The organism is Pontibacter coccineus (genome assembly GCF_030546575.1).
GTDB classification, from domain to species: Bacteria; Bacteroidota; Bacteroidia; order Cytophagales; family Hymenobacteraceae; genus Pontibacter; species Pontibacter coccineus.
This window is the reverse complement of the sequence record NZ_JAUOTN010000008.1, coordinates 57,672-115,342: the sequence shown is the minus strand read 5'-3', so window position 1 is coordinate 115,342 and position 57,671 is coordinate 57,672. Positions and strand designations below refer to the sequence as shown.

At 52.9% G+C, this 57,671-nt stretch carries 49 protein-coding genes (2 of these 49 cut by a window edge); 36 read left to right on the top strand and 13 right to left on the bottom strand.

Annotated elements, in window-relative coordinates:
* Positions 1 to 1,030: the 3' portion of an MATE family efflux transporter gene (locus Q4E40_RS17185; protein WP_303414040.1), read on the top strand. 365 nt of this gene lie to the left of the window's left edge; only the last 1,030 of its 1,395 coding nucleotides appear in the window; its start codon lies off the left edge, out of view; its stop codon occupies positions 1,028 to 1,030.
* Positions 1,031 to 1,123: 93 nt separating this feature from the next.
* Here Q4E40_RS17185 and Q4E40_RS17180 read toward each other — a convergent pair whose 3' ends face one another.
* Positions 1,124 to 2,254 carry a hypothetical protein gene (locus Q4E40_RS17180; protein ID WP_303413886.1) on the bottom strand — a complete coding sequence of 377 codons (1,131 nt, stop codon included), beginning with the start codon at positions 2,252 to 2,254 and terminating at the stop codon, positions 1,124 to 1,126.
* Between the two features lie 297 nt (positions 2,255 to 2,551).
* Here Q4E40_RS17180 and Q4E40_RS17175 point away from each other — a divergent pair, with 297 nt between their 5' ends.
* Positions 2,552 to 4,225, top strand: coding sequence for a mechanosensitive ion channel family protein (locus tag Q4E40_RS17175; RefSeq protein WP_303413885.1), 1,674 nt, complete (start codon positions 2,552 to 2,554; stop codon positions 4,223 to 4,225).
* 17 nt (positions 4,226 to 4,242) lie between these two features.
* On the opposite strand, the gene arsB is transcribed toward Q4E40_RS17175, so the two are convergent.
* A complete protein-coding gene (gene arsB / locus Q4E40_RS17170; RefSeq protein ID WP_303413884.1) occupies positions 4,243 to 5,286 on the bottom strand; it encodes an ACR3 family arsenite efflux transporter in 1,044 nt (347 codons plus the stop codon).
* Positions 5,287 to 5,522: 236 nt separating this feature from the next.
* On the opposite strand from arsB, the gene tatA reads away from it, so the two are divergent.
* The 5 genes from tatA (at position 5,523) to Q4E40_RS17145 (ending at position 8,961) form a co-directional block, all read left to right on the top strand.
* On the top strand, positions 5,523 to 5,756 hold the full coding sequence (gene tatA / locus Q4E40_RS17165) for a twin-arginine translocase TatA/TatE family subunit (protein ID WP_303413882.1): 234 nt from the start codon (positions 5,523 to 5,525) through the stop codon (positions 5,754 to 5,756).
* 169 nt (positions 5,757 to 5,925) lie between these two features.
* A complete protein-coding gene (locus Q4E40_RS17160) occupies positions 5,926 to 6,636 on the top strand; it encodes a ferritin-like domain-containing protein (protein WP_303413881.1) in 711 nt (236 codons plus the stop codon).
* A gap of 8 nt (positions 6,637 to 6,644) precedes the next feature.
* Positions 6,645 to 7,445: a ferritin-like domain-containing protein gene (locus tag Q4E40_RS17155; RefSeq protein ID WP_303413880.1), complete on the top strand. Its 801-nt coding sequence runs from the start codon at positions 6,645 to 6,647 to the stop codon at positions 7,443 to 7,445.
* A gap of 147 nt (positions 7,446 to 7,592) precedes the next feature.
* Positions 7,593 to 8,150, top strand: a complete 558-nt coding sequence (locus tag Q4E40_RS17150) for an RNA polymerase sigma factor (protein WP_303413879.1) — start codon at positions 7,593 to 7,595, stop codon at positions 8,148 to 8,150.
* Positions 8,143 to 8,961 carry an anti-sigma factor gene (locus tag Q4E40_RS17145; protein ID WP_303413878.1) on the top strand — a complete coding sequence of 273 codons (819 nt, stop codon included), beginning with the start codon at positions 8,143 to 8,145 and terminating at the stop codon, positions 8,959 to 8,961. Before Q4E40_RS17150 ends, Q4E40_RS17145 begins: the two co-directional genes overlap by 8 nt.
* Here the strand turns inward: Q4E40_RS17145 and Q4E40_RS17140 are convergent.
* Together Q4E40_RS17140 and Q4E40_RS17135 are read right to left on the bottom strand one after the other, a co-directional pair.
* Positions 8,958 to 9,665: a hypothetical protein gene (locus Q4E40_RS17140; protein WP_303413877.1), complete on the bottom strand. Its 708-nt coding sequence runs from the start codon at positions 9,663 to 9,665 to the stop codon at positions 8,958 to 8,960. The two genes, Q4E40_RS17145 and Q4E40_RS17140, sit on opposite strands and share 4 nt — an antisense overlap.
* A gap of 109 nt (positions 9,666 to 9,774) precedes the next feature.
* Positions 9,775 to 10,803, bottom strand: a complete 1,029-nt coding sequence (locus Q4E40_RS17135; RefSeq protein ID WP_368411176.1) for an alcohol dehydrogenase catalytic domain-containing protein — start codon at positions 10,801 to 10,803, stop codon at positions 9,775 to 9,777.
* 165 nt (positions 10,804 to 10,968) lie between these two features.
* Here Q4E40_RS17135 and Q4E40_RS17130 point away from each other — a divergent pair, with 165 nt between their 5' ends.
* Positions 10,969 to 11,472 (top strand): ExbD/TolR family protein, encoded by a 504-nt coding sequence (locus Q4E40_RS17130; RefSeq protein ID WP_303413876.1) that lies wholly within the window; start codon positions 10,969 to 10,971, stop codon positions 11,470 to 11,472.
* Positions 11,473 to 11,552: 80 nt separating this feature from the next.
* Here the strand turns inward: Q4E40_RS17130 and Q4E40_RS17125 are convergent, their stop codons facing one another.
* Positions 11,553 to 12,164, bottom strand: coding sequence for a hypothetical protein (locus Q4E40_RS17125; protein WP_303413875.1), 612 nt, complete (start codon positions 12,162 to 12,164; stop codon positions 11,553 to 11,555).
* A 326-nt stretch (positions 12,165 to 12,490) separates the two neighbouring features.
* Here Q4E40_RS17125 and Q4E40_RS17120 point away from each other — a divergent pair, with 326 nt between their 5' ends.
* The 8 genes from Q4E40_RS17120 to Q4E40_RS17085 all read left to right on the top strand — a co-directional run bounded on the left by Q4E40_RS17120 (position 12,491) and on the right by Q4E40_RS17085 (position 23,635).
* Complete coding sequence (locus Q4E40_RS17120) at positions 12,491 to 13,063, top strand: RNA polymerase sigma factor (protein ID WP_303413873.1); 573 nt, start codon at positions 12,491 to 12,493, stop codon at positions 13,061 to 13,063.
* Entirely contained in the window at positions 13,050 to 13,796 is a 747-nt protein-coding gene (locus Q4E40_RS17115; RefSeq protein WP_303413871.1) for a carboxypeptidase-like regulatory domain-containing protein, read from the top strand. The genes Q4E40_RS17120 and Q4E40_RS17115 overlap by 14 nt, the downstream gene beginning before the upstream one ends.
* 236 nt (positions 13,797 to 14,032) lie before the next feature.
* On the top strand, positions 14,033 to 15,595 hold the full coding sequence (locus tag Q4E40_RS17110; protein WP_303413869.1) for a GAF domain-containing protein: 1,563 nt from the start codon (positions 14,033 to 14,035) through the stop codon (positions 15,593 to 15,595).
* A 34-nt stretch (positions 15,596 to 15,629) separates the two neighbouring features.
* Positions 15,630 to 19,739 carry a chemotaxis protein CheB gene (locus tag Q4E40_RS17105; protein ID WP_303413867.1) on the top strand — a complete coding sequence of 1,370 codons (4,110 nt, stop codon included), beginning with the start codon at positions 15,630 to 15,632 and terminating at the stop codon, positions 19,737 to 19,739.
* Positions 19,740 to 19,776: 37 nt separating this feature from the next.
* Entirely contained in the window at positions 19,777 to 20,073 is a 297-nt protein-coding gene (locus Q4E40_RS17100; RefSeq protein WP_253404453.1) for an antibiotic biosynthesis monooxygenase family protein, read from the top strand.
* Between the two features lie 48 nt (positions 20,074 to 20,121).
* Complete coding sequence (locus Q4E40_RS17095; protein WP_303413865.1) at positions 20,122 to 20,625, top strand: ankyrin repeat domain-containing protein; 504 nt, start codon at positions 20,122 to 20,124, stop codon at positions 20,623 to 20,625.
* 33 nt (positions 20,626 to 20,658) lie between these two features.
* Positions 20,659 to 23,202 carry an ATP-dependent helicase HrpB gene (hrpB, locus tag Q4E40_RS17090; protein WP_303413864.1) on the top strand — a complete coding sequence of 848 codons (2,544 nt, stop codon included), beginning with the start codon at positions 20,659 to 20,661 and terminating at the stop codon, positions 23,200 to 23,202.
* A gap of 196 nt (positions 23,203 to 23,398) precedes the next feature.
* Entirely contained in the window at positions 23,399 to 23,635 is a 237-nt protein-coding gene (locus Q4E40_RS17085) for a hypothetical protein (protein WP_303413863.1), read from the top strand.
* 642 nt (positions 23,636 to 24,277) lie between these two features.
* Here Q4E40_RS17085 and Q4E40_RS17080 read toward each other — a convergent pair.
* The 3 genes from Q4E40_RS17080 to Q4E40_RS17070 form a co-directional block, all read right to left on the bottom strand.
* Complete coding sequence (locus Q4E40_RS17080; RefSeq protein ID WP_303413862.1) at positions 24,278 to 25,678, bottom strand: M16 family metallopeptidase; 1,401 nt, start codon at positions 25,676 to 25,678, stop codon at positions 24,278 to 24,280.
* Positions 25,679 to 25,683: 5 nt separating this feature from the next.
* Complete coding sequence (locus Q4E40_RS17075; RefSeq protein ID WP_303413861.1) at positions 25,684 to 27,135, bottom strand: M16 family metallopeptidase; 1,452 nt, start codon at positions 27,133 to 27,135, stop codon at positions 25,684 to 25,686.
* A gap of 186 nt (positions 27,136 to 27,321) precedes the next feature.
* Positions 27,322 to 27,879: a fasciclin domain-containing protein gene (locus Q4E40_RS17070; protein WP_303413859.1), complete on the bottom strand. Its 558-nt coding sequence runs from the start codon at positions 27,877 to 27,879 to the stop codon at positions 27,322 to 27,324.
* Between the two features lie 102 nt (positions 27,880 to 27,981).
* Here Q4E40_RS17070 and Q4E40_RS17065 point away from each other — a divergent pair, with 102 nt between their 5' ends.
* From Q4E40_RS17065 to Q4E40_RS17055, 3 genes are all read left to right on the top strand, one after another.
* On the top strand, positions 27,982 to 29,595 hold the full coding sequence (locus Q4E40_RS17065; RefSeq protein WP_303413858.1) for a class I SAM-dependent methyltransferase: 1,614 nt from the start codon (positions 27,982 to 27,984) through the stop codon (positions 29,593 to 29,595).
* 10 nt (positions 29,596 to 29,605) lie between these two features.
* Positions 29,606 to 30,055 (top strand): GNAT family N-acetyltransferase, encoded by a 450-nt coding sequence (locus tag Q4E40_RS17060; protein ID WP_303413856.1) that lies wholly within the window; start codon positions 29,606 to 29,608, stop codon positions 30,053 to 30,055.
* Between the two features lie 380 nt (positions 30,056 to 30,435).
* Positions 30,436 to 32,367: a M13 family metallopeptidase gene (locus Q4E40_RS17055; RefSeq protein WP_303414037.1), complete on the top strand. Its 1,932-nt coding sequence runs from the start codon at positions 30,436 to 30,438 to the stop codon at positions 32,365 to 32,367.
* Positions 32,368 to 32,474: 107 nt separating this feature from the next.
* Here Q4E40_RS17055 and Q4E40_RS17050 read toward each other — a convergent pair whose 3' ends face one another.
* The gene (locus Q4E40_RS17050; RefSeq protein ID WP_303413855.1) at positions 32,475 to 33,998 is read right to left on the bottom strand and encodes a malate:quinone oxidoreductase; all 1,524 of its coding nucleotides are present in this window, start codon (positions 33,996 to 33,998) and stop codon (positions 32,475 to 32,477) included.
* 285 nt (positions 33,999 to 34,283) lie between these two features.
* On the opposite strand from Q4E40_RS17050, the gene Q4E40_RS17045 reads away from it, so the two are divergent.
* The 5 genes from Q4E40_RS17045 to Q4E40_RS17025 all read left to right on the top strand — a co-directional run bounded on the left by Q4E40_RS17045 (position 34,284) and on the right by Q4E40_RS17025 (position 41,794).
* Entirely contained in the window at positions 34,284 to 35,309 is a 1,026-nt protein-coding gene (locus Q4E40_RS17045; protein WP_303413854.1) for a hypothetical protein, read from the top strand.
* Between the two features lie 194 nt (positions 35,310 to 35,503).
* Complete coding sequence (locus Q4E40_RS17040; protein ID WP_303413853.1) at positions 35,504 to 38,008, top strand: penicillin-binding protein 1A; 2,505 nt, start codon at positions 35,504 to 35,506, stop codon at positions 38,006 to 38,008.
* A gap of 488 nt (positions 38,009 to 38,496) precedes the next feature.
* Positions 38,497 to 39,171, top strand: coding sequence for a response regulator transcription factor (locus Q4E40_RS17035; protein WP_303414035.1), 675 nt, complete (start codon positions 38,497 to 38,499; stop codon positions 39,169 to 39,171).
* Positions 39,171 to 40,445 carry a sensor histidine kinase gene (locus tag Q4E40_RS17030; protein ID WP_303413852.1) on the top strand — a complete coding sequence of 425 codons (1,275 nt, stop codon included), beginning with the start codon at positions 39,171 to 39,173 and terminating at the stop codon, positions 40,443 to 40,445. The genes Q4E40_RS17035 and Q4E40_RS17030 overlap by 1 nt, the downstream gene beginning before the upstream one ends.
* Before the next feature lie 77 nt (positions 40,446 to 40,522).
* Positions 40,523 to 41,794 carry an SdiA-regulated domain-containing protein gene (locus Q4E40_RS17025; RefSeq protein WP_303413851.1) on the top strand — a complete coding sequence of 424 codons (1,272 nt, stop codon included), beginning with the start codon at positions 40,523 to 40,525 and terminating at the stop codon, positions 41,792 to 41,794.
* A 39-nt stretch (positions 41,795 to 41,833) separates the two neighbouring features.
* Here Q4E40_RS17025 and Q4E40_RS17020 read toward each other — a convergent pair whose 3' ends face one another.
* From Q4E40_RS17020 to Q4E40_RS17010, 3 genes are all read right to left on the bottom strand, one after another.
* Complete coding sequence (locus tag Q4E40_RS17020; protein WP_303413849.1) at positions 41,834 to 42,655, bottom strand: phosphatase PAP2 family protein; 822 nt, start codon at positions 42,653 to 42,655, stop codon at positions 41,834 to 41,836.
* 122 nt (positions 42,656 to 42,777) lie between these two features.
* Complete coding sequence (locus Q4E40_RS17015) at positions 42,778 to 43,638, bottom strand: aminotransferase class IV (RefSeq protein ID WP_303413847.1); 861 nt, start codon at positions 43,636 to 43,638, stop codon at positions 42,778 to 42,780.
* A complete protein-coding gene (locus Q4E40_RS17010; protein ID WP_303413845.1) occupies positions 43,622 to 44,758 on the bottom strand; it encodes a DmpA family aminopeptidase in 1,137 nt (378 codons plus the stop codon). Before Q4E40_RS17010 ends, Q4E40_RS17015 begins: the two co-directional genes overlap by 17 nt.
* A gap of 157 nt (positions 44,759 to 44,915) precedes the next feature.
* Here Q4E40_RS17010 and Q4E40_RS17005 point away from each other — a divergent pair, with 157 nt between their 5' ends.
* From Q4E40_RS17005 to Q4E40_RS16995, 3 genes are all read left to right on the top strand, one after another.
* On the top strand, positions 44,916 to 45,683 hold the full coding sequence (locus Q4E40_RS17005; RefSeq protein ID WP_303413843.1) for a S1/P1 nuclease: 768 nt from the start codon (positions 44,916 to 44,918) through the stop codon (positions 45,681 to 45,683).
* 227 nt (positions 45,684 to 45,910) lie between these two features.
* Entirely contained in the window at positions 45,911 to 46,102 is a 192-nt protein-coding gene (locus tag Q4E40_RS17000; RefSeq protein ID WP_007659836.1) for a cold-shock protein, read from the top strand.
* A 154-nt stretch (positions 46,103 to 46,256) separates the two neighbouring features.
* Complete coding sequence (locus Q4E40_RS16995) at positions 46,257 to 47,921, top strand: M1 family metallopeptidase (RefSeq protein ID WP_303413841.1); 1,665 nt, start codon at positions 46,257 to 46,259, stop codon at positions 47,919 to 47,921.
* A 240-nt stretch (positions 47,922 to 48,161) separates the two neighbouring features.
* On the opposite strand, the gene Q4E40_RS16990 is transcribed toward Q4E40_RS16995, so the two are convergent.
* On the bottom strand, positions 48,162 to 49,271 hold the full coding sequence (locus Q4E40_RS16990; RefSeq protein WP_303413840.1) for a hypothetical protein: 1,110 nt from the start codon (positions 49,269 to 49,271) through the stop codon (positions 48,162 to 48,164).
* Positions 49,272 to 49,456: 185 nt separating this feature from the next.
* Between Q4E40_RS16990 and Q4E40_RS16985 the strand changes: the two genes are divergently transcribed.
* From Q4E40_RS16985 to nuoG, 9 genes are all read left to right on the top strand, one after another.
* Entirely contained in the window at positions 49,457 to 49,978 is a 522-nt protein-coding gene (locus tag Q4E40_RS16985) for a DUF2911 domain-containing protein (RefSeq protein ID WP_303413839.1), read from the top strand.
* Between the two features lie 82 nt (positions 49,979 to 50,060).
* On the top strand, positions 50,061 to 50,906 hold the full coding sequence (locus tag Q4E40_RS16980) for a membrane or secreted protein (RefSeq protein WP_303413837.1): 846 nt from the start codon (positions 50,061 to 50,063) through the stop codon (positions 50,904 to 50,906).
* Between the two features lie 603 nt (positions 50,907 to 51,509).
* Positions 51,510 to 51,947: a CBS domain-containing protein gene (locus Q4E40_RS16975; RefSeq protein ID WP_303413835.1), complete on the top strand. Its 438-nt coding sequence runs from the start codon at positions 51,510 to 51,512 to the stop codon at positions 51,945 to 51,947.
* A 30-nt stretch (positions 51,948 to 51,977) separates the two neighbouring features.
* Entirely contained in the window at positions 51,978 to 52,412 is a 435-nt protein-coding gene (ndhC, locus tag Q4E40_RS16970) for an NADH-quinone oxidoreductase subunit A (RefSeq protein WP_303413834.1), read from the top strand.
* An 85-nt stretch (positions 52,413 to 52,497) separates the two neighbouring features.
* Positions 52,498 to 53,136 (top strand): NADH-quinone oxidoreductase subunit B, encoded by a 639-nt coding sequence (locus tag Q4E40_RS16965; protein WP_303413833.1) that lies wholly within the window; start codon positions 52,498 to 52,500, stop codon positions 53,134 to 53,136.
* 551 nt (positions 53,137 to 53,687) lie between these two features.
* On the top strand, positions 53,688 to 55,436 hold the full coding sequence (gene nuoC / locus Q4E40_RS16960) for an NADH-quinone oxidoreductase subunit C/D (RefSeq protein WP_303413832.1): 1,749 nt from the start codon (positions 53,688 to 53,690) through the stop codon (positions 55,434 to 55,436).
* A 236-nt stretch (positions 55,437 to 55,672) separates the two neighbouring features.
* Positions 55,673 to 56,137 carry an NADH-quinone oxidoreductase subunit NuoE gene (nuoE, locus tag Q4E40_RS16955; protein WP_303413830.1) on the top strand — a complete coding sequence of 155 codons (465 nt, stop codon included), beginning with the start codon at positions 55,673 to 55,675 and terminating at the stop codon, positions 56,135 to 56,137.
* A gap of 19 nt (positions 56,138 to 56,156) precedes the next feature.
* Positions 56,157 to 57,458 (top strand): NADH-quinone oxidoreductase subunit NuoF, encoded by a 1,302-nt coding sequence (nuoF, locus tag Q4E40_RS16950; protein WP_303413828.1) that lies wholly within the window; start codon positions 56,157 to 56,159, stop codon positions 57,456 to 57,458.
* On the top strand, positions 57,440 to 57,671 hold the beginning of the coding sequence (nuoG, locus tag Q4E40_RS16945) for an NADH-quinone oxidoreductase subunit NuoG (protein WP_303413827.1). 2,504 nt of this gene lie beyond the right edge of the window; the window shows 232 of its 2,736 coding nt (coding positions 1-232); the start codon lies at positions 57,440 to 57,442; its stop codon lies off the right edge, out of view. The genes nuoF and nuoG overlap by 19 nt, the downstream gene beginning before the upstream one ends.

Below are 57,671 nucleotides of genomic sequence, written 5' to 3'. Positions count from 1 at the left end.
GGGCATATTGGCCACCTGGTTTGCGGCCGATCTCCTCAGCCTGATGGGAGCGGATGCTGCCCTCCTCGAAACCGGACTGCGCTACGCCCAGATCATCTTTGCGGGCAACCTGGTCATCATCATGCTTTTCCTGATCAACGGGATTTTCCGTGGGGCTGGTCAGCCGCACCTGGCCATGCGCGCGCTTTGGCTTGCCAACGGCGCCAACATCGTGCTGGACCCGCTTCTGATCTTCGGCATCGGCAGCTTCGATGGGCTTGGGCTGGAGGGCGCCGCCTGGGCCACCACCATCGGGCGCAGCCTGGGCGTGGTCTACCAGTTTTACCACCTCCTCAACGGTAAGCATCTGCTCAATGTCGGTCGCGACAACCTGGTCGTTAGTTTGGCAATGATCAGGCGTATTCTGTCCGTATCATCCGGCGGTATGGGCCAGTACCTGATCGATTCGGCCAGCTGGATCTTCCTTACCCGTATTATTGCTGAGTTTGGCAGCAGTGCCCTCGCTGGCTATACCATTGCCTTCCGGCTTATCGTGTTTGCGTTGCTGCCGGCATGGGGCTTGTCCTCGGCAGCGGCCACGCTGGTTGGCCAGAACCTGGGTGCAAAAAAAACGAAAAGGGCCGAACTGGCAGTATGGCTGACGGCCAGGTATAACATGATCTTTATGACCGCCGTCACGCTCCTGTTTCTTTTCTTTGGTGAGTACCTGGCCGCTTTTTTTGCAAAGGATATAGCTGTGATTGCGGTGGCCTCCGAAGCGCTGCGGATCATTACGCTGGGCTATGTTTTTTTCGGTTTGGGCATGGTGATGGTGCAGGCCTTCAATGGTGCCGGCGATACCCGTACGCCGTCTCTCATCAACATTGTGGTGCTGTGGCTGATCGAAATTCCGCTGGCTTATCTGCTGGCAAAAACCCTCGGCTTCGGGACTACCGGCATCTTCGTCGCCATCGCCTTCTGCCACTCATTTCACGCCCTTGTCAGTTGGTGGCTTTTCAGGCGCGGCACCTGGAAAGTTGTGAAGGTATAAGGTATAGCCTCGTCATCCCCCTATCTCCTGAAACCAAAAAAGCAGGTATAGCGCGAACGGCTATACCTGCTTTTTGATGAAAAGGACTGTTGGCTAGTTTTGCGCTAACAAGCCATTGATGTTTGCGACGAAATAGGCATGCGCCTGCTCTACAGTCAAAACGTGACCCTGCTTCTGGGCATCAGCAGCAAGTTGGAAACCCAGTTCAGCGGCCGCCATACGCTGCAGCGGTGTGCCGTGGTGACCTGCACTTGCAAAACCGCAGTCGCCGATTTCGAAGAACAACTCGTAGAACTGCGCCACACGCTTGCTGTTATAAGTAGCGCCGCGCTTGTGTGTCATGTAGTAGGCAGCCAGGAAGTCGGCTTCCAGTTCCTTGTAACGCGTGGCCTCTGGCTGACTGGCGAAGGTACCCGCCGGATACCAGGCGTTCGTGTTTTTAAACTGAATCTGATGTGCCCACTCATGGGCCAGTATACCTGTCCACACGATGTCCTGAGCAACACCTGTTTCAGAAAGCATACCTACCAGACCGTCACCGATCACGATCAGGTTGTTGTAAGTTGTTGCAAAACCATCTGCGGCAAAGAAAGGCGATTCCGGCAATTGATTTGAGAAAGTGTTGAAGTAGAGGATCTGGTCCGCTACGGCGTAGGCCTGTTCTCTTGACGTAATGCCAACACCAATTAGCTCGTACACATCGGCCAGTCTTTCTCTGTCGTTCAGGGTAGCGGTGTGTTGCCCGTTCAACCGGATCTGGTTTGGCATGTTCCAGAACTTCTCCAGCTCCCGCTTGCGCTTGTTCATCAAGTCGGTATACTCCCCGTTGGCGCCAAAGTACTGAGCCGATTCATCGATTAGGGCTGCATATTGCCCCAGCGTAAGGTATGTGCTATAGATCGCCTGGGCATTCGGTCCAAACAAGCCAATCAGATCTTTCGCCAAAGGTGCAAAATAACGGTTCTGTACATCAGCAAATGCTGTTGGACTGCAGGTAGAGGGCTCCACGACATTGCTCATCAGCGTGCTGCGCAGATTTTCGTGTATCGGTACCTGACCGTCCATTGACTGTAGGGGCACAAGCTCCGATGCGCTCAGGTTTTTAACAGCAGTGGATTGCAGGGTGCTGCTGGAAGCCAGTCCCATCTCGTCCACTTCCTTTTCACAGGAAAAAGTGATAAAAGCGAGGCCCAGGCAAAGTAGAGTAGTCGTCTTTTTGTTCATACTACGCGTAATTAAGTAGGATTAAGGGTATGTAAATTTATAAAATAGTCAATTTTGGAAATGGCGCTATCAGACACAAAATAGCAGTATTAAAGTTAGCTGTTCTTGTACCAAATCCAAATTTTATGGCCTTAAATATTATTTTTTCATATTTGGGTGCTACGGGCGGCCCATGTTGCTGAGAGTGTTTCGTACAACCCGGAACAGGCACAGCCGTTATTGCAGGATGTAACAGAGTTTTGTCTCCCAGGTGCCGTCTGCCAGACAGCATTGAAGAGCTCCAACACGCCACGCATTATGTTCCCTGTACCAATTAGTCTCCTAAACTCCATCAAGCTCATTAAAATTCCATACCTGTTCTGGCTGGCACTCTTACTGTTCAGTGCCATACCTGCTGTGACGAGTGCGCAGGATACAGTGGAACAGGATACGGCGGTAGTTGCTGCGCCAACCTGGCCCGAAGACTCCCTGGGCAGACGCACGCCACGAGGCACCATATCGGGTTTTATCAAAGCAGTAGCCGACGGAGACTATAACACGGCCGCTTCCTACCTCAACCTGGTTACGCCCAACGACACGATTCAGGATGGGGCCGCCATGGCGCAGGCGCTGCAACGTATGTTGGACCAGCGCAGCAAAACCCTTCCCCGCTCCTGGATCAGCAACCTGCCGGAGGGCGACCTCGAGGACAACCTACCCTCCAATCTGGAGCGTGTGGGAACGGCCACCGTCGATGAAGAGAACGTTGACATCCTACTCGAGAAAACGGAGGGACCGTCGGGAGGCCCGATCTGGCTGATAGCAGCCGAAACACTGAGCAAAGTGCCCCTGCAGGAAGCAGCTCCCACCGAAACCGTGGTTGAGAAAACCTTGCCCGACTTCCTGGAGGAAAACCGTTGGGGTGGCGCACCGACAGGCCACTGGCTGGGGCTGATGCTGATTGGCATTGTTTCTTACCTGCTTGCCTGGGGCATTACCTCCGGATTGATATTCCTGATCAGATACATCTGGCACAAGACCCGCAACGAGCCGACTCATGGCTTTATCAGGGCCTTCTCGTTGCCGATACGGCTATACCTGGCCGCCGTCCTGCTGGTATACCTGAGCCAGCGGCTGGGCATTTCGTTTGTGCTGCGCCAGCGTTTTAGTGAGCTAACCATTATCATTGGCCTGGTAGCGGTGTTGCTGCTCCTTTGGCGACTGGTGGATGTGATCACCAGTTTTAGCAGGCGCCGCCTGGTGGAACGCCACAACATGGCGGGCATCTCCATTGTGCTTTTCCTGCAACGCGGCGCCAAGATCGCGCTGGTCGTTTTCGGCATCATATTCATTCTCAGCACCCTGGGCTTCGACGTGACCACTGGTCTGGCCGCGCTGGGTATAGGCGGTATCGCGCTGGCGCTAGGTGCCCAGAAAACGGTAGAAAACTTCGTCGGAAGTGTTACGCTTATTGCCGACCAGCCCATCCGGGTAGGCGACTATTGCAAAGTGGGCGACACGAGCGGCACGGTAGAGCAGATCGGTATGCGTTCTACCCGTTTGCGCACCACGGAACGCACCATCGTGACCATTCCGAATGGGGATTTTTCTTCGCAGAAGATCGAGAACTTCGCCCACCGCGACCGCTTCCTGTTCAACCCTACGCTGCGATTACGCTATGACACCACGCCCCCCCAGATACAGGCCGTGTTGCGCGCGCTGCGGGAAACACTCACCGCACATCCCAAAATAGACAAAACCAGCGCTCGTGTGCGCCTCACCGAGATAACGGCGGATGCCCTGAAAGTCGAAGTGTTCTCATACATCCTGACCAGCGACTTTAACGAACATTTAGAAATCAAGGAAGGACTACTCCTAACCATGATGGATGCCGTCAATACCAAAGGCAAAGGCTTTGCGCTGCCTGTCCAGCAACTGCTGGTGAGCAATGATGGGGCAGGTATGGAACAGCCAAAAGAAAAGTCTTCGTAAAGGCGGGTTTAGGAATTCTAAAACTTGTTTTTATTCGCATAAGCCACCAGCGAGAGCATAATCGGCACTTCGACCAGCACGCCCACCACGCACACCAGCGCGGCCGGACTGTCGAGGCCGAAGAGCGCGATGGAAACCGCCACGGCTAGCTCAAAAAAATTGCTGGCCCCGACCATGGCCGCCGGTGCGCACACCGCATACCCTAATTTGAGCTTACGTCCGCTGTACCAGGTCAGGAAAAAGATGAAGTATGTCTGCAGTATGAGTGGTATGGCAATAAAGAGGATGATGAGCGGATTGCTGAGGATGTTGACGCCCTGGAAAGCGAAGAGCAGGATGAGGGTAAGCAACAGTGCAAGCACACTCATAGGCTTGAGCCGGGGCAGAAACTCCCTCGTAAACCAGGCCTCCCCCTTCGATTTGATCAGCGCGCGGCTTGTCAGAAAACCTGCCACGAGCGGCACCACTACATAAATGACGATGCTTAGAAACAGCGTGTCGTAAGGCACCGTTACGTTTGTAATGCCCAATAATAAGCCCACAATCGGCACGAAGGCCACCAGGATGATCAGGTCGTTGACAGATACCTGCATAAGGGTATAGTTCGGGTCGCCGTCACTCAGGTATGACCACACAAACACCATGGCCGTGCAGGGCGCTGCCCCCAGAATGATGGCACCTGCTATGTACTCACCGGCCTGCTCTGGCGTGATGAAGGCGGAGTATAGGTTGGAAAAGAAAAGCCAGGCAAAAAAAGCCATGGTAAAAGGCTTGACCAGCCAGTTCACGATTACGGTGAGCACAATGCCGGTCGGCTTGCGACCGATGCGCTTGAGGCTGGTGAAGTCGATCTGCAACATCATCGGGTAAATCATCAGCCAGATCAGGATAGCGATTGGAATGTTGACCTGGTATACCTCCATCCGGCTCAGCACCTCCATCTGGTCACCTGCCAGGTAGCCGATCAGGGTGCCTCCTACAATGCAGAGAATCACCCAGATGGTGAGGTATTTTTCAAAAAAGGCAATCTGCTTTTTGGGCTGCTGGGTTGGTTGTGCCATGCTACGGTCTGGTCAGGTATAGGAAATACAGATCGCAATATTACGATAAAGATTATAAAACTCAATTGTAGCAGCTGAGAATTAAGTGATGAAAATTCTAAAGCGGTAGCATTAGTTATGTTTTGCGGCAGGTTACTCAAAATGTACGGAGAGCCAAAAAAGTGAAGACAGCGAAATCCGGATAGCCCTGGAATTCGTTTGTATGCTCCATTCACCAATTAAAACTGAAAGAGACTATGGAGTTAGCCAGCATATTATTGTTTATCGGGGGCCTGGGTGGTCCTGAGGTAATTTTGATCATCCTCGTTTTTGTCTTGTTTTTCGGTGCGAAACGCATTCCTGAAATGGCCAAAGGCCTGGGTCGGGGTATCCGGGAGTTCAAGGAATCATCGCGTGAAATCAAAGATAATTTCGAAAAGTCCGCCGCAGTGCAGCCCGAGACTGAACAAGTAAACCTAAATCGAGAGTAGTACCCCCAATGAAGAGAGAAGTCCGCTTTTAAAGTGGACTTATTTTTTTTGACTTTTTTTCACTCCCCTAAATCCAGACAAGCTGGCTAGTTCGTAAGTCTGGCATCGCTGGCGGGCAAGCAGTTTGTCTGTAGCACTTTCCAATATCTTTTACCTAATAACTAAACTTATGAAAAAACTACAGAATGAGCTGGCGGAGAAAGACCTAAGCCTGAAGAGCGGCCTGGTAGCTCCTATCCAGCGCCGTGCTTTCTTGCGTTATGCCAGCGCCACCGCGGCAGCTTCCACCCTACTCTTCATGACCTCGTGCGACGATGACGATGACAAAGGCCCAATGGACCCGATGGCAGTTGACCTGGGTTCCGGTGACACTGGTATCCTGAACTATGCCTACGCCCTTGAGCAGTTGGAGGCAGCCTTCTACACTGAAGTGGTGGCCCGCTCGATGGGGGTGTTCAACCAATCCGAGCAACAGATCATGCAGGACCTGAAAGGCCACGAATCCATACACCGTGATTTCCTCAAAGCAGCGCTGGGTTCCGCGGCTATACCTGACCTCGAAGTAAACTTCACTTCCATCAACTTCAGCGACAAGAACAGTATACTCACGACTGCCCGTACTTTCGAAGATCTGGGTGTAGCAGCTTATAACGGCGCCGGAAGATTCCTGGAGAACGCCGGATTCCTGACACTGGCTGGCAAGATCGTATCTGTAGAGGCCCGCCACGCCGCCGTGATCCGCGATATTATCTCCAACGGCACCTTCTCCGACACTGCCGACGCCAAAGGTCTGGACCCTGCCATGATGCCTGCCGAAGTGCTGAGCGCGGCTTCCGCTTTCATCACCACCCCTATCAATGCCAATAACCTTCCTAAATAAGCCACGCCATGAACATATTCAGAATAATAGAAGATATCGAAAAAGTTGACCCTGAAGTGTACCAGAAGCTGGACTCCAGACGCAGCATTTTCAAAAGCCTCGGGAACATGGGTAAGACAGCTGCCCTGGCCGCTATACCTCTCGCCCTCGGGTCTGTTTTTAACAAAGCGTATGGACAGAGCTCCGGCACTGTGCTGGAAGTGCTCAACTTCGCATTGAAACTAGAGTACCTGGAGCGCAATTTTTACACCGGTGGTCTGGCTGCCAATGGCCTGATCACAGACGGAGCCGCCAGAGCTGCTATTCAGAAAATCCAGATGCATGAGGCGCAGCACGTCGACATCCTGATTGCTACCATCCGCAGCCTGAACGGGACGCCGATCAGTGAGCCTACTTTTAATTTTGGTAAAAACTTTGCAGACTGGAACACCAACTACCAGACTTTCCTGACACTGGCGCAAGCCTTTGAGGACACCGGCGTGCGGGCTTACAAAGGACAGGCCGCAAACCTGATGAGTAACGACGCCGTGCTTACCGCCGCCCTGCAGATTCATTCGGTAGAAGCACGTCATGCGGCCCACATCAGACGCATGCGTAATAATGCCGGTTGGATAGTGGGCGCTGCCGGTAACAGCAATGTTCCTGCAGGTGCAGCGGCTGTTTACGCCGGTGAGGACAATGTGGCTCAAGGCGGCATCAATGATGTGAAAACCGTAGGAAGCGGTTACTCTGCCGAGATCGCTACCGCTGCTTTTGACGAACCGCTGACCAAAGAGCAGGTCGCTCAGATAGTTTCACTGTTTGAGTAAATCATACGGAAAATTTCCCATATGTGCTTCATAGTGAGAGGGCTGTCCACGGCAGCTCTTTTACTATGAAGCATTTTGTATAAAGCATTTAAAAATTTATAAACAAATATATACCCTTCACTGTAGAGAGGTATAATGTTTTAATAATTGGCTGAACAACGCACCAAAGAAACCCTCACAGAAGAAGATCTGGTAGCACGGCTCCGAGACCGTGATAGTTCAGCCATGTCCCAGCTCTATGACAGGTATAGCCCCACCCTCTACGGCATCGTACTCCAAATTGTAAAAAATGAAAATGTAGCCGAAGACGTGCTACAAGAGGCATTTATAAAAATTTGGGTATCCTTTGATAAATATGACACTTCCAAAGGCAGACTTTTCACCTGGATGTTGAATATTTGCAGAAATCTAGCAATTGACACAATCCGCTCGAAGCAGTATCGCGTAAGTAATCTGTCACAGAAAATAGAAGCCGAGTCCCGCGTGTTCCACTACACAGATACCTTCAAACCAGAGCATATTGGGATGCGGGAAATTGTAGACAAACTGAACCCTGAACAAAAGCAGATCATCGACCTGATGTATTTTGAAGGCCTGACACAGAGTGAAATTGCGGACTCCTATGACATTCCGCTCGGTACTGTAAAGACCCGGGCCCGCAGTGCTGTGAAACTTTTATCAAGATTATTCAAAGGAAGTGCTTAACGAAGAATACATAGCATCGGGTATCCTTGAACTCTACGCAGCGGGCGGTTTAACCGAAGCGGAGCGGGAGGAAGTGGAGCGCCAGGCCGCGCAGTCACCGGAGATCCGGTCTGCGCTGGATGAGGCCTGCGCTGCTATGGAAGCCTATGCCGGACTCTATGCCCAGACTCCAAAAAGCGGGCTTAAAACCAGAATTATGAATCAGCTGGCGAATGAAGAAACAAATGTTCGCACGCTGCCGATCGAAAGTCTCCGGGAACCCAGCACGCACAAACAAAGGAATTATAAGTGGATGCTTGCCGCCAGTGTTACCTTGCTGCTTCTTTCCGGCATTTTAAGCTTCTACTTCTATGGCAAATGGCAGCAGACCGAGGAAAGACTGGCCGGTGTAATGGCTTCCGAGCGATTGCTTGCCCAGCATATGCAACATACTTCATTACGCCTGCAGCAGCAGGAAGAAACCTTGGCCATCGTTCGAAACCCCAATTTTGAACAAGTGAAACTGAAAGGAGTTGAGGCAAATCCAGAGGCCGCTATGCTGGTGTACTGGAATCCGGGCCAGGCAGCCGTATATATTGACCCTGTATCACTTCCGGCTCCACCTAGTGGTAAACAATACCAGTTATGGGCGCTGTTGGACGGACAGCCCATTGACGCAGGTATGATTGAACTGACGGAGGAAAAGACCAATCTGCAGCAAATGAAAAATATCGCTGCGGCACAGGCTTTTGCCGTTACTGTTGAGCCGGTTGGAGGCAGCGCAACTCCAACGCTGGAAACGATCACGGTGATGGGAAAAGTAGGATCTTAAGTTAATTCCACCTCTCCTGCTATACCTTTAGAGGTAAACTTCACATTGTTCCAGAAAAGCTGGCTGAAGATAGCCTGGAATAGTGGTGTGGGGACGTGCTCTTCGTCGAGCTGCAGCGTGGCCAGCAGGCGCATGACCTCCTGCAGCTTGCCGAGCTTGCATGGCTCGTTCATGTGGTTGAGTTCTTCCTTGCCGAACAGGAAGGTATTGGCCAGGCGATCGTCGGTGCGCTCAATGTAATCCATCACCTCGTATACCCGGGCAGCAAGCTCGGACAGCATCGTGTCGTTGGTCACGCGGTCGAATTTCCAGAGGTAGGGCACGATGGGCGCCCCCAGCTGCTGGCTTCGCTCGATATCGGAAAGTCGCTTGTAAAGCAATAGCGCCAATACCACGTTATTACAGCAATCTTTACGCTGGCCAAGCTCACGGAACAGACCAATAGCCCGCTGTACGGTGCTGAAAACGTGCTCGACTATCTGTTGCTCGTCTTTCCGCCAGTTGCTCATGTGTACCAGGTCGTCGGTCATGTTGAAGTATCCCGGATTCTGGTAAACTGCCTCTTCCACGGACTGCACCATGGCCTCGAAACCAGCGGTAGCTTTGAGCAAGCGGTTGAAGCAAATAAAGTAGGCGATCTGATGGGGGGTCATGGGCACCTGCCGAAAGCGAAGTGTCGTTTTGATGGCCTCAGGAATGTTCATAGAAGTGACCCATTAAAGGTTAACGAATCCACCCAGCAGGAAGGAGTAAATCAAATATAATGCATTCATAATCAGTTATTCAATACCCAGAAGTGGGTATTTTTGGAGCTCATACAGTCACGACCACTTTCCCCACGGTTTTGCCCTGCTGAAACAGGCGGATGGCCGCGTGCATGTCGTCGAACGCAAACGTGTGCCCCACATGCTGCGGTGCCAGTTGCAAGGCCTGCAATCCCTGCAGTAATTCATGCATCATGTCGGTCTGCTCGTAGAGGTAGATCAGGTTAAAGCCCATCAGCGATTTGTTTTCGGTGGGGAGCCTGAGCGGATCTATTTTGGGGCGGCGCAGGTATTTCCAGAAGAGGCGCGGGTAATTCGGCTTACTGCCGTGGCTGCTGAACGAGGCATTGCCGTAGACCACCATGCGCCCCATCGGCGCCAGCGCCTTCCAGCCCTGCTCAAGTATACGTCCGCCGATGCACTCCATGATCAGGTGGAGGGGGCGACCGTGCAAGCTGTGCATGAGCTTGTCATAGAAGTCACTGTCCCGCAAGATCAAATCGCCGTAGTGCTCGTGCTTTCGCAGAAAATCCACCTTATCCGGCCGGCCCACGGTGCCGATGGTATAGGCCCCTAGTTTCTGACAGATGCGGTTGGCCAGGATGCCTACTCCGCCTGCCGCACTGTGGATGAGCACCTGCATGCCCGGCTTCAGGTTACCCAGCTCGGTGAGCGCGTAATAGGCGGTGAGCCCCTGCACCAGAAAACCGGCGCCTTCCTCAAAGCTCCAGTTCTCGGGCAGCGGCAGCACATAGCGGTGGTGACTGTTGATGTGCGAAACGTAACCACCGAACCTGGTGGCGCCCATCACCCGGTCCCCGACCTGCCAGTCGCCAGCCTCCTCTCCCACCGCCACGATCTCGCCCGCAAACTCCAGCCCAGGTATAAACGAGCCGCTGGGGGTGGCACTGTAGAGGCCCTGCATGGCAAAGATGTCTGCAAAGTTGAGCCCGATCGCCCGCACCTGCACGCAAACCTCATCCGGCCCGGGCGACTCAAGTGATTCCTTTCGCAGCTCCAGGTTACGGATAGAGCCAGCCTTTGTCATGCGGTATACCTGTCGGTCGATCATTGCCATGTATGGGTTAAAGTTGTCTAAACGCTGCTTACGACAAACAGCCACCGTAAGGATAATGAAAAAATGGATAGGCCGTGTGGAATCCGGGGCTTTGCTGCATCTATTATACAAATGCAGCAGAGGGACTGTCTGCAACGTCAACCCTAATCGGAAAGGAGCCGCACCATGGCACAGGTACAGGAAAAACAGAACCCGGCAAAAGGCAGTAGAAAACGCGCACGCAACAAAGGCTTTCACCTTGACATGACGCCCATGGTGGACCTGGCCTCGCTGCTAATGACCTTCTTCATGCTCACCACCACGTTTGCCAAACTCCAGACCATGGAGATCAACATGCCCACTGCACAAGGCCCTGACACGCCTATAGCTGGCAAGAATGCGCTGAACATTGTGCTTGACGAAGCAGACAAGGTATACTACTTCTTCGGCTATCCGGGCGATGCACCCGAGGTGAGGCAAACAGACCTTTCCACTACCGGACTCCGGCAGGTGTTACTGGGTGAGCAGGTGAAGAGCAATCCGAATATGGTGGTGCTGGTAAAAGCGACGAAAAGTTCCCGTTTCAAGAACCTGGTGGACGCGCTTGACGAGCTGAAGATCACGGACACTCGCAAATACGCCCTGGTGGAGCTGCGCGAAGAAGACAAGGCTTTGCTGGCCTCCCGGTAAGCGAAAGCCCTGCTGCTCCAAGGGGCGGCAGGGCTTTCACAAGATATGCATTACAGGTATACCTTCAACAGAAGCTCCCCTTATTCCGCTGGTTCCGTGGCATAATCGCAGCTGACGGTTGGGTTGAAGGGGAAATGCATTCCGGAAGGGTTATGCTTCCATACCCAGGCATGCAGCTGGTAATTGTCAAAAGGAAGCGGGTTTGTCGGTGAGTTGATGTACACGTCGAAAATCTGATCGCCCAGCATCGGTGTCGTGCTCTGCCCCCACTCGTCAGCCCGGATGATGAACTCCACCCCAACGAGCTTCAGGCGGCCATTTTTCTGCGGTTCGTACAGCAAGGCCTCGGGTTGGCTGGGGTCGAGCACACCATCCAGCAGGAGCGGATTTACATAATGATAGCCCATACCGCCCAGCACCGGATGGCTGACACAAGGACTAAAAGGTACGTAGCCGTCTTCCATGGCCTCTTCGACACGGTGGTATCGGGCGGTGGCACTGCGAATATCGGCCAGCACTTTGTTATGCAGGGCCGAATTAGGTCGATCAGGCCCTACATTGGCTTCAAGCCGGGCAGCTAGCGGCTCAGGTGTATCCAGACTTTCACTGTCACAGCCCAGGAACAGAAAGGCCGAGACAAATAACAGGAAGGATACCAATGTTTTGAACTGGTGTTGAGATGGTGTGAGCATAGTTTGGAGAGAATAGGTCTGAATAATGGTGAAAAGCAGTAATTCCCTACAAAGCAAAAGCAAGACTAAGTCTGGCAGATGCAAGTAGTGCCTTGGTATAAGCAAGCGGGTGATGGAAGGATAGCCGGTGAGCTACCTGGGTAGCGGGTAGAGATAGCGCTGTGAATACTTAGAGCGTACGAATAGAAAATAAAAATAGTAACATGTTTTCATTAATAATTTTTATTTAAGCAAAGAGACTGCGGAAAAGCAAACATCCTTCAAATAAATTATGGTGCATTCAACAATATTAACTTTATTGAATATACGTTAAGCCCTCACCTGCTATGTTTTTAAAGTTCTTCTCGAAATCCCGTTCCACTGATGACCTGGAGCTGGTGCGGCAATACCGCCGGACCGGTGACCTGGACGTGATCGGGAAACTCTTCGAGCAGCACACGGAGATGGTATACCTGATCTGCCTGCGCTACCTCGGGGAGGAAGAGGACAGCAAAGACGCCACCATGCAGGTATTTGAGCAGTTGATCGTAGCCCTAAAGCGGCATGAGGTGAGCAACTTTAAATCGTGGCTGCACTCACTCACCAAAAACCACTGCCTGCAACTGCTGCGCACCAACCGCCTGAAAGAAAAAGTGAACCAGGCCCTGACACGCGAGCAACACACCCTGCCCCAAGGCGAAACACCTCAGGCGGACCTTGACTGGCAAGCGCTCGAACACGGACTCGTACACCTCCCCGCCGAGCAGCGCACCTGCATCGAGCTGTTTTACCTGCAGCAGAAAAGCTACCGCGAGATAGAGGAGATAACCGGCTGCGACCTCAAACAGGTAAAGAGTTACATACAGAACGGGCGTCGGAACCTTAAAATTTACATTGAAAAAAACCATGCGCAACGATAAAATACAAACAAGCGAATGGGGACTGGAGGAACACCCCTCCACAGAGCTGCTGCGGCAATACGAGGAAGGCTTGCTGCCGCCGGCTACCAATTACGAACTCGAGAAGCACCTGCTCGACTGCGAGATGTGTGAGGATATACTGACGGGCATGTCGCTCTCTGACCGGAGCCGGACAAGCCAGGCCCGCTACCGCATCTGGCAGCGGGTGCGCACCCGCCTGCGTCGCAAGCATCGTCCAAGCACAATCCTTAGCCTAGCAGACTGGCGGGTGGCTGTGGGCGTGCTGATGATGTTTAGTTCGCTGGGCCTTATCCTGTTTTACGCTTACACACGCACGGCCGCTCAGGAAAAAGCAGCCATACATGCGGCCGGGATACTGCCCCCTAGTCCGGAGGAGCTGCTGGCCCGCACGATCGATGCGGCAATCGTGCTCGACATTCCGGCACCGCCTGTCAGTAACAGCGACCTTGAAAACGCCAGTCAGAAAGCCCCGTCCGAGTTTAGTCTGCAAGGGCAGGTGCTCGATGCAAACGGACGAGGTATAGCACAGGCTACCATTCGGGTACAGGGCAGTCCCTGGGAAACCATGAGCGACGACAAGGGCTATTTCAGGCTCTCGCTTGCTGCCGGCAGCCATACCTTACTTGTCAGCAGTCCCGGCTTCGCTTCACAGACCTTCAGTGTTGAAAGTCCTGACAAAACACTGCAGCTGCGCCTTGAAAACAAGCGGTAGTTTAACAACCAGCATGCGTAACAACGCATGTCCCTTTTTGCTTTTTCATTAAGTCAAAATCAAACATAGACAGCATTATGATGTAACCCTTCGCGTTTAAATTCAGTATTTCCATCATGATTTTAGGGTAAAAACACTTAAATTACACCCTGAAAACCTTTGCCAGAAGAATATAGACTCCAAGATTGCTTAGATTCATGTTCCTCTACCACCCCTGGCGGAGGACTTGGAATACTATGGAAAATAAAATATCTGCGCTGCAAAACGGTGGCGAAAAAAACTATGATTCTGACTTCTGCGGAAGCATTCCGCTGCACCAGATTAACCTGATACAACCGCACGGCCTGCTGCTGGTTCTGGACAAATCACTACACATCAGGCAGGTAAGTGAAAACAGTGTCGACCTTCTTGGCCTTGCGCCCGATTCGATGCTGGACCAACCGCTTTCCGCTTTCGTACCCGGAAAAGAGCTGGCAGATCTTCAACTCAAAATCACCCGTGAACAGGAGTCAGAACTGGACCAGGTGGACATCCCCTTTTCGCTCACCTTCAGTACGGGAGAGAGCAGTAGCGCCTTTACGGCCACCGTTCATCCGGAGGCAGAGCAGATACTGATTGAAATGGAGCCGGCCCGGCGTGAGGATGATGTATCCTTCCTGGCTTTTTTCCAGCAGATCAAATACATCACATCCCGCATCAAGCAAGCCGACAGCACCGAGGCGATCGCGCAGATAGTGGCCGATGAGTTCAAGCTTTTTACAGGCTTCGACCGGGTGCTCGTCTACCGCTTCGACCCCCAGTGGAACGGCACCGTAATCGGCCAGGCCAAAACGGAGGACATGAGTGATTTGCTGGGGCTTCGGTTTCCGGCCTCTGATGTGCCCAGGCAGGCCCGCGACCTCTACTTCAAAAATCCATACCGCCTCATTCCTGCCCGCGACTACGAACCGGTACGCCTCCGCCCTATCCTGAACCCCATAACACGGCGCTTTACAGACCTGACCAGCTGCAACCTGCGCAGCGTGGCCGGCGTGCACCTGGAGTACATGGGCAACATGGGCATTTCGGCTTCCATGTCGGTACCGCTTATTATGGGAGGCAAATTATGGGGACTGATCTCCTGCCACCACAAAGCCCCGAAATACCCCAGCTACCAGGAGCGCACTGCCATGGAACTGCTTTCCACGATCGCAGCGGTACGGCTGGGTGCCTACGAAAAGGAACAGCACGCCACGATGCAGGCGCATATGCGCGGACAGCACGCCACGATGCTGGAGCAGCTTTTCAACCAGGATTTTTTTGCCGAGGCACTCCTGTTTGGCCAGCCAAACCTGTTAGAACTATTGTCGCTGGGCGGTGCAGCCGTGCTGTATGAAGGCAATGTGCAGACAGTGGGCAACACCCCGCCCGTTCCAAAACTAAAAGAACTTGCATCCTGGCTGCGGCGCAACAGCTCCGATAAAACGTACGTAACCAACTCGCTCCCACAGGCCTATCCGAACAGCAAAGAATACAAGGACCAGGCAAGCGGCTTGCTTGCGCTGCCTATTAACCCTGACCAGGGAGAGTACATTCTGTGTTTTCGGGGAGAAGTGCTGCAAAACGTCAACTGGAGCGGCAACCCTGATCAGGCCATCCGGATAGAACCGGACGGCAAGAGCTATCATCCGCGCAACTCGTTTGCACTTTACCAGCAAACGGTGCAGCTAACCTCCCTCCCCTGGGGACAGGAAGAGCTGGAAGCCGCCGAAGCGCTGCGCAGTGCTGTGCTCAGCAAGATCATCCGCGAGAAGTATTAAGAGAACGAATTACCTTTATTACGGCTAACACAGCATGTTGCAGCAAGCAGACAATAAGCAGGAGCAAAAAATCATCCCCAGGCCTGCCGATCATTACCTGATAGGCATAGGCGCCTCTGCAGGAGGCCTGGAGGCGATTCATAAGCTCTTTGACCATTTCCCCGGGAACTCCAGCTTCTCTTTTGTGATCATACAGCACCTTTCGCCTGACCATAAAAGCCTGATGGCCGAGTTGCTGTCCAAGCATACCAGCATGCAGGTGCGGGAAGCGGAAGACAATACGTTTACCCGGCCAAACTGCGTATACGTGCTGCCTAGCGGCAAGCAGCTGAGTCTGCAGAACGGACGCTTGCGCCTGACCGAGAAGCCCCGCAACCGGGAACCCAACTTTGCAGTGGATACCTTTTTTGAGTCACTGGCCGTGGACCGCGGCCCCAACGCCATAGGCATTGTGCTGTCAGGCACCGGAACCGATGGCAGTAAGGGTGTCCGCGCTATCAAGCAGGCCGGTGGACTGGTGGTGGTGCAGGATCCGGAAAGCGCAAAATTCGACGGCATGCCCCGCAGCGCCATTGATACAGGAGAGGTAGACTTTGTGCTTCCGCCGGATCAGATTCCGCATGAGATCATAGAGTACACCCGCCGTACACCGCTGGTCAAGAGCATCATCCAGAACGGCAAGCAGCAGGAGCAGCTCGATGAAGAAGCGGTGTTGAAAGAGATTCTGGACCTGGTGTGCAGCCACACCCAGGTTGACTTCACGCATTACAAAAAGCCCACGTTGAATCGGCGCATCCAGAAGCGGATGCAAACCCTCAAGCTGAACAGTCTTCAGGAATACCTGGACTACCTGCACGCTAATCCGGCCGAGATCAAGATCCTTTGCCAGGAATTCTTCATCAACGTGACCAGCTTCTTCCGAGACCCGGAGGCCTTTCATCAGCTGGAGAAAAAGGTAATTCCGGATATTCTGAAATCAAAAGAAGAAGGTGAACCCATCAAGGTATGGATAGCGGCCTGCAGCACGGGCGAAGAAGCCTATACACTGGCCATCCTTTTTCAGGAGGCGTCCCATAAACTAGGCCGCCCGCTGGATGTCAAGCTCTTTGCGACCGACGTAGACCAACAAGCTCTGCAGAAAGCCTCAAAAGGAGCCTACCCTGCCAACACCATCCGGAAGCAGGTATCAGAAGCACGCCTGCAGCGTTTCTTTCAGAAGACGGGTAACAAATACGTTGTAAGTGATGAGATACGCAAGATGGTGATCTTTGCACAGCACGACCTGCAGAAGGACCCGCCTTTCAGCAAGATCGACCTGATCACCTGCCGCAACATGCTCATCTACCTCAACCCAAGCTTGCAGTACAAAGTACTCTCCCTGTTTCCCTATGCCCTCAACATGGGCGGTTATCTCATGCTGGGCCCCAGTGAGCACATCGGGGATATGCAGGAATACTTTGAGGAGGAAAACCGCAAATGGAATATTTTCCGAAAAGTGAAAGACCGCAGCAGCCTGCAGCGCAGCTATGGCGTTACCGATTACCACACCAACAGCATGCAGCAAAGCCAGGCCAGCCAGTTCAAGACCACGCAGCTAAACCGCTATAACGAGGCATTTATGGATGCCCTGGCAGAGGACTTTAAAGTCACCGCTCTGTACGTAGACACCAATTACCAGCTGCTGCACGGCATAGGCGACATCAATCGTTTCCTGAAATTCCCGGACAAGCGCCTGCACTTCAACCTCATCAAGATGGTGCCGGAAGAACTGGCCGTGGTGCTGAGCGTGAGCATCCGCAAAGCCATCAAGACCAAACGCAGTGTGGTAGGCCGGCAGGTAGCCGTAAAATTCGGCAAGAAAGAGCGCCTGATCCATACCTCTGTGCGCCCTGTCACGCTCGAAAAAGGCCAGCCGCCGCTTATCCTGGTCTTGCTGCAGGAGATGGGCGAAGTGAGTCCGCAGCCCAGGTTGAGCGAGACGCCACACCTCTCAGACGCCGACTACTACCAGCAACTGACGACGCTGGAAACGGAACTGCGCGAAACACGCGAAAGCCTGCAGATGACCGTGCAAGACCTCAGTACGGCCAACGAAGAACTGCAGTCAAGCAACGAAGAGCTGATGTCGAGCAATGAGGAGTTGCAAAGCTCGAACGAGGAAATGCAGTCACTCAACGAAGAGCTGCACACGGTTAACTCCGAGCACCAGCTTAAAATAAAGGAACTGCAGGAACTCAACGAAGACCTGGACAACTATTTCCGCAGCTCCAACGTGGGCCAGCTCTTTGTGGACCACAGCCTGGAAGTGCGCAAGTACACCCCTTCCGTAGAGCAGATCGTCAACATTATCGGAGGAGACATCGGCCGGCCGGTATACCACCTGTCGCACAGCCTGAAATATTCGCGCCTGTTCGATGATATACGCCAGGTAAACAATACATCGCAGGAGATAGAGCAGGAAGTAGAGACCGAAAACGGACGCTATTACCTGATGCGCATTATCCCTTACCTGAAGCGGGACGGCAACAAAGACGGGGTCGTGATCAGCTTTGTGGATGTCACCACCCTTAAAACGCTGAGCAGTGTGGTACAAGGTGTGCTCGACAGCTCGCTTAACAGCATCATGGCTATGCAGGCCGTGCGCGACAACAAGGAGCAGATCAAGGATTTCAACTGGACCCTGCTCAACAAGAAAGCGGAGGAAATGCTTGGTGAGTCGAGCGCGAACCTGATGCAGGGAAGTGTGACAGCAACCATACCGCATTTGCGCGACACCGGCCTGTTCCGCAAATTTTGCCAGGTGGTGGAAACCGGCAAACCGCTGCACATTGAGCAGCTGCTCATTTTAAATGAGCAGAAAGCCTGGTACGAGATTGCCGCCGTGAAAATGGGAACTGGCATAGCCGTTACAATGGCGAACATCAATGACAAAAAGCGCAGCGAGGACCAGACGCTGGCAGCCTACGAAGAACTCAAAAAAGCAGAAGAAAACCTGACCGTACTCAACAACCAGCTGGAGCGCCTGGTGGAGGATCGTACCCGTGAACTGGCAGAGAGCGAAGAGCGGTTCAGGCTGGTGGCTATGGCGACCAACGACGTGGTTTGGGACTGGAACCTGGCTGCCAACGAGATCTGGTGGAGTGATGGACTTTATAAAATGCTGGGCTTTGACGAACAAGAGATGTCGGGCGGGCTGGAAGGCTGGTTCTCCAAACTGCACCCCGATGACCGGAAGGAGGTGGAGCGCAGCGTGAATGATGCCATTAACAACGGCAGAAAGCAGTGGAACGCCGAATACCGCATCCAGCACAAAGAGGGCAGCTATACCTATGTTTCGAACAGGGCCTATATCCTGTACAATGAGTACCAGATGCCCTACCGGATGATCGGTTCATTTATAGACCTTTCGGACCTGAAACTGGCACAGGACGAACTGCAGCAAACCAACGAGCACCTGATGCGCGTGATCGACGATCTGGATACCTTCGTGTACACGGCCTCGCACGATCTGAAGTCGCCTATCGCCAACATAGAAGGCCTGATGCTGGTGCTGGAAGAACAGATACGGGAAGCGGAACCTTTACCTGGCGAGCCGACAGATCCGCTCTTCGTCATGATCAAAGACTCGATCAGACGTTTCAAAAATGTGATCCGCGACCTGACGGATATCGCCAAAGTGCAGCGTGACGTGGACGGCGAATCGGAACCACTCCAGATCGAAGCCGTCTACAACACGATTTACGAAGGCTTGCGGGAAGAGGCGGAGCGCAAACAGGCAGTGATCGAAACCGACTTCTCAGAAGCGCCCAATATCAGTTTCTCTAAAAAGAACCTGCACAGCATTCTGTACAACCTGATGAGCAACGCGCTGAAATACAGTTCCCCGGATCGCAGGCCGCATGTAAAGCTCAAAAGCAGCTACAAAGGGAAAAAACTCGTGCTGAGCATCGAAGATAACGGACTCGGTATCAGCAAAGAAAGCCAGGGAAAGATGTTTACGCTCTTCAAGCGCTTCCACTCCCACGTAGACGGCACCGGTATGGGCCTTTATATCGTGAAGCGCATCATGGACAACTCCGGCGGGCAGGTGCACGTGAAAAGCGAACCAAACAAAGGAACCACCTTCACCCTCACTTTTCAGTAATAGGAAGGCGTTCATCCACCAAATTTAAAATCGAACTATGTATATAGCCATGAGCCAGTTTGAGGTTGCCAACGGAATGGCAGCCGATGTGAAGGAAGCATTCGTGAACCGACCGCACATGGTCGACCACGAGAAGGGCTTTCTGGGCATGAAAGTGTTTACCCCGCAGGAGAACGAAAACGAGTTTTGGGTGATGACCACCTGGACCGACGAAATCAGCTACAGGGAATGGTACAAAGAGCACATGAAGGCCTCACACGAAGGTATACCGAAAGGCCTGAAGCTCGTGCCCGGCAGCCTGAAAGTGCGTTTTTTTGACATGGTGAGTGACTAAATCAGTTTTTTATCGTAGGTAAGGCAAAGACCAAAAGCCCTTATCCCGATGACTTTCCACTCTACCAGACCCGTTGACATCCTCTTCGATGCCGCCCGCCGAGGCGACCTCTCGCTTCTGAAGCAACTGATTGACGAGGGCGTTGACGTAAATGAACCAGGTCCGCGCGGCTTCACGCCCCTGATCATTGCGACCTACAATAACCAGCCAGCAGCTGCCCGCATGCTGCTGGAAGCCGGCGCTGATGTGAACGCCCAGGACCTGGCCGGGAATACCGCCCTGATGGGCCAGTGCTTCAATGGCTACGAAGGTATAGCCGAGCTCCTGCTGGAATACGGCGCAGACCTTGACCTGCAGAACGGAAGCGGTGGCACCGGCCTGATGTTTGCCACCATGTACGGTCGCACCAACATGGTCAAGTTTATGCTTGAGCACGGCGCTAACCGCGACCTGCGCGACCTCCGGGGCCTGACAGCCCAGCAAATGGCCGCCCAGGTCGGAAACGATGAAGCCCTCAAACTTTTCGAAGCCTCCACAGAAAGCACCACCTGATAAGTTTATATATTTTTCGGAAATTGCGGCGACATGTCGTACGCCCTTTCTATACCTGAATTGCCGGAGCTCCCTGTAAAGGAAGCCCTTCCCGGTCTCCTACAGGCACTTGCTGTCCATAACCGAGCCGTGCTGGAAGCCCCTCCGGGAGCAGGAAAGACCACCCTGGTTCCCCTTGCTTTACTCCAGGCAGACTGGCTACAGGGCGGCAAGGTGCTGGTGCTGGAGCCCAGGCGATTGGCTACCCGTGCCGCAGCCCAGCGCATGGCCGATCTGATGCAGGAGCCGCTGGGCCAGACGGTAGGTTACTGGGTGCGTATGGAGCATGTCGTGTCGTCACGCACCCGCGTGGAAGTAGTAACGGAAGGCATTCTGACACGCATGCTGCAGGAAGACCCCGCCCTGGAAGGTGTTTCCGCTATCCTTTTCGATGAGTTTCATGAACGTAGTCTGCAGGCCGACCTTGGTCTGGCATTGGCGCTGGACGCACAGGCCGTCCTGCGCCCGGACCTGCGCATCGTGATCATGAGTGCCACCCTCGACGCAACAGGTATAGGCAAATGGCTGCAGGCCCCCGTTATCCGGAGCGATGGCCGCCTCTACCCTGTCGAAACGCACTACCTGACCCCTGCAGAAGTTGCCGCAGCCGGCACACGACCCGCCGAGCGCCTGCAACAACTGGTGCCCAAAGCCATTCTCAGAGCTTTGCGGGAAGAGCCTACAGGGGACGTACTTGTCTTTCTGCCAGGTATGGGCGAGATGAACCGGGTAGCCGAGCAACTGGATAGCAGGCTGCCAGGCGATGTGGAACTGCACCTGCTGCACGGCGACCTGGCGCTTAGCCGTCAGATGGCCGCCATCCAGCCCTCCCCTTCCGGCCGCCGGAAAATCGTACTGGCCACCAGCATTGCTGAGACCAGCTTAACCATAGAAGGCGTCAAAATTGTGGTGGACGGGGGCTTTGCACGCGTGCCTCGTTTCCTGCCCCGTACCGGTCTCACCACGCTGGTCACCACGCCGGTATCGAGAGCCGCCGCTGACCAGCGTCGCGGACGTGCGGGGCGATTGGGTCCCGGTGTCTGCTATCGTCTCTGGTCCACTGCCGATCAGTTGCAACTGCCCGAGCGGCAGAACCCTGAAATATGTGAGGCTGACCTGTCGGGGCTGGCGCTGGAACTGGCCTTGTGGGGTGTAAAAGACGTAACCACTCTGCAGTGGCTGGACGCGCCGCCGCAGGCAGCCCTTTCCCTGGCACGTGACCTGCTTTTGCGACTGGAAGCCATTGACAGTTCAGGTCATGCTACAGCCCACGGGAAGGCCATCGCGTCCATGGGACTCACGCCTCGCCTCGGGCACCTGGTGATCCGGGGGCACGAAATGGGTCTGACTGAAACGGCCTGCACCCTGGCTGCGCTGCTGGCTGAGCGTGACATCATCCGGGCGCAACAACCCTTCAGCACGCCACTGCCCGATCTGGCGCTGCGGCTTGAGCTACTGGCAGGCAAGCGTCCTCCTATACCTGGCTTTGTGCGCGACGAAAATGCCATACGGCGCGTGCAGGAACAAGCCCAGCACCTGCGGCAGCGGCTTCGTGCCCCTAAAGGAAATATCGAAGTGCATGCGGCCGGCCTCCTCACCGCACTGGCCTACCCTGACAGGTTGGCGCAGCGCGAGAGCACAGGCAAGGTACGGCTGATCACAGGGCAGATCGCCTCGCTCCCCACCGAGTTATTCTCGGAAGCAGCCTACTACGGCATAGCGCACCTTGACGCGGGGCAACACCCACGCGTTCTGCTGGCTGCGCCGCTTAGCAAAGACGAAGTGCTCGAGCATTTTGACGCACAGCTCATGCAATCCGAAGAGGTTCGCTGGGATGATGCCAGCGGCCGTGTACAAGCCCGACGCATTGTAAAACTTGGCGCTCTCGTGTTGGAAGAGAAACAGCTTACGCAACCTGGTCCTGAAAAGCTGGCAGCCGCCCTCCTGCAGGCTTTGCAGGACAAAGGTATAGCTCGACTACCCTGGTCAGACGAAGCAGTTCGTACCCGCCAGCGGATCACATTTTTACAACGGATCGCACCGGATCAATGGCCGGATGTATCGGACCAAGCACTGGAAGATACACTGGAAGACTGGCTCTTGCCACACCTGGCCGGCCTGCGCAGCATGGAGCAAGTCAACCGACTTGACTTCAACTCCATCATGCTAGCCATGCTCAGTTGGGAGCAGCAGCAGGAGCTGGATAAGCTGGCCCCTACCCACCTGCAAGTACCCAGTGGCTCCCGCATAGCCCTGGACTATGCTGACCCTGGCACGCCGGTGCTGGCCGTACGATTGCAGGAAGTATTTGGCCTGCTCGATACTCCCCGGATTGCGGCAGGCAAGGTACCGCTGCTCATGCACCTGCTATCCCCCGCTTCACGTCCCGTACAAGTAACCCGTGACCTGCGCAGTTTCTGGAATACCGGTTATTTTGAAGTGCGGAAAGACCTGCGCGGGCGCTATCCCAAGCATCATTGGCCAGAAGATCCGTTGTCCGCTATACCTACCCGCAGTATAAAAAGGAAAGGTAATTGAGCGGTGCAAAAGATACTCCTCAATTAGGGTAAACATTCTTGGTCTACCTTTAAATAGAACATTATCAAGAACATACAAACTAAATCTTACTGACTTACAACCTTTTACAGCAGCACTATCGTACAAATAACCAATATTAGATCCGCTTTACTTGAAGGCAGATATTGTATTGTAACCAAGTTTAAACTATAAAACCATGAAAAAGATATTATATGCGGGCTTCGGTATGCTGTTTGGCACAATGGCTTTGGTAGCCTGCGATAACACAGACAGGACTGGTACTACAGCCAGCGACAACGAAAAAGTAGTTGATCGTGACTCTGTAGCCACTGAATATGAAGTAACCGAAACTGTTGTGGATTATGACACAACAACGAATACCAAGACAGTTGATGCTGATCGTGATAAAGACAAGGACGATAATAAAAATTAAAATATTTTTTGGGGTATCGTAACCCTACCCGAAATGCCGCCGTATAAAAGAACGGCTAAAAGTTGAAAAGTTAATTGTTACAGACTAATCTTTTCAATATAGAAGAGCTCCTTTACGAAGGAGCTCTTCTATTTTTGCCCTACCTGTATCACTTTCTTAAATGTCTCTCAACATTTATGACGTCGGTTTCATGAAGAGTAGCATGAGATTATAACTCCCCTCTTCCGGAACCTGACAGACTCTTTTCTGTCTCCTTCATCATCCACCTAAACGGCTATACCTGTGCAGAGCAGAATGTATTAGCACAAAGCTGAATCAGGATGCTAAGGTATGCATAAGCAGTTATCAGGTAGTCAGAGCATGGCAGCCAAAAATGGTAGCCCAAGCCCTCACCCATTGAGCTTGGATCCCCTATGAAATGAATAAATTAAAAATATTTTTAAAAACTTTGTAACATCCTTAAAACTACCGCCGTATAAATGAATGGCTAAAAGTTGAAAAGTTAATTGTTACAAAAACGAATCTTTTCAATAGAGAACAGACTCCTGATAAAGGGGTCTGTTCTTGTTTTATACCTACCCTAATCAAAAAAGGGAGCCTGGACTATATCCAGGCTCCCTTTTTCATTTTGACACCGGCTGTTTATAGCGCTTTCTTATTCAATTCCGCCTGAAACTTCTTCAGCTGCGGATCGATCACTTTTTTGTCACCTACCACCACCAAGGTCATGTTTTTGGGTCGCATGTACTTTTGGGTAGTCTGCTGAACCTGCTGCGGTGTAACGGCATGGATATTCTGCACCTGGTTTTCCAGGAAAGAATCCGGCAGGTCGTGCAGTTTCAGGAAGTTAAGCTGCGACACGATGCCCCAAGGTGAGGAGTTGCGCAAAACAAACAAGCCTGCTTCGTAGTTTTTGATGCCTTCCAGTTCTTCCGGGGATGGGGCTTCCGTGCTTAGGCGGTTTATTTCATGCAGAATCTCGTGTAGTGAGTTGCCCGTGTGCTCTGTGGTTACATCGGCTACCTGTGCCCAGTCCCCTACCCGGTAGCGGGCAGCCAGTGTGCTGGATGGTGAGTAGGTATAGCCTTTGTCTTCGCGGATGTTGCGTGTAATGCGCGAGCCAAAGGAACCACCCAAAAGGGAGTTGGTAACGCGCAGCGCCATGTAGTCTGGGTGTGAAGGATCGACAACCGGCAAACCGAAAACGATGGTAGACTGCGGAGCCCCCGGCCTGTCCAGTACGATCATGTCGCCCTTGGTAACGGGTTTGGCCACCGTGATCTGCGGGGCAATCCCTTTTCGCCAATCGCTGAGCTGGTTGGTAACCGCCGCTTTCATCGCGCCCTGATCAAACTTACCGGCCACGTACACCGTGGTGCGGTCGGCTCCGAACTGCTGCTCGTAAAACTGCTGAACCTGCTCTCTGGTAAAACTATCAATCATTTTATCCGTCGGGAAATCGCGGCCATAGGGGTGGTTAGGGTATAGTGCCCCTCTGAATTTAGATTGGGCAATGGCTCCCGGTTGCTGGCGCAGCAGATTGTTCTGCCGCTTGAAGTCATTCTTGATACGGTCCATCTCTGACTCCGGGAAAGCCGGATTTTTGAGCAGGTCAGCCATGATCTCGACCAGCTGCGGGCCATACTCTGAAAGGGCAGAACCCGATATAAATGTCTCATTTGGGCCAACGCTTACTGATACTGTGCCTCCCAAACGCGCAACTTCATGGGCCAGTTGCTTAGCGTTGCGTGTGGCGGTGCCTTCCTGCATCAGGTTGCCTACGATGTCAGCCAGACCGTTTTGCTCAGCTGTTTCGTGCACATTGCCTACCTGCACCACCATACTGACCACCACCTTCGGCACGTCGCCGTAAGGCACCATGACGGCGGTCAGGCCATTGTTCAGGTCAAATTCCTGTTTGGCGGGCAGTTTAAAATCCTTAGGCTGTCCCCCTTCAGGCGGTGTTTGTTTTTGAGCCATGGCCATACCTGCCGACAGGGTCAGGAAGGCGCTCAATGCTACTGTGAGGATATTTCTATTCATGGCGCTTAGCTTTTTGCGAGTGGGTTAACAACAAGAACAGTGCGGTTGGTGGGCCGCAGGTACTCCTCGATGGTTTTGCGGAGCAACTCAGGCGTTACTTTCCGGAACTCAGACTCCAGTCGGTTAATGCGGGCAGGATCGTCGTCGAAAAGAGCGAACGTGGCCAACAGATCCGCTTTGCCGAAACCGGAGGAGGCGCTTACCTGATCGTAAAGAGAAGAGCGCATTTTCACGATCGCCAGGTCAATCAGTTCCTGATCAATCCCTTCCTGCTGCAGCTTTTGGATCTCTGAGTCCAGCACTTTCACTATTTCGTCGGCATTCACATTCTGATCATGGATCAGGCTGCCCATCCAAAGCATCGGGCCATTGTAATTGAACATGTTGCCCAGGAAAGCGTTGATACCGCCATCCACAGAAGCGGTATAGCCCCGCTCCTGCACCAGTGCCTGGTACAGTCGGCTGTCGTTGCCTTGCAGCAGGATCTGATCAAGCAGCCCCATGGCGTAGTACTCCGGTGAGTTGCGCTCCGGCATGTGGTAGGCAAAAGCCAGTGCCGGACGGTTAGCAAGTTTGTCGTCCTTGGTGAAGCGCTGCTCTTTTTCCTGAAGCGGCTCGGTCAGGTCTACCGGTTGCGGTAAATTGACGGAAGGTATACCGCCGAAGTATTGCTGTATCCAGTTTTTGGCATCACCCGTCTCGAAGTCACCTACCACGACCAGCACGGCATTGTTTGGAGAGTAGAAGGTGTCAAAAAAAGACTTTACATCTTCCAGGCTGGCGGCGTCCAGGTCTTTCAGATCGCCATAAAAGTTGTGGGCGTTGTACCAGTTCTTGTTCGCATACTGCGGCATATCGAGCCAGGGGAAGCCACCGTAGGGCTGGTTCAGCACGTTCACCTTCACCTCGTTTTTCACCACGCCCTGCTGGTTGGTCAGGTTCTCTTGGGTGATGTTGAGGCCCTTCATACGGTCAGCCTCCGCCCAGAGCATGGTTTCCAGCTTATGCGCGGGCACGATCTCAAAGTAATTGGTGAAGTCAAACCGGGTACTGCCGTTCAGGATGCCCCCGTTCTTTTGAATGAGTTGAATGAACTCCATCTTGCCCAGGTTATCAGAGCCCTGGAACATCATGTGCTCGAACAGGTGGGCAAAGCCAGTGCGATCTTTGGGCTCGTTCCGGAAGCCAATATTGTAATACACGGCGATGGTGGCTATCGGAGCTGTTTTGTCCTGCGACAACACGACCTTCAGGCCATTGTCCAGGGTATAGTAGTCCACAGGAATCTGATAGGCCGACTCTGTGGCCGCATTCGCTGCGGCCGGCGCCACGCTCTCGGCGGTTGCCGTGGTTGTTTCGGGGGCTTCAGTGGTGGTTCGCTGTCCGCAGGCGCTCCAACTGAGCAGCAGTGCCAGTGCGCCCCATCTCACATAGTTTTGGAAAGGTGTTTGATTCATTATGCGCTGATTTTAAGGTTGAAAATAGGGTAAGCCTTAATCCAGAACATAATACGTAAACAAACTGAAATATATGCTAAAAAATATGTTAAAGTTTAAAATAAGCGCTATACTATATAAAAAGGAAAGCCTGTGCATAATCTCCTTATGCACAGGCTTTAATCCCTCGCAGGGCGATTAATCTCCCTATTCTGGTAACAAGACCTGGTCTATTACGTGAATGATACCGTTTGAAGCAGGTATGGAAGCGATGATCTTAACGCCGTTGACTGTTGGCTGACCGTCCTCCAGACCGAGTTTTACGCGACCACCGTTTACCTGACCCAGGGTCATGTCGTTGTCGAATCGCTCTGCGGGAATAACGCCCACATACACGTGGTACTGTAGAATGTTACGCAGGTCACTGCGGCTCTCCGGTTTCAGGAGACCATCCACTGTGCCGGCGGGCAGTTTATCAAAAGCGGCGTTGGTAGGTGCAAAAACAGTAAATGGTCCCGCATTGGTCAGGGCATCCACCAGTCCGGCGGCTTTTACGGCGGCTACTAATGTGCTGTGGTCCTTCGATCCGGCTGCTACCTGCACCACGTTCTGCTGCGACTGGTCATCCGCCACGGCAGACTGGCCTGCGGCTTGTTCGGTTTCTGTGTCAGGGGCTGCTGCAACCGACTCTGGCTGGCTTTCCGTATTGCACGAGGTCAGCAGACCAAGGGCAATGGCTATCAAAGCTACATGTAAACTTTTCATTTTCGTTAGGTGGTTTAGTTTGATGATACAATATTCCGTAATTTCCATTGTCATAAACATGATGGTGATTAGTCTAAAAGATGATATTGGTTACTATTTTCTATGAGAAGCAAAAACGAACTGCGTGAAACCATTTTCCGTCACCTGGACGGTATCGTGACGGCCCCTACCGCCTTCAGTCTTCATAAGCACGGTGTGCTGGATTACCTGCTGCAACAGCAGGAAGCCAAACTGGAAGAACTGGTGACCCAGTATAAAGCAAACGACGGCTACCTGAATGTGGCGTTGCGCGTTCTATGCTCACAGGGCTGGCTGGAGCAGGACCTTGATAATGCCACTGACCAGGTCAGCTACCGTGTGACCGATCGTGGGCGCCTGGCTTTCCCACTGGTATACCTATATGAAGATGTGGTAAAACTCATGCAGTTGTCGGGCAACTATCATCCGCGCAGGTTTGAGAAGGAACCGTATCAGCTTTGGGCCAAGGTGGCTGACCGTTACAAAGATGCTTATGGCCTGAAGCTCTCAGACGACCAGGAAGAACGCGACGTGCAGGAACAGATTTTGAAACACATAGAGGGGCTGCTGATGGGCCCGACCATCGTGTTGCTGGGCATGAACGGTATGTTTCACAAATACTTTATGGAAAGCCGCTTCAGCCCGGAGGAATTTCACGAGAACCACGAAGATTTTCGGAAAATACTTGATCTGTTTGCCCACCTGGGCTGGTTCCGGAAGGTGCGTGACCAGTACGAGTACACCGACGAGGGTATTTTCTTTGCCAAGCGGGGCAGCGCCTACGGGGTAACGGTATCTTATATCCCAACCTTTCGCCACCTTGATGAATTGATCTTTGGTAACCCGAATATACTTTGGAACAGGCCAGAAGGCGCACCAGAACTGCACGTAGACCGCGAGATGAACGTGTGGGGCAGTGGTGGGGCGCACGCCACCTATTTCAATGTGATTGACGAGATCATCATCGAGCTCTTCAACCGGCCTATCCACGAGCAGCCGAAAGGTATACTGGACATGGGCTGCGGCAACGGAGCCTTCTTGCAGCACATGTTCGAGGTAATTGAGCGGCAGACTGCCCGAGGGAAAATGCTGGATCAGTACCCGCTCTTTCTGGTGGGGGCCGACTATAACCAGGCTGCACTCAAGGTGACCCGGGCCAACCTGATCAAAGCCGACATCTGGGCCAAGATCATCTGGGGAGACATCGGACGTCCGGACCTGCTGGCGGATGATCTGCGTGAGAACTACAACATCGACTTGAAGGAACTACTGAACGTGCGCACCTTCCTTGATCACAACCGCATCTGGGAGCGACCTGCCCAGCGCACCGAAAACAGGCAGAGTCAATCGACGGGTGCTTTTGCCTTCCGGGGCAGGCGCATCCCTAACAATGAGGTAGAAGACAACCTGCTGGAGCACCTCAAAAAGTGGACGCCCTATGTGGATAAGTTCGGTCTGCTGACGATGGAGTTGCACACCATCCCCCCTGCCCTGGCGGCCGCTAACCTGGGCAAAACGGCAGCCACTGCCTATGATGCAACTCATGGATTCTCAGACCAATACATTGTGGAGGTGGAAGTGTTCCACAAAGTGGCAGGAGAAGCTGGACTGCACCCGGACAAAGGGGCTTTCCGCCGCTTTCCGGACTCCGACATCGCGACCATCAGCATCAACTTGCTAAAGGGCAAAACGCAGTGATCCCATACTTATGCTGACCATTCGCAAAGCGGAGCTGAGCGACCTTAGAGCCGTCAAAGCCATTGATGCGCTTTTGTTCGGTGCCGATAGCTACCCGCTTTTTGTGCTGCGGCAGTTCTACGACATCACGGGTGACTACCTGCTGGTCGCCGAAACAGGCGGTGAAGTGGTGGGCTACATGCTCTCGCACCTGGACCATGCAAACACAAAGGGCTGGCTGCTCTCGCTCGGGGTGTTGCCAGCCCACCGGGGCAAGCGCATTGGCGAAAAGCTGATGGCAGCTACCCTGGCCCAGATGGAAGCCAAGGGTGTGGCGGTGCTATACCTGACTGTGCACCCCAACAATGTCGCCGGTATCAGCATCTATACCCGTCTTGGTTTTACTGTGCAGGAAGAGGTGGCAGATTATTACCTGGATCAGAGTCCGCGCCTCTTGATGAGCAGGCAAGTGACGCTGTAGCTATACCGGGGCACAATCCGGTAAATGGCACTAAAATTGACTACCAAACTTTAATCCAGCTTGGGGTGTTACTGGAAAGCAGCGCCCTACACGGGTTATCCAAAAAATAAACAGCATTATTTCGCTTATTTGCCTTATTTTAGGCCACTCAAATGAGTCCTGCGTGCAGGTTATTCATTTGAGCTTTTTAAAACAATCAATCTAACATGAAAAACACAAAAGACACTGCTAATCTGTCTCTGTCAAAGGGAGAGTCGTCTGTCTGGAAAAACCGCCTGAGACTCTTACTCTTCGGTGCGGCCACTTTCTGCGCAATGGAGGCTTCGGCCCAGAACGGCGGCAAACATGCCGGCCAGGCCAAGTTCATCGACAAGTCCAACATGGACACCAAGGTGAAGCCGGGCGACGATTTCTATACCTACGCCAACGGTGTATGGCTGCAGAAAAACCCGGTACCTGCCAAGGAAACCCGCTGGGGTAGCTTCAACCAGCTGCGTGACTTCAACATCATCGCCGTTCGCACCATCCTGAAAGATGCCGCTGCCAAAACCAGCGCACCAGCCGGTTCGGTGGAACGCCGTGTAGGTGACTTCTACGCCGCCGCCATGGACAGCGCTGCTATTGAAAAGCTGGGCTTTACACCAATCAAGGCTGATCTTGAGCGCATCAAGGGTATAAAGGATGTGAACGGTGTGCTGCATGAGGTAGCCACACTGCGCAGCACCGGTGCCGCTGCCCCTATGTTTGGCTTCTACGTAGGCCAGGACCGCAAGAATGTGGAAGTGATGATCCCGCAACTGAGCCAAGGCGGCACGACCCTGCCGGACCGCGACTACTACCTGAAGAACGATGCCCGCACCACCCGCATTCAGGATGCCTACAAAACCTACATCACCAAACTCTTCACCCTGACCGGTGTGGACCAGGCTACTGCTCAGAAGAACGCCGAAACGATCTTCAACATTGAGAAGCAGATGGCAGCCGCGCAGATGGCCCGCGTGGAGATGCGCGACCCGCACAAAACCTACAACAAGTTTGCCGTTGCCGACTTCAGCAAAACCACGCCGAACATGGACTGGAAATCGCTGATGACGGAAATGAAAGTAACCGGTGAGGATACCCTACTGGTGAACAACCCGAAATTCTTCACTGACTTGAACGGCCTGCTGACTGCTACCCCGGTGGCTGACTGGCAGACCTACATGCAGTGGAATGTATTGAAGTCTGCAGCCCCATACCTGAGCTCTGATTTTGTGGATGCGAACTTCGCCTTCACCCAGATACTCTCCGGACAGAAGGTACAGACTCCACGCTGGCAGCGTATGTCACAACTAACAGATGGCACTATTGGTGAGCTACTTGGCCAGCTGTACGTACAGAAGCACTTTAAGCCGGAAGCAAAGGCGCGTATGGACGAAATGATCGCTAACCTGATCAAAGCCTACGAGATCCGCATCAAAGGCCTGGACTGGATGTCTGCTGAAACAAAAGAAAAAGCCCTGGCTAAACTTGGTACCTTCCGTCCGAAAGTGGGTTACCCTGAGAAGTGGAAAACGTACGACGGACTCGAAGTGAACCGCAATGCCTTCTTCCAGAATGTGCGCAACGCCGGCCAGTGGGGCTATAACGACATGATCAGCCAATTGGGCAAACCGGTAGACAGAACCAAGTGGGGCATGACGCCTCCGACTGTGAACGCCTACTACAGCCCGGTGATGAACGAGATCGTGTTCCCGGCAGGTATCCTGCAGTTCCCGTTCTTCGACCCGAACGCGGATGACGCGGTGAACTATGGTGGTATTGGTGCGGTTATCGGCCACGAGATCTCTCACGGTTTCGACGACTCCGGTAGCCAATACGACAAGGACGGTAACCTGCGCAACTGGTGGACGGCAGAAGACCGCAGCCGCTTCCAGGCAAAAGCTGATCAGCTGGTGCAGCAGTTCAACGACTATACCGTGCAGGACACCATCCATGTGAATGGCAAACTGACCTTGGGTGAGAACATCGGTGACCTGGGTGGCCTGAGCGCCGCTTACGAAGCCTTTAAGATGACCAAGCAAGGCAAGTCGAAGAAGAAGATCGACGGCTTTACGCCTGATCAGCGCTTCTTCCTGGCCTGGGCACAGGTATGGAGAACGAACATCCTGCCGGAGACGGAGGCGCAACTGATCCTGACGGACTCGCACTCACCAGGTAAATACCGTACAATCGGTGCACCTGTGAACATGGATGCCTGGTATAAGGCATTCAAAGTGAAGCCGGGTGAAGCGCTGTACATTGCACCGGAAGACAGAATCAGAATCTGGTAAGCAGCACATCGCTACATTTAAAAGCCCTCCCGACATGCTTTCGGGAGGGCTTTTTGTTTACTAGTGTCTGGTATCAGCAACAGGTATAGCGTTGTCAGAGGGTAAAGCTATACCTGGTTATTCACTGTATTCTGCAGGCCAAGCACCTCACTGGTCCAACTGCGCACCTGGCGTAGCAATTCCGGATTATCTGCCAGCGATTCGCCGTAGGACGGAATCATCTGCTTTATTTTCTGTTGCCAGGCCGCTGACTGCATCTCTCCAGGAAAACAGCGGTGCAGCAGGCTGATCATGATCGAAACCGCGGTGGAAGCACCCGGAGAAGCTCCTAGCAGGGCCGCCAGCGAACCGTCAGCTCCTGCCACGATCTCAGTACCGAACTCCAGCACTCCGCCATGCTCTGGGTCTTTTTTGATGACCTGCACCCGCTGCCCGGCCACTTCCAGTTTCCAGTCCTCGCTGCGCGCCTCCGGGTAGTACTGCCGCAAAGCCTCCACCCGCTCATCCGGCGACTGTCGCACCTGGTTGATCAGGTACTGCGTGAGCGGAATGTTCCGGACACCAGCGGACAGCATCGGACGCAGGTTGTTGACCTTGAGGGAAAGCGGCAAGTCGAAGAAAGAGCCGTTCTTTAGAAACTTGGTAGTGAAACCAGCATAAGGCCCAAAGAGCAATTCGCGCTTTCCATTGATGAAGCGGGTATCCAGGTGCGGCACCGACATGGGTGGCGAGCCCACGGAGGCCTTGCCGTATACCTTAGCACGGTGCTGCTCAATTACGGCCGGGTTGATACACTTGAGCCACTGCCCGCTCACCGGGAAACCACCAAAGCCTTCGCCTTCCGGTATACCTGACTTCAGCAACAGCGGCAAGGACCCACCACCGGCACCGATAAAGACGAAGTTACCTCTTACCTTATGCTTCGTATGTGATTCGCGATGCCGGATGCGGACACTCCAGCGGTTATCGGGACGTTGCTTCAGCTTGCGCACGTCGTAGCCAAAATACAGGTTGACCCCCTCCATCTGGCTCAGTCGCTCAAACATGGAGCGTGTCAGCGCGCCGAAATTCACGTCCGTGCCCAGGTCCATCCGGGTGGCGGCCACTTTCTCGAGCAAATCCCGCCCTTCCATTACCAGCGGCATCCAGGACTTCAGCTCCTCCACATCTTCTGTGTACACCATCCCTTCAAAAAGATGACAGGCAGTCAGAGCGGCGTGGCGTTTTTTAAGGAACTCGACGTTTTCATCGCCCCACACAAAACTCATATGCGGAATGCTCCTGATAAAGCTGCCGGGTAGATCTAGTTTATTATCCTGAATTAGATAAGACCAGAACTGCCGTGAGATCTCGAAAGATTCGGAAATACTGACAGCCTTCGTGGTATCGATGCTGCCATCGGCTTTCTCCGGGGTATAATTCAACTCACAGAAAGCGGCGTGACCGGTTCCGGCATTGTTCCAGGCGTCGGAGCTTTCGGCGGCGGCTTCATCCAGCCTTTCGAGCACCGTGATCTGCAGATCGGGTTGCAGCTCCTTCAACAGCATACCTAGCGTCGCACTCATAATTCCCGCACCTATCAGCACGATATCCGCCTCCGAAACATCGGGCAGTCTACGATCTGTTTTCATAAGATTTCCATCTTTGGGTTTAGAAGCTATACTACGCAGTAAGCTGTGCAGGGTATCATGGCAGAAAAATTTAAACTTTTTTTTATGCGCTACAGGGAGGGCCAAATATAGCATACTAAGGGTGAACAACCAGAATTTGCTGGTGAACGGATGATAATCAGATTGTGGTAAAGGCTACTGTTACTCTAGCTTAATTTACTTGAACTCAAACACTTATATTAGAGTTTTTAAAGCATTGCATTCCACAACCGCGCTGCCTGTACCTACTGACAGAACACCTGTCAGATGAAACAAATTTTAAATATGAGTACCACCTTTTCGAATCTGACATTGCCTCAGTATGCTGGTTTTAAATCACAAAACTTACCTGCAACCGAGCACGAAACTGAAATACTTTCTGTAAGTTTTTGTCCGCACCTCCAGTTGCTTTGCGCTAAGTGGGACCGTTTCACAACTTCTGCTGAACTAAGGCAGTCAGTGCGTCTGCTGGCCCGTGCCGTGGCTATCCTGAAAGCGGAGCTTGTGCTGGTAGAGGTTCCGGCCCAGTACAAGGTTTCAGCGGAGGACCAGCAGTGGTCGAAGAAGTTTATGTACGAGGCCATGAAGTATACCTCTATCCGCCGTGTGGCCCGGGTAGTGGCAACTGACATGAACGACAGGATGCGACAGGCCCTGCATACGCTGGAAGAAATGCCTTACGAAGCTAAATTGTTCATGGATCGGGAAGAGGGTCTGCGCTGGCTGCTGCGCGACAACAATACGGTAATCACAAAAGCAGATTTCATCCAGATTCCTCTTCGTGTCAACTTGAAGCTCATACGCCTGGGACTGAAAAACCAGGCCCATGCCTTTGTTCCGGCGGCCACCGTACAGCGTGCCGATACTACCAGTGTGACCGGGGCGCTCCCGCAACTGCTCTCCATCGAAACAGACTTTGTCTCGATCACGCTTGATAAGGGGAAGAGCATGATGAACATCCGTTGGAAAAAAGTGCCCCAGAGCCGACAGTACCGCTATGGCATGCTAAAGGCGGCTCGTGCGCTGATAGAGCATCGCATAGAACGTTTGCTGCTCAATAACCAGCGTCTGGGCATGCTCACGCTCGGTGACCAGGGCTGGCTGATCACGACAGCCCAGCAAATACTTCCCAAAATGTACCTGAAAAAGCTTGCCGTCATCACCTCTGCGGATTCCCTCCAGCAGATGAGCAGTGAGAGTATAGGAAGCAAGCTAAAACAGGCTGCGCTGAACCATCAGGCCCAATATTTCCTGGCAGAGGAAGACGCCCTGGAGTGGCTGATGACAGATTAGCGCTTGTACCCACTCAATATAATTGAATAATATGCCGGTTGATTGCGTTGTAATCGGGAGCCCTGCACCAGATCGGGACGTCCTGCTATGCTTTTTTTCCGTATGGCCTCTGAAAAACAAGGCAAGGTATGGCGTGGTTATTGCCTGCCTTTTGGCTGCTCCTGTCACAGCAGTAGTGCAACTACACACCTTCTATGAAGCGATTGCTTGTAAAGCTAATAAGATTAATTACTTACGGCCTTCTGGTGCCCGTACTCTCCTTTCTCGGCACGCAGTTTCGCCTGTTCTTTAAGAGCCAGCAGCCAAAATTAACGGCCGCATACTGGCAGCAAAAAGGGCAGGCTATCCGCCAGTTTAACCCTTTCAAGCCCAAGATGTCAGATGTGCGGGCCATCCTTCGTTTTTCCCTGAAGAGCGCCCTCTTTCTCCTGCTGGCTTTCACGATCTTCTATTTGGCCGTGTTTACAGGTATAGTAGGCGGCGCCATCCCTTCGCGCGCCCAGTTAAAGGCGATCCAGAACAACACAGCCTCCGAGGTATACTCTGCTGACAAGGTGCTGCTGGGGCGCTACTACATTCAGGACCGCACCAACATCCGCTACGACGATATTGCGCCCGTTGCCATCGATGCGCTTGTCGCGACCGAGGACGTGCGCTTTTACGAGCACAGTGGCGTGGATACCCGAAGCCTGGCGCGTGTACTGGTGAAGACCCTGCTAATGGGCCAGGAAAGCGCCGGCGGGGGCAGTACCCTGAGCCAGCAACTGGCCAAGAACCTCTTTCCTCGCAAAGGACGACGCATCTGGGAGATGCCGATCAACAAGCTGCGCGAGATCATCATCGCCCGTAAGCTCGAAAGCATTTACTCCAAGCAGGAACTGCTGGAGTTATACCTGAACACGGTACCGATGGGAGGCAACCTCTACGGCATCGAGCGGGCTTCCCGTCGGTTTTTCAACACAACCGCCGACTCGCTTAAAACAGAGCAGGCCGCCGTGCTGATCGGTATGCTGAAAGCCACAACCAGCTACAACCCACGCCTGTACCCGGAGCGCTCGCTCCAGCGCCGTAACGTAGTGCTCAACCAGATGGCCAGGTATAGCTACCTCACCTCGCAACAGGCTGACTCCCTGAAGAAAATACCACTTAGGTTAAACTACCGCTACATCACGCACAACGACGGGGTGGCCCCCTACTTTCGGGAGCAGCTGCGCCAGGAACTCGTGCAGTGGGCTGCCACGCAGCGCAAGCAGAACGGCCAGCCCTATAACCTCTACACCGACGGCCTGAAGATCTACACTACCATCGATTCCCGCATGCAGCGGCACGCCGAGCAGGCGGTGCGCAAAAAAATGGCCCAACTACAGCAGCAGTTCGACGCGCACTGGAAAGGCCGTACGCCCTGGGGTTCGGATGCTTCGGTCATTCAACTGGCCATGGAGCGCTCCGATCGCTACAAAAGGTTAAAGGCAGGCGGTGCCGACGAAGCCGAAATTCTGGAAAACTTCCGCCAGCCCGTCAACATGCAGGTGTTCAACTGGAAAGGCAGCACAACCAAGCCCATGACGCCAATGGACTCGCTGCAATATTACCAGCGCTTCCTGAACACGGGACTGCTGTCGATGGAGCCTGCTACGGGCTATGTGCGCGCCTGGGTGGGGGGCATCAACCACCATGCTTTTAAATACGACCACGTGCGCTCCCGGCGACAGGTGGGCTCCACGTTCAAGCCATTTGTGTATGCGGCGGCGCTGGAGAAAGGTATAAAGCCCTGCGATTATTTCCCGAACGAGCTCACCACCTACCCGGAATATGAGGATTGGACACCACGAAACTCAAACGGACAGTACGGCGGGGAGTATACTATGCGCGGTGCCCTGGCGCAATCTGTCAACACCATCTCTGCACACCTGATCCTGGAGACCGGGGTGGACCGCACCGTGGCGCTGGCCAAACGCATGGGCATTCAGCAGGACCTGCCACGCGTCCCTTCGCTGGCGCTGGGCACGGCTGACCTGTCGCTGTTGGAAATGGTGAGCGCTTACTCGGCCTTCGCCAATGGCGGATATAAAACAGCGCCCATCTACATTGACCGGATTGAGGACCGGCAGAGCCGCGTGATCCACCAGCATCGTATCGGCGGATCTCAGCGCGTGCTATCCCGCGACAACGCGGCCATTATGCTGCACCTGCTGCAGGGTGTGGCGGAAGAAGGCAGTGCTGCCCGGCTGAAAACAGAGTATGGCCTGCGCATGGACATTGCCGGCAAAACGGGTACCTCGCAGGAGCATGCGGATGGCTGGTTCATCGGCATCACCCCGGAGCTGGTGACGGGCGTTTGGGTTGGGGCAGAAAGTCCGAAGGTCAGGTTCAGAACGATCAGCGAGGGCCAGGGATCGCGCACGGCCATGCCGGTATGGGGTGAGTACATGCGCCGCGTGGCCCAGGACAAACAGTTCGCCAATCTGCGCTCCGGCCGATTTGCGCCGCTTCCCTCCCACCTGCAAGGTATGGTGAGCTGCGCCTCCTATCGGGAAGGGCCTCCTGAACCGGAAAACATCTTTGACCGGATCGCTGATACGGTCGTGAAAACCTACGAAGACTGGAAAAACCAAGCCAAGAGCAACCGCGAACGAAAGAAGGAAGAGAAAAGACGCCGGCAGGAAGAGAAAAAGAACCGGAGAGGCGGCTGGTTTTAATTCAGTAATAACGCCTATACCTGATGTTCAGCTTGCAGGACTAGTTGGCATGTTTCTTTGACCTCGGATAAGAACCGGCTATACCTGTTCGATTCAGGTATAGCCACCTGTGTAACCATTATCAGCGTGAAAATTTACTGCTCTTTGGGCCTGGGGCTCAGGCTATACCTTAGCGCAAATTTAGATTTCGTTTTTGTTGGCGCAAATTGTTCAAAATGGGTTCCGGCGAAATGGTTTTGAGTCGCATAGCATCGCCCCGTGACGGGACAAGCATGAAGGCAGGTTCCGTTTGGAGTAATTTGCAGCGCAAAGGAAGAATTTTAACATGCTCTTAGGCTGCGTTCGTAGCAATTGGCTATACCTGACCAAAAGCATTTGCTATACTTGATGTACCTGTACCTGCGCAGGTAGCTATACCTGGCTTGCAAAACCTCGAAACAGATTATCTTCAGATTCTTTCCGTATACTGCGTGAAACAAGCCAATCAGATGAAACTCCTGATCATTGAAGACGAGCAAGCCCTGAACGCCTCCATGGTGGCCTACCTGCAACAAGGTGGCTATACCTGCGACACAGCCCTGAACTACCACGACGGTTCCCGCATGCTGGCCGACCAGCACTATACCTGCGTGTTGGTTGACCTGACCCTGCCGGGCGGCAACGGGCTGGACCTGGTCAGAGTGCTCAAGAAGAACAACCCGGATACGGGCATCATCATTATTTCAGCGAAAAACGCCCTCGACGACAAAATCACCGGACTGGAGCTGGGCGCGGACGATTACCTCACCAAACCCTTTCATCTGTCAGAGCTCAACGCCAGGCTGCGCTCCGTGATCCGTCGCCGGAATTTCAATGGGCAGAAGGTGATCCGGGTCGGAAACCTGGAGGTGTTCCCGGAGTCGGCTGAGGCGCTGGTGCAGGGGCGCAAACTCACCCTGACCAAGAAAGAGTATGACCTGCTGCTCTACTTTGTCACCAACAAGAACAGGGTACTGACCAAAGATTCCATCGCAGAGCACCTGTGGGGCGACCACATCGAATCGCTTGACTCGCTCGATTTCGTGTACACGCACATCAAAAACCTGCGCCGCAAACTGGTGGAGGCCGGAAGCGAGGACCCGATCACGACCGTGTACGGGATGGGCTATAAATTCAGCTACTGATGCGCATTCTCACCAAGACCAGCCTTTACTATCTGCTGGTTTCCGTTATCGTGTTTTTGCTGGGAGGATTGAGTTTCTACAAGATCCTCCAGACCGAGATCTACGACGAAGTAGACGACCAGCTCTTCACCGACAAAGAAAACATCATCGAGTACATCCGGAGTCACGACGAACTGCCCAACGTGACCTCCGGTATATCGGAAGCCATCATCGTAAGAGAAACCAGTGCCCATGCCGGTGCCCTCGAAGCACTGTCGGACACATTGATCTTCAGTACCTACGACGAAGAGTACGTGCCTTTCCGCAAACTTACGTTCACCACCTACCAGAACGGAAAGCCTTTTGAATATACTGTCCTGAAGTCGCTGATGGACTTTGAGGACCTGTTTGAGAGCACCATGCTGGCAATGGCCTGGATCTTCGTGTTGCTGCTCATCGGGCTGGCCGGCGTGAACTACTTCATCAACAAATACAACTGGCGCAACTTCTACGACACGCTCGAGCGGGCCAAGCGCTACAGCCTGACACAGCGAAAACCCTTGCTGCTCAAACCAACCGATACGCAGGAGTTTCAGGAACTCAACGAAGTGCTGCAGGCCATGACCGGCAAGATCCACAACGACTACCTCAACCTGAAAGAGTTCACGGAAAACGCCTCGCACGAGATACAGACGCCGCTGGCCATTGTGAGCAGCAAACTGGAGCTTTTCATGCAGTCCGATATCCTAACGCAGGCGCAGGCGTCTATGCTGGAAGAGATGCACGCCTCTATCAACCGCCTGTCGCGGCTCAACCGCTCCCTGATCCTGCTCACCCGCATCGAGAACAGGGAATTTTCAGAGAACGAGGTCATCCCTTTGCACGAACTGCTGCAGGAGCAGCTCGACCAGTTGCATGAAATGATGCTGATGCACGACATCCAGGTAGAGATCGAAGCCATGCAGCCTGTTTTTGTGGAGATGAACACCGGATTGTGCGAGATCCTGATCTCCAACCTGCTGCTCAACGCCATCCGGCACAACAGCGCAGGCGGCATCATCCGGATAAGCCTGAAGGCAGATGAGCTTTGTATCAAGAACTCCGGTGAACCGCTTCAGGAAGAGCCGGTGACTTTATTTGAGCGTTTCCGAAGCGGCAACAAACTTTCCGGGTCGATGGGAATTGGACTGGCACTGGTGAGCAAGATCAGCGAGCTATACCAACTCACGCCTACCTATACCTACGAAGAGGGCCTGCACGTGCTCCGGCTGAAGTTTCAAAAAAATATTTCCTAAAATCTCGTTTCTTCAGAATTGCTTCAAATTCAGTCAGTATACCCTATCAGATACACGAACGAATTATGAAGCTTAACATGAAACATACTTATTTATGGGCGATGGTGCTTTTAGCAGGCACTACCCTGAGCAGTTGCGACCAGATCTGGTCCGCCCGGAACGTGCCCGATGCCGTGAAGGTGAAATTTGTAGAGAGCTACCCCACCATCAAGCAGGTGGACTGGGAGCAACTGGATAGCCTGTACGAGGCTGAATTCAAGATCAGTGGCCGGGAGCGGAAAGCTCTTTTCCGGGAAGACGGCACCCTGATCAGCTATACCGAGGAGATTGAAGAGCAGTACCTCCCGAAAACGGTGGTGGCGCAGCTGCAAAAGGAATTCAACCGCTACAAAATAGAGGAAGTACACCGCGTGCAGGAAGACAACGCGACCAGCTTTGTAGTCGAGCTTGAAAAAGGCACCCAGGACATCTGGCTTCGCTACAATGAAGCAGGCAAACTGCTCGAAAAATCCGCCAACTCCGCCAAGGTTCTGAAGCAGTCCGCTTCCCTTCTGCCACTGACCAACACTGAAGCAACCGCAGAGGACCTGGGTATGGCAGATACGCGTTGGGAATTGCCTGCCGAACTGCGTGAAGTATCGGGCATCTCCTTGCTCCCGGATGGCAGTATGGCTTGCGTGCAGGACGAAGAAGGCAAGATATTTCTCTATGACCTGGAGCAGAAAGCGATCACCCGGGAAATTCCATTCGCAGGACCCGGTGACTACGAAGGTATAGCCATAGCGGGCGAGGATGCCTACATCGTGCGGAGTGACGGAACGCTCTTTGAAGTAGCCGGATTTATGGGCCGGAAGCCTGAAATACAGGTATACGAAGCGTCTTTTCCAGCCACGATCAACATAGAAGGCCTTGCTTATGACGAGGAACAAAACCAACTCCTGCTTGCTCCCAAAGGGCACGATCCGAAACTAAAGATGCAGAAGGCCATTTACGCTTTTTCACTGGACTCTAAGAAATTCCAGGCAGAACCTGTCATCAATATTTCACTGGAGCAGGTTGAGCCACCGAAGAAGGGTAAAAAACAGAAGTCTGACTATGATGTACTGCAGCCCTCCTCTCTTGAAAAGCACCCGACTAACAACTCGCTATACCTGCTCGATGCGGTCAACAACCGGCTGTATGCGATGACGAAGGATGGAAAACTCTCCCGAACCCTGGAGCTTGACGAGTCACAGCTCCGGCAGGCGGAAGGCCTGACCTTTGATCAGGAAGGAGGCATGTACATTGCCAGCGAGGGTGGCAAAAAGGGCATAGGAGTCATTTTGAAATACACCAAAGGCATCAACTAACTCTAATCGCCCGGCACCATGCAAGTCGGGCGATTTGCTTTAATGCAACTGCCATACCAGGGCAATACCACCGGCTCCGCCGCCATAATAAGGCATCATGATCAGGTTATTCTGCTGCTTGCTGTGAAAGCTGCGGTCCACGACCTCCTGCAGCTTAGGATAAACCAGGTAGACGGCCTCAGCCGAAAGGATTCCTATACCTGCACCGACCAGTACATCGGACAGCCAATGTTTATCATTCAGGATGCGCAGTGTACCGGTGGCCGTGGCCGCGGAATAACCTGCTATGCTGTACCAGATGCTGCGCCCGCCGTACTCCTTGTGAAAAAAAGTAGCGTAAGCGAAAGCCTTGCTGGTGTGGGCCGAGGGAAAGGCATCGTTGTTGGAGCCATCAGGGCGGTTGACAGCCGTGATGGTTTTGAGGTTGTTGGTGATGACCTTGTTGACGAAGTGCGTCATACCTAGCAGTAATGCCTGTTCTGCGTAATGGTGCTCTCCTTTTACGCCTGCCAGGTTAAGCCCAACTGTCAGTGCCAGCGGCGTGTGGTAAAGGTAGTCGTCCACGGGGGTATGGTAATTGGCGTACTGGCGCTGCACGACCCGGCGCAGGCCGCGGCTTCCTTCAAACAGCCCTTCATCATCCATGTGGGTCACCCCCAGCCCGATCAGCAAAACGGGTACTGCTGCTTTTCTGGCAACCACGCTAAGCTTCCTTTTTCCGGTCACCTGCACAGTCGTGTCAGCTATTTGTTCAACAACAGCCGTATCGGTAAGGTATGGAATTGTGTTTTGGGGTTGGTGAGCGAACACCGGGGGGAGCACCAGCAGGTGCAGGAATAAGCAGTAAACGTATTTCTTCATAGCACAGGCCTTTTCTCTACTATATACCAGCCGATTCTGAAGACAATCTGATTTTAACTAAAAAAAAGCCGCTTCCTATCAAATAGTCAGCGGCTTTTAAATGACGTAAGCGTTCTGGATGATCAGTTGCCTCTCAAAGCGGCTACCTGCTCTTCTTCCAGGTCTATTAAATCCTGCAGTAACTGCAGGCTCACTTCTCCTGGCTTGCCTCTTCCAATCAAAACGTCATCAACCCGAACGATCGGCAGGACACGTTTGGTCGTGCTGGTCAGAAAACACTCTTTGGCCTGCAGCACTTCCTCCAACCGGATGTCGCGCACTTCGGTCTTATACCTGCGGCCCGCCAGCGTCAGCACATTTTTGCGCGTAATTCCCTTTAGAATGTTTTTAGCGGGTGTCACCACGGTGTCGTCGTGCGTCACGAGGAAGAAGTTGCAGCGCGGGAACTCCGACACAATGCCGTTTTTGGCATACAGTACCTCTTCTGCCCCGCTGGCCTTTTGCTCCTGCAACAGGCGTATACCCATGGAGTAATTGATCGTTTTCACTTCCGGCACCTCCCGTACGTAGTCGTGCGTCATGATCGGAATGCCTTTGGCGACTTTTTCGGGGGAAGGCAGCGTGAGCGGAAGCTGTGTGACGAGCAGGTTGGGGTTCATTGGCGTAAAGCCATCCTCGGAGTAGCCGCCCGTCAGGATCATCTTCATACCCGCTTCCGGCAGTTGATTACGTTCTATGAGCCCGGCGATCACCTGCCTCAGTTCCTCCCTTGACAGGGGAACCTCCAGGTGCATCAGCTGCGCCGACTGGTAGAAGCGGTCCAGGTAGTCGTCCAGAAACAGCGGAATTCCCTGCTGTACTTTTATAAAGTCGAATACCCCGTAGCCGCGTTGCACGGACAGGTCACTGATGTGCAGTCGCGCCTCGCTAAGGGGTACGATCTGGCCCAGGTTGTAGGCGAAAAGCTTATCGTTTGATGCCATGGTTTTTCTTTAGTAGTTTGATAACGGGCTCGATGGGGAGTGCCTCTATGGTATTATTATCACGGCCTTTCATGGTCTCGGCCCGGAATAAAGAATTAATGATCGCTTCTTCTGTCGCTTCAATCGTAGCCATGAAGAGCGGTGACATCTCGTCATTTCGGAGGAGCGTGAAAGTCTGTGTTTTTTCTTCTGAACTGTAAGGTATACGCAACCCTTCGTTTGTGGAGAAAGCGATCACATAATCACCGCTCCCATTGGAAGCGATGCCGCCTGTTTTGGCCAGCCCGAGCATGGCTCTTTTGGCGATACGCTCCAGGTTGCGGGCATCTAGCGGCGCATCGGTTGCCACCACGATCATACAGGAGCCATCGGCACTTTCCAGCACCTGCTTGCTATACGAGAACTTGCCCAATTCCTCTCCCACCGCCACGCCGTCGATTTGCAGCACGCCGCCGAAGTTGCTCTGCACCAGAACGCCTACAGTATAGCCGCCCAAACTGGCAGGCAGTTTGCGCGATGCGGTTCCGATGCCGCCTTTATACCCGAAGCAAACCGTGCCCGTACCAGCTCCTACATTGCCTTCAGCCACGGGTCCACCCGCTGCCTGTTTGATCGCCTGCAGCACGTGCTCCTCTTTCACATGCCGGCCACGGATGTCGTTTAAGTAGCCGTCATTCGTCTCTCCCACCAGCGCATTCACGGATTGCACCGTTTCGTTGCCGGATTGCTGCAAGGTATAGCCGACCACTGCGTTCATGGCCGTGCCAACCCCCAGCGTGTTTGTCAGAATGATAGGAGATTCTAAGTTGCCCAGTTCCTGTACCTGCGTGCTGCCAGCTAGTTTGCCAAAGCCGTTGCCGACATAGACGGCTGCCGGCACTTTGTTTTGAAAGAGATTACTGTTGTGCGGCAAGATGGCCGTCACGCCGGTCCGGATGTTACTTCCCTGCACCAGGGTGGTATGCCCTACCCGCAGCCCCGCCACATCAGTAATGGCATTATGCGCGCCGGGTTGCAGCACACCGATCCGGATACCGTAGTCGCGGGCGCGTTTGCGCTCCTGCCCGCCTGCGTTTAGCAGCACTGCCATCATGAGGAATCCTGTCAGGAGTATTTTCATAGCGGAAATCTAAGTCTAAAAACGAGCTTTCACAACCGCCACACGCCACTCCAAATAAAGCCGGGAAAGCCATCCTGTAAAAGAATTGGGCTTAGGTCTACACAATTAAGCAAAAAAGCCTTTGTTTTGCAGCATTAAAAATCCAATAATTTTATCGATGAAAAAAATAGTTTGTATTCTGCTATTTATACCCCTATTTGTATCACAGGCCATGGCCTGGGGGCAAAACGGACACCGCGCCGTCGGCCTGGTAGCGGAGCAGCACCTCAAGAAAAAAGCGCAAAAGAAGATCAACAGAATTCTGGCAGACAACTCCCTGGCGGAAGTGTCGGTTTGGATGGACGATATCAAGTCGGACGCAGCTTACAACCACACGCATGACTGGCACTGGGTAACCGTACCGGGTGGCAAGAAATACGAGCAGACCGAGAAAAATCCGAACGGTGACATCATCATGAAGATCGAGGAATTAGTGACCGTGCTGAAAGCCGGCAACCTGACAGCGAAGCAGGAAGAAGAGTACCTCAAATACCTGGTGCACCTGGTAGGTGATCTTCACCAGCCACTGCATGTTGGCAAAGAAGGTGACACGGGCGGCAACGCGGTAAAGGTGCAGTGGTTCGGGCAGCCATCCAACCTGCACAGGGTATGGGACAGCGACATGATCGACGGCAAAAATCTGAGTTTTACAGAACTGGCCCAATTTGTTGGCACGCCTTCTAAAGAGCAAATAAAAGCCTGGCAATCTACCGGCGTGCGCGACTGGGCTTACGAGTCGGTTCAGTTGAGAGAGCAGGTATACAGCTTGCCGGAAGACGGCCGCTTGGGCTACCGTTATAGCTATGACAATTTCAGCACCGTGGAGCAGCGCATCCTGCAGGCAGGCATACGCCTGGCGGGTCTGCTGAACCAGATCTACGGCTAAACAGTACAACGTTTATACCTTAAAAAAATCCGGCAACTCCCCCATGTTGCCGGATTTTTTTATGCCTTTATCCGAGCGGCTAAGCACATAAGGAAGGAAAAAGAAAAAAATAATATGCCCTGAGCATGCGGAAAGGCTATATTTTAAAGTTTTTTGCAAAAAGTTGCAACATACTATGAACGTTTTACCGTTATGCAGTGTCTAACATGTATTAACAACAACATATCATGAGTAACGGAAAAGTAAAATTCTTTAATGAAACCAAAGGTTTCGGTTTTATCAAAGACAGTGAAACAAACGAAGAGTACTTCGTACACGTAACAGGTTTGATCGATGAGATCAGAGAAAACGACGAAGTAACATTCGAAGTGAAAGAAGGCAAAAAAGGACTAAACGCGGTAAATGTGAAACTGGCTTAGTCTGGTTATATATAAAGCGTCAATCAAACAAAGGGCTCCACAACATGCGGGGCCCTTTGTCATTTATACCTGCCTGTGCGAAGATTGACGAAGCGCAGGCTGTTCTTTTTCGAAATTCTTCTTAATTTGAGCTTTCTGAATGAAAGCTATACCTATGAAAAATGTATCGGCCAGGCGCGCGCTTACCGGAGTTGCGCTCCTGCTGGGGCTGTGCAGCCTGGAGACGCAGGCGCAACAGCAAGCCCCCTCTTTTACCCGCCAAGACACCCTGCGTGGCACCATCACCCCCGAGCGGGCCTGGTGGGACCTCACCTATTACCACCTCGACATCAGCGTGAATCCCGCGGACAGCAGCATCCACGGTAAGAACACCATCCGCTACAAAGTGGTGGAGCCTTACCAGATCATGCAGATCGACCTGCAGCCTCCTATGCGTATGCAACGGGTGAAGCAGAACGGAAAGCAGCTGAACGTGCGCCAGGAAGGCAACGCCTATTTTGTGCAGTTGGTAGAGGCTCAGCAGAAGGGTGCTCAGAACGAGGTAGAGGTACATTATGGCGGCAAGCCAAAAGTAAGCGTGAATCCGCCCTGGAGCGGGGGTATTACCTGGAAGCGCGATGAGCGGGGCAAACCTTTTATCGCCAGCTCCAACCAGGGCGATGGCGCCAGCCTCTGGTGGCCGTGCAAAGACCACATGTACGACGAACCGGACAGCATGCTGATCAGTGTAGCCGTGCCCAAGGACCTGACCAATGTCTCGAACGGCAGACTGCGCGGCATCGATAACAACCCCAACGGCACCCGTACTTTCCACTGGGCGGTAACCAATCCGATCAACAACTACGGCGTGAACATCAACATAGGCGACTATGTGCATTTCCGAGAGAAGTACCAGGGCGAAAAAGGCGTGCTGGACTGCGACTATTGGGTGCTTCCCTATAATCTGGAGAAGGCCAAGGTGCAGTTCAAAGATGTGCCGCGTATGCTACAGGCCTTCGAGCACTGGTTCGGGCCCTACCCTTTTTATGAGGATAGCTACAAACTGGTGGAGGCGCCCTACCTGGGCATGGAGCACCAAAGCTCAGTTACTTATGGCAACGACTATCAGAACGGCTACCGCGGCCGCGACCTGAGCGGGACTGGCTGGGGTCTGAAGTTCGATTTCATCATCATACACGAGTCAGGCCACGAGTGGTTTGCCAACAACATCACTTACAAAGACGTGGCTGATATGTGGGTGCACGAGGGCTTTACCGCCTACTCGGAGTCGCTGTTCCTGGACTACCACTACGGCACCCAGGCTGGCAATGAGTATACCATCGGCAAGCGGGCCAGCATCAAGAACGACCGCCCGCTGATTGGCACCTACAATGTGAACCACGCGGGATCTGGCGATATGTACAACAAAGGGGCTAACATGCTGCACACCCTGCGCCAGATTGTGAATGACGACGAGAAATTCCGCGGCATCCTGCGGGGGCTGAACCGCGACTTTTACCACCAGACCGTCACCACGCAGCAGATCGAAAATTACCTGGCAAAACACGCAGGCCGTGACCTGAGCCGCTTCTTCGATCAGTACCTGCGCGACACGCGCATACCTGCGCTGGAATATCAACTGGAAAAGAAAAAGCTAACCTATCGCTGGACGAATGTCGTGGAAGGTTTTAATATGCCGGTGAAGGTATATCTGAACGGCGTCGAAACCTGGCTCGAACCGACGACAGACTGGAAAGAGATCAAGAAAGTAAAAGCCGGCACCAAACTGACCATCGACCCGAACTTTTATGTACAGGAGGGGAAAGAATTAGAAAGTTAGGAAGTTTTGTAGTTGTGGCGTTTGAGAGTTCAAGTATATAACCCCAAAACAGAAAGCCTGCCGGAATAGTCTGGCAGGCCTTCTGTTTTAAGAACTTATGATTTCTCAAGCTAGTATTACTGCATACCTATTTTGGCTGTATTTGGACTAGAAAACAGAAAGTAAGGTATGGCGGAGTATAAATGGCGAAGTATTACAAATTACAAATTCCTAAACGCTCAAACTCTTCAACTCTCGAACTCATTTCACTCCCATTGCTTTTAACTCTTTATCGAGCCGTTGGTTCCAGCTGTCCTGTGCGGCTTTATCAAGGCCGTGACGGGTCTCTGCTTCGTATTGATCCTGCAACTGGTTCATTTCGCGGAATGACTCGATGAAAAGATACTGGATGTTGCTGTTGTAATCTGCCAGCGATAGTTCCTCCGGTTTTATTTTCTGTTTGAATCGCTCCGACACCAGCTTGACGATATCAAAATGCCTCTGCTCGTGGTTGAGGCCGTAGGGATCCTGCGCGTTTTCCTTTACCCAGGATGAGCTTTTGAGCACGTATACCTTCATGTTCAGATTCAGGTGAATGATGCCGTCGCGTACCTCCGTCTCGCCTTCGTAGGCAAAACTCGGGAAAACAGTGGCAGAGAAACGGCTCGTCTTGTTGACATCCGCCTTAAAGTCATTCCAGGTGAGCGGCCGGTTCGGATCATAGAAAACCGTGTCCTGGTCGGCGGGCGTGCTGTAGTCTGTAAAGCTCACTTTTATACCTTTGGCCAGCCTGTGATTGGTGTTGGCCTCCCGGTCCATCCAGGTGTTGAGGTAGCGCAAAGCCTCCACGATAGATTGGCGCAGGGCGGGCTCTGTCACTTCGTTGCGGGTTGCCGGCCGTTCATAGCGACCGCCACCCTTGTACTGCAGCAGTGGCACCGTTTCCCCTTCCCGCTCCATTTCAAAGAACATGATCACGGAGATGTTCCCCGCTACCCGACCAGCAGCGGCTGGCGTTTCCTTTACCTGCAGCTCCTTTAGCCGGATGGTGATGGGCCGCAGTGATTTGTCTGCCGGCAGGCTTTTCTGAATAAAAGTATGCACCGCCGTAGGAGCTCCTCCCTGCAGATCGACAGCCTGAACCTTGCCCGCGCCACCTACTTGCAGCAGGTAGGCAACCGCTTTGCGGTCGCTTCGATCGTCGATCACGTTGGCTATATAAAATTCTTTCGGAGTGAAGGGCAGCTTTTCGGCTCGCAACACAAGGGGCTCAACGCTATTGGCTATACCTGTTGCCTTTGCGTAAAAGAATACCAGCAACAGCAGTAAACCGGACAGACTGGTAAAGAGTTTTTTTGCGTTATAATTCATGGTCAGAAAATGCCCTTTTTGCGCGAGGCTATACCTGTAACATAAAGCCGGATTGCTTTTGTTCAGTCGGTTCAGCAGCGCTTTATCCTTTAAAGTCAGCAGCAGTAATAAACTATTTTTTTGCAATCCAGTCTATACTTTTGACTATCTTAGCCTAACCAATCAGGTATTTCTTTTATCTCTTTATGAAAACTTCTTTTTATTTCCGTCACATACTTCTAGTACTCCTGGTGCTGACTCCCTTGCTGACAATGGCGCAGAACGGCAACAGAAACAATCGCCCGAGTCCGCCGGCCACCGCCTCCGGCAAGATCGGTGATGCCCTGGTAACCATCGATTACAGCAGCCCAGCCGTTAAAAACAGGAAGGTATGGGGTGAACTGGTACCTTACGGCAAAGTTTGGCGCGCTGGCGCCAACGAGGCGACGACCATCGAGTTCAGCCAGGACGTGCAGGTCGAGGGCCGCCACCTGGCCAAAGGCAAGTACAGCCTCTATACCATACCTAACGAGAACAGCTGGACGGTGATTTTCAACAAAGCCACCGGACAGTGGGGCACCGAGTACGACGAGCGGCAGGACGCGCTGCGGGTGACGGTAAAGCCCCGCAAAGCCCCTAAAATGCATGAGCGACTGGCGTATTTAGTCGCCAAAAACGGCATCCTGATGCGCTGGGAAAACCTGGAGCTTCCCGTTAAGATTAAATAGACCAAACTGAAAGCCGCCTATACCTGGTATAGGCGGCTTTTTTATGTCAAACCCATATTGTGATGCTTCCATGATAAAACTATTGAAAAACACCACTGCTGCTGGACTCTCCTTTTTGCTTCTGATGGGCTGCGCCGCCTCTGACGCAACCTCTTCTAACTCAGGTGATCAAATTGTGACCTCTGGCAGTAGCGCTGTTCCAACAGGCACCGCCGCCAGCACCGCTGCCAACGCTTCCGCCTCAACTTATAGCGCCAATACAGCGCAGCAGGTCACCGAACTGGAGGGCGCCTGGCGAACGACCGACGGTCAGGGCAATGAGGTGGTGATGCTCGTGCAGGACGGCTTTATGACGTTTGCCCGGTTCAACCAGCAAAACAAGCAGTTTCTGGGCACTACCGGGGGCACCTATACCTTATCCAACGGAAGTTTTGAATTCAAATACGAATTCAACACCCTGGACTCCACTCAGGTAGGTTCGACGATTTCGGCAGACTACAAACTCGAAAAAGACCAGTGGACGATGAGCAGAGATGGGGCGACCGACACCTGGAACCGCATCAACGAAAGCAATAGCACTTCCCCGCTTGCAGGTACATGGCGCATCACGGGTCGCGAGCGTGACGGACAGATGAACGCCATGCGCCCCGGCCCGCGCAAAACATTGAAAGTGCTCTCAGGTACCCGTTTCCAGTGGATCGCCTTCAACTCCGAGACAGGCCAGTTTTCAGGCACGGGCGGGGGCACCTACACTGCCGAAAATGGGAAGTATACCGAAAACATTGAGTTCTTTTCACGCGACAGCAGCCGGGTGGGCATGTCGCTCAGCTTTAACTTTGAGGTGAAAGACGGCAACTGGCACCACTCCGGCCAGAGCAGCACAGGCGCTCCGGTAAACGAGATCTGGTCCCGCATCTCGAAAGATTAGTTTCAGCAAGGTATGGCAGGCAAAAATTGGATAGCTGCCATACCTTGCTTCCGTTGAATTCCTATAACAATTACACCACTATACAGTACTCTCTAACTCATCTGTTCATTACTGGGCAAGTCATCATCTACAACGCAATTCTCCTTTTCCCAAAAGCATCTAGTCGAAGACTTATTTACCGAGTCCATATAGATTAAGGCCTAAGCTTTTTTTGCTTCCAACATATTTTCTGCTTGCGGCATATTTTCAACCCTTTGCTCTTTCAGAGTACTCTTCTCCAGAATGCCACCCAACCGCCGAGGTCGCTGCATAGCTATCGGGTATCGGTAGACCGGTAATCTCACTCCCCTATGCCAATAGAGGCTGCCTTAGTAGTCATTCGCTTATATACCAACGAATCTTAACAAAATACTAACCAGATTAAACCAAGCTTATACCTGTTTCACGTCGTAACATCGGTTCAAGGAAAGGTATGCCCTTATATAAATTTCTATTTTTTAGAATGTTTTTAAGTAATATTTAAATAATTCTTTGCCCTGTTTAAAAAAGTCTCGTATAACACCCTAACATTCAAGCATATATTACAAGAACACAGGAGGTTTTATGGGAACTGTCAGGCACTTACTCCAAAAAAAGGGAAACAGAGTCATTTCTATTCGCCCCGGTAGCACCGTGTACAGTGCTCTCGAAAAAATGGTGGCACAGAACGTAGGAGCGCTCATCGTCATGGATCATGACAAGTTTGCAGGTATTTTTACCGAGCGCGATTATGCCCGTAAGGTCATTCTGAAGGGAAAGGCCTCGCGCGACACGCTGGTGCAGGAGATCATGAGTGAGCACCCCGTGGTGGTGACACCCGATACGACCATAGACCAGTGCATGGCCCTGATGACCGAAAAGTACATCCGCCATCTTCCTGTTATGGACAAGCAACAACTCGTAGGGCTGGTGTCTATCGGCGACATCGTGAAGTGCATGATAGACGAGCAAAAGTGTATTATCGAAGACCTCGAGCATTATATAACCGGGCACCACGAGTAGTAGCCCGGATAGCATTTATTAGGAGAAACCATGCAGGAAACAGCCGAAACAACAACGTTACTGTGGCCGTTGGCGGTCTATGGTGCCATCGTTCTCAGTCTGGTATTGCTGATACTGGGTCTTTCTTACGTGCTTGGCCAGCGTGGCCATGGCCGCGCCATGGTAGAGCCCTACGAGGGCGGCATCGTGAGCGCTGGCGGGGCCCGTATCCGTTTCTCCTCCCAGTTCTATATGGTGGCCATGATGTTCGTGATCTTCGACGTGGAGACCATCTTTATTTTTGCCTGGGCCATTGCTTTCCCTGAGCTGGGGTGGTATGGCTATTTCGGCGTGCTCGTCTTCATTGCGATGTTGGTGGTGGTACTGGTATATGAGTGGCGCAACGGCGCTTTGGACTTCGGCCCTGATGGCAAGAAAATACTGGCGGCCTATAAACGCATGCTGCAGAAGCCGAGTCTGAATTGAGCTTCTGAGAGAAGACTTTTGAGAATAAACTACGGATTTTCAAGTATGGCTTGTGCCAGACTAATGTAACGAAACACCCTACGATATGAAATGGTGGTTAAGCAAACCGGATGAGCCAGCCAATGCCGTGACAGGTACTAGCTCCTATGAAGAAACCGTCCAGCAGAGCATCATGCTCACCACGTTGCAGGATCTGATCGGCTGGGGCCGCAAAAATTCTATGTGGCCTTTTCACTTTGGCTTGAGCTGCTGTTTCGTGGAAATGGCCACCAGCATGACCCCCAAATACGACGTGGCCCGTTTTGGTGCGGAGGTAATACGGGGCACCCCACGAGAGGCCGACGTGATGATCATTGCCGGTACCGTCTTCATCAAAATGGCCCCGATCATCAAGCGACTTCACGAACAGATGATGGAACCAAAGTGGGTGATCTCGATGGGGTCCTGCGCCAACTCCGGCGGCATGTATGACATCTACAGCGTGGTGCAGGGCGTCGACAAATTCCTTCCCGTGGATGTATACGTTCCCGGCTGCCCGCCCCGACCTGACGCTTTTATGGAAGGCCTGATGCTACTGGCTGACCGCGTAGGAAAAGAGCGGCGCCCACTCAGCTGGACCATCGGCGACCAAGGGGTTATTCGACCAGAGAAGATAGAAGTAAAAGCGAGCAAAAAGGAACGCTGGAGTCAGATGAATGAATTTCGCTCGCCGGATGAAATATAGGAATTTGAGAGTTGGGGAGTTTAGGGACAGGTCGCGACCTGTCAGAATGGTGCAATTTGGCTGCATCAGGATTTTCAGGATTAAAGATGGCCGCTACCCCACGGATTAACAGGATTCCGGTGCACGATTGACACACCCCTGCCCCTCTCAAGAGGGGAATATGGGAACGATTGTCATCCCCCTACTCCCTTCGAAGGGGGACTTTGGGTAGCTGCCTATCTACAGGTATAGGTTAAGTAGTTTCCGCTTTTGCTCAGTCCACTGGCAGGTATAGCAAAACTAACTTGCCCCGGAAACTATAAAATAAATAGCTCTGCACGGTGCACCAATGACGATTTTGTGTCTGAGCGGTCAGCGAGTTTAAAAGCGTCTTGATTTTTTTGCCTACTTTTTTTATCAAGAAAAAAAGTAGGGCCCGCCCGGCCAGGGCAAGCTACAACGCAATGCAGGTTGCTACAGCAAGCAAGGTATAGGTATAAACACAAACTTAGCATAAAAAGAAAGAGAGTACATGAGTTAACACATACACCACATTCAAATGGCCTCCTACCATGAATAACAACAGCGGCATACTGGAGCAACTCCGGTCGCGGTACGGCGAAGATACGTTCAAGACCCAGACCACCCGGGATGAGATCCTCACCCTCTGGCTACCTGTGGACCATATACCCGAAGTGCTGAAATTCCTAAAGCACGACCTGGCTCAGCCCTTTCCCCTCCTCTTCGACCTGACGGCCATTGACGAACGCACCCGCAAACCCGAGAACGGCCATATACCGTATAGCTTCACGCTCATTTACCATCTCTTTTCTTTTGAGCGCAACACCTTCATCAGACTGAAAGCCGGCCTTCGCGAAGACTTCCCGAAAGCCCCCAGCATCAGTGGACTCTGGCAAAACGCCAACTGGTATGAGCGCGAGGTATACGACATGTTCGGCATCCGCTTCGAAGGCCATCCGCACCTCTCCCGCATCCTGATGCCGCGCACATGGGTAGGCCACCCACTTCGTAAGGAGCACCCGGCCCGCGCCACCGAGATGGGACCATTCCAATTGTATGACGACAAGATAGACCTAGAGCAATCCGCCCTGCAGTTCAAGCCCGAAGAATGGGGACTAAAACGGCAGAGCGATGACAGTGACTTCATGTTCCTCAACATCGGTCCGCAGCACCCTGGTACGCACGGCGTGCTACGCATCATTCTGCAGCTCGATGGCGAAGACATTGTGGACGCTATACCTGACATTGGCTTCCATCACCGAGGCGCCGAGAAAATGGGCGAGCGCCAGTCCTGGCATACCTATATCCCTTACACCGATCGCGTGGATTATCTGGGCGGCGTGATGAACAATCTCGCCTACCTGCAGGCGGTGGAGCAACTGGCGGGTATAGAAGTGCCAGAGCGGGTGAAGTATATCCGGGTGATGCTGTGTGAACTCTTCCGCATTGCCAGTCACCTGGTCTGGTATGGCACTTTTGCACAGGACGTGGGACAACTCTCGCCGGTCTTCTACATGTTCACCGACCGCGAGAAGATTTTCGACATCATAGAAGGGGTAACCGGCGGCCGCATGCACCCGAACTGGTTTCGCATTGGCGGCGTGGCGCAGGACCTGCCCAAAGGCTGGGAACAGCTCGTGCAGCGCTTCCTCGACTATTTCCCCAAACGCCTGAAAGAGTATGATGCGATGGTGATGAAGAACAGCATCTTCAAAGCAAGAACAGTCGGCATCGGCATTTTTACCAAGGAAGAAGCCATTGAATGGGGTGTGACCGGCCCGAATCTAAGAGCCTGCGGTTTCGAGTGGGACTTCCGCAAAATGCGCCCTTACTCCGGCTACGAGCTATTCGACTTCGACGTGCCCACTGCCAGCAACGGCGACTGTTACGACCGCGCTGTGGTGCGGGTGGCCGAGATGCGGCAGAGTCTGCGCATTATTGAGCAATGCGTGAAGAACATGCCATCCGGGCCTTTTAAGTCGGACCACCCTATTACCACCCCACCGGTGAAGCAAAACACCATGCACGATATCGAGACGCTGATCACCCACTTTTTGGGTGTGACGTGGGGACCGGTGATACCGCCGGGAGAAGCGATGAGCTGCATCGAAGCGACCAAAGGAGCAAATGGCTACTATTTGACCAGTGATGGGAATACTTCCCCGTACCGGGTCCGCATACGCACTCCCTCGTTCCCGCACATGCAAATGCTCCCCTACATCACCAAAGGCTATACCGTAGCAGATCTATTGTCGATACTGGGAGCCATGGATTATGTGCTGGCGGATATTGATAGGTGAGTATTTAGGTTTTGAATGAGTGATTGAGTGATTGAAAATTATACCTGTAGGGACGGGTCGCGATCTGCCCGAATCGTGCATAAATTATTTTGTCAGAATCAGTATTTAGAGGATTTTAAAATTTTTAGGATTGATTTTACAGACAATCATTTTGATAATCCTGTGAATCCCTTAATCCTGTAGATCCTGATTCTAACATCAAATTAACCATGTAGCAATTTAACTATTCTACCAAAATGCTCACCACCGAAGAAAAACACAAAATCGACCATGAAATCGGCTTGGTGCCTTCGCCCAAAAACGCCTGCATCGAGGCGCTGAAGATCGTGCAGCAAAGCCATGGTTGGGTGTCAGACGAGAGCCTGAAGGATGTGGCGGACTATGTGGGCATGTCGCCGGCGGAGCTCGACAGTGTGGCCACGTTTTACAACCTGATTTTCCGAAGACCGGTGGGACGACACGTGATCCTGGTGTGCGACAGTATCAGTTGCTGGGTGATGGGCTACGAAGGGATTCGCGACCAACTTTTTGAAAAACTGAACATCAAATACGGCCAGACCACCGAGGACGGCCGCTATACCCTACTGCCCAACTGCTGCCTCGGTACCTGCGACCGGGCCCCTGCCCTTATGATTGACAACGATTTGTACCGTGACCTGACGGTGGAACAACTGGACGAGATTCTGGAAAAGTATACCTAAAACCAAAGCGGGCATACCCATGGAAAAGCCCCTGACCCAACACATTGTCCCCGGACGCGCACCGCTCTCGCTCAAAGAGTACGAGCAGGTGGGCGGCTACCAGTCTGTGCGCAAAATCCTCAAAGAGATGTCCCCTGCCGAGGTGCAGACCCTAGTTAAGGCCTCCGACCTGCGCGGACGCGGCGGAGCAGGCTTCAACACCGGTCTCAAATGGAGCTTCGTGCCCATGGGTCCGGAGGCAGCCAAACCCAAATACCTGGTGGCAAATGCCGATGAGATGGAGCCCGGCACTTTTAAGGACCGCGTGCTACTGGAAGGCAATCCGCACCAGTTGATAGAAGGGATGATCGTAGCAGCCTATGCTATCGACGCCAGCATCTCCTTCGTTTTCATGCGTTGGGCCTATAAAGTAGCAGCACGGGAAATCATCAAAGCCATCAGCGAAGCCTATGAAGCGGGTTATCTGGGTGAGAATATTCTGGGATCAGACTTCAGTCTCGATATGCACTTGCATACCGGAGTAGGCAGGTATATGTGCGGTGAAGAAACCGCCTTGCTCAATGCTCTGGAAGGCAAAAGGGCGAACCCTCGCGCTAAACCGCCCTTCCCGCAGGTGAGCGGTTTGTTTGGCAAGCCCACCATTGTGAACAACGTGGAGACGCTTTGCTGTCTGCCGCACATCATCAACAACGGAGCAGAATGGTTCAAAGGCCTAAGCAAAACTCAGGACGCCGGCACCAAACTCTACGGCATCAGCGGTCGCGTGAAAACCCCCGGTTGCTGGGAGTTGCCCATGGGCACGACTATCCGCGAACTCATAGAAGAGCACGGTGGCGGCATGCAGGACGGTTATCTTTTCAAAGGACTCTTGCCCGGCGGCGCTTCTACGGACTTCTTGGTAGAAGAGCACCTGGACCTGCCGATGGACTATACCGCCATACAGGCAGCCGGCAGCCGCATGGGTACGGGCACGATGATCATCCTGGATGACCAGACCTGCCCCGTTGGTTTCGTGCACAACCTGCAGCATTTCTTCGCGCAGGAGTCCTGCGGCTTTTGTACGCCTTGCCGCGAAGGCCTGCCTTGGGTAGAGAAAATACTCTTGGCGATAGACAAAGGTGAAGGCAAACCTGAACACCTGCTCACACTCGACTTCCATACCAAATACCTCGGCCCCGGCAACACGTTTTGTGCCCTTGCTCCCGGTGCTATGGAACCCCTGCAGAGCGCTCTGAAATACTTCAGGGAGGATTTTGAACGACACATTCACGAACAACACTGTCCCTGGAGCAAAGCGAAAGTATGGCAACCATCTATATAGAGAATACACCCTACGAAGTACCGACCGGAAAAAACCTGCTGGAAGCTGTCCTCTCTCTTGGCAAGGACCTCCCGTACTTTTGCTGGCACCCGGCTATGGGCTCCATCGGCGCCTGCCGCCAGTGCGCTGTGAAGGTATACAAGGACGAAAACGATACGAAGGGCAAGCTCTTTATGTCCTGCATGGAGCAGGTGCGTGATGGCATGCGCCTTT

What these genes read in the sequence shown, in the direction of transcription:
- Q4E40_RS17115 (WP_303413871.1), top strand. Translation starts at nt 13,050, where the DNA reads ATGCGCAACGATAAAATACAAACAAGCGAATGGGGACTGGAGGAACAC.
- Q4E40_RS17035 (WP_303414035.1), top strand. Translation starts at nt 38,497, where the DNA reads ATGAAACTCCTGATCATTGAAGACGAGCAAGCCCTGAACGCCTCCATG.
- Q4E40_RS17140 (WP_303413877.1), bottom strand. Translation starts at nt 9,665, where the DNA reads ATGAACATTCCTGAGGCCATCAAAACGACACTTCGCTTTCGGCAGGTG.
- Q4E40_RS17180 (WP_303413886.1), bottom strand. Translation starts at nt 2,254, where the DNA reads ATGAACAAAAAGACGACTACTCTACTTTGCCTGGGCCTCGCTTTTATC.
- Q4E40_RS17155 (WP_303413880.1), top strand. Translation starts at nt 6,645, where the DNA reads ATGAACATATTCAGAATAATAGAAGATATCGAAAAAGTTGACCCTGAA.
- Q4E40_RS17120 (WP_303413873.1), top strand. Translation starts at nt 12,491, where the DNA reads ATGTTTTTAAAGTTCTTCTCGAAATCCCGTTCCACTGATGACCTGGAG.
- Q4E40_RS17040 (WP_303413853.1), top strand. Translation starts at nt 35,504, where the DNA reads ATGAAGCGATTGCTTGTAAAGCTAATAAGATTAATTACTTACGGCCTT.
- Q4E40_RS17100 (WP_253404453.1), top strand. Translation starts at nt 19,777, where the DNA reads ATGTATATAGCCATGAGCCAGTTTGAGGTTGCCAACGGAATGGCAGCC.
- Q4E40_RS17125 (WP_303413875.1), bottom strand. Translation starts at nt 12,164, where the DNA reads ATGCTCACACCATCTCAACACCAGTTCAAAACATTGGTATCCTTCCTG.
- ndhC (WP_303413834.1), top strand. Translation starts at nt 51,978, where the DNA reads ATGCAGGAAACAGCCGAAACAACAACGTTACTGTGGCCGTTGGCGGTC.
- Q4E40_RS17075 (WP_303413861.1), bottom strand. Translation starts at nt 27,135, where the DNA reads ATGAATCAAACACCTTTCCAAAACTATGTGAGATGGGGCGCACTGGCA.
- Q4E40_RS17135 (WP_368411176.1), bottom strand. Translation starts at nt 10,803, where the DNA reads ATGGCAATGATCGACCGACAGGTATACCGCATGACAAAGGCTGGCTCT.
- nuoF (WP_303413828.1), top strand. Translation starts at nt 56,157, where the DNA reads ATGGAAAAGCCCCTGACCCAACACATTGTCCCCGGACGCGCACCGCTC.
- Q4E40_RS17000 (WP_007659836.1), top strand. Translation starts at nt 45,911, where the DNA reads ATGAGTAACGGAAAAGTAAAATTCTTTAATGAAACCAAAGGTTTCGGT.
- nuoE (WP_303413830.1), top strand. Translation starts at nt 55,673, where the DNA reads ATGCTCACCACCGAAGAAAAACACAAAATCGACCATGAAATCGGCTTG.
- Q4E40_RS17050 (WP_303413855.1), bottom strand. Translation starts at nt 33,998, where the DNA reads ATGAAAACAGATCGTAGACTGCCCGATGTTTCGGAGGCGGATATCGTG.
- nuoC (WP_303413832.1), top strand. Translation starts at nt 53,688, where the DNA reads ATGAATAACAACAGCGGCATACTGGAGCAACTCCGGTCGCGGTACGGC.
- Q4E40_RS17175 (WP_303413885.1), top strand. Translation starts at nt 2,552, where the DNA reads ATGTTCCCTGTACCAATTAGTCTCCTAAACTCCATCAAGCTCATTAAA.
- Q4E40_RS17080 (WP_303413862.1), bottom strand. Translation starts at nt 25,678, where the DNA reads ATGAATAGAAATATCCTCACAGTAGCATTGAGCGCCTTCCTGACCCTG.
- Q4E40_RS16975 (WP_303413835.1), top strand. Translation starts at nt 51,510, where the DNA reads ATGGGAACTGTCAGGCACTTACTCCAAAAAAAGGGAAACAGAGTCATT.
- Q4E40_RS17095 (WP_303413865.1), top strand. Translation starts at nt 20,122, where the DNA reads ATGACTTTCCACTCTACCAGACCCGTTGACATCCTCTTCGATGCCGCC.
- Q4E40_RS17010 (WP_303413845.1), bottom strand. Translation starts at nt 44,758, where the DNA reads ATGAAAATACTCCTGACAGGATTCCTCATGATGGCAGTGCTGCTAAAC.
- Q4E40_RS17105 (WP_303413867.1), top strand. Translation starts at nt 15,630, where the DNA reads ATGTTGCAGCAAGCAGACAATAAGCAGGAGCAAAAAATCATCCCCAGG.
- Q4E40_RS17070 (WP_303413859.1), bottom strand. Translation starts at nt 27,879, where the DNA reads ATGAAAAGTTTACATGTAGCTTTGATAGCCATTGCCCTTGGTCTGCTG.
- Q4E40_RS17130 (WP_303413876.1), top strand. Translation starts at nt 10,969, where the DNA reads ATGGCACAGGTACAGGAAAAACAGAACCCGGCAAAAGGCAGTAGAAAA.
- Q4E40_RS17025 (WP_303413851.1), top strand. Translation starts at nt 40,523, where the DNA reads ATGAAACATACTTATTTATGGGCGATGGTGCTTTTAGCAGGCACTACC.
- Q4E40_RS17005 (WP_303413843.1), top strand. Translation starts at nt 44,916, where the DNA reads ATGAAAAAAATAGTTTGTATTCTGCTATTTATACCCCTATTTGTATCA.
- Q4E40_RS16990 (WP_303413840.1), bottom strand. Translation starts at nt 49,271, where the DNA reads ATGAATTATAACGCAAAAAAACTCTTTACCAGTCTGTCCGGTTTACTG.
- Q4E40_RS17045 (WP_303413854.1), top strand. Translation starts at nt 34,284, where the DNA reads ATGAAACAAATTTTAAATATGAGTACCACCTTTTCGAATCTGACATTG.
- arsB (WP_303413884.1), bottom strand. Translation starts at nt 5,286, where the DNA reads ATGGCACAACCAACCCAGCAGCCCAAAAAGCAGATTGCCTTTTTTGAA.
- Q4E40_RS16965 (WP_303413833.1), top strand. Translation starts at nt 52,498, where the DNA reads ATGAAATGGTGGTTAAGCAAACCGGATGAGCCAGCCAATGCCGTGACA.
- Q4E40_RS16985 (WP_303413839.1), top strand. Translation starts at nt 49,457, where the DNA reads ATGAAAACTTCTTTTTATTTCCGTCACATACTTCTAGTACTCCTGGTG.
- hrpB (WP_303413864.1), top strand. Translation starts at nt 20,659, where the DNA reads ATGTCGTACGCCCTTTCTATACCTGAATTGCCGGAGCTCCCTGTAAAG.
- Q4E40_RS17015 (WP_303413847.1), bottom strand. Translation starts at nt 43,638, where the DNA reads ATGGCATCAAACGATAAGCTTTTCGCCTACAACCTGGGCCAGATCGTA.
- Q4E40_RS17055 (WP_303414037.1), top strand. Translation starts at nt 30,436, where the DNA reads ATGGACACCAAGGTGAAGCCGGGCGACGATTTCTATACCTACGCCAAC.
- Q4E40_RS17060 (WP_303413856.1), top strand. Translation starts at nt 29,606, where the DNA reads ATGCTGACCATTCGCAAAGCGGAGCTGAGCGACCTTAGAGCCGTCAAA.
- Q4E40_RS17160 (WP_303413881.1), top strand. Translation starts at nt 5,926, where the DNA reads ATGAAAAAACTACAGAATGAGCTGGCGGAGAAAGACCTAAGCCTGAAG.
- tatA (WP_303413882.1), top strand. Translation starts at nt 5,523, where the DNA reads ATGGAGTTAGCCAGCATATTATTGTTTATCGGGGGCCTGGGTGGTCCT.
- Q4E40_RS16995 (WP_303413841.1), top strand. Translation starts at nt 46,257, where the DNA reads ATGAAAAATGTATCGGCCAGGCGCGCGCTTACCGGAGTTGCGCTCCTG.
- Q4E40_RS17065 (WP_303413858.1), top strand. Translation starts at nt 27,982, where the DNA reads ATGAGAAGCAAAAACGAACTGCGTGAAACCATTTTCCGTCACCTGGAC.
- Q4E40_RS17110 (WP_303413869.1), top strand. Translation starts at nt 14,033, where the DNA reads ATGGAAAATAAAATATCTGCGCTGCAAAACGGTGGCGAAAAAAACTAT.
- Q4E40_RS17085 (WP_303413863.1), top strand. Translation starts at nt 23,399, where the DNA reads ATGAAAAAGATATTATATGCGGGCTTCGGTATGCTGTTTGGCACAATG.
- Q4E40_RS17020 (WP_303413849.1), bottom strand. Translation starts at nt 42,655, where the DNA reads ATGAAGAAATACGTTTACTGCTTATTCCTGCACCTGCTGGTGCTCCCC.
- Q4E40_RS17030 (WP_303413852.1), top strand. Translation starts at nt 39,171, where the DNA reads ATGCGCATTCTCACCAAGACCAGCCTTTACTATCTGCTGGTTTCCGTT.